Annotated in this window: 47 protein-coding genes; 25 read left to right on the plus strand and 22 right to left on the minus strand. The window is 71.4% G+C overall.

Going from position 1 to position 48365, the window contains the following annotated elements; translation table 11 throughout:
• Positions 1-256 precede the first annotated feature (256 nt).
• From WMJ97_RS04220 to WMJ97_RS04250, 7 genes are all read left to right on the plus strand, one after another.
• Positions 257-1726: an aldehyde dehydrogenase family protein gene (locus WMJ97_RS04220; RefSeq protein ID WP_347347717.1), complete on the plus strand. Its 1470-nt coding sequence runs from the start codon at positions 257-259 to the stop codon at positions 1724-1726.
• Between the two features lie 12 nt (positions 1727-1738).
• The gene (locus tag WMJ97_RS04225) at positions 1739-2587 is read left to right on the plus strand and encodes a citryl-CoA lyase (protein WP_347347718.1); all 849 of its coding nucleotides are present in this window, start codon (positions 1739-1741) and stop codon (positions 2585-2587) included.
• 27 nt (positions 2588-2614) lie between these two features.
• On the plus strand, positions 2615-4375 hold the full coding sequence (locus WMJ97_RS04230) for a thiamine pyrophosphate-binding protein (RefSeq protein WP_347347719.1): 1761 nt from the start codon (positions 2615-2617) through the stop codon (positions 4373-4375).
• A 6-nt stretch (positions 4376-4381) separates the two neighbouring features.
• Complete coding sequence (locus WMJ97_RS04235; protein WP_347347720.1) at positions 4382-5203, plus strand: sugar phosphate isomerase/epimerase; 822 nt, start codon at positions 4382-4384, stop codon at positions 5201-5203.
• A 69-nt stretch (positions 5204-5272) separates the two neighbouring features.
• Positions 5273-6154 carry a shikimate dehydrogenase gene (locus tag WMJ97_RS04240; protein WP_347347721.1) on the plus strand — a complete coding sequence of 294 codons (882 nt, stop codon included), beginning with the start codon at positions 5273-5275 and terminating at the stop codon, positions 6152-6154.
• A 5-nt stretch (positions 6155-6159) separates the two neighbouring features.
• On the plus strand, positions 6160-6828 hold the full coding sequence (locus tag WMJ97_RS04245) for a TetR/AcrR family transcriptional regulator (RefSeq protein WP_347347722.1): 669 nt from the start codon (positions 6160-6162) through the stop codon (positions 6826-6828).
• A gap of 25 nt (positions 6829-6853) precedes the next feature.
• Complete coding sequence (locus WMJ97_RS04250; RefSeq protein WP_347347723.1) at positions 6854-8680, plus strand: MFS transporter; 1827 nt, start codon at positions 6854-6856, stop codon at positions 8678-8680.
• Positions 8681-8766: 86 nt separating this feature from the next.
• On the opposite strand, the gene WMJ97_RS04255 is transcribed toward WMJ97_RS04250, so the two are convergent.
• The 4 genes from WMJ97_RS04255 to WMJ97_RS04270 all read right to left on the minus strand — a co-directional run bounded on the left by WMJ97_RS04255 (position 8767) and on the right by WMJ97_RS04270 (position 14530).
• Positions 8767-10002 (minus strand): bifunctional glycosyltransferase family 2/GtrA family protein, encoded by a 1236-nt coding sequence (locus WMJ97_RS04255; RefSeq protein WP_347347724.1) that lies wholly within the window; start codon positions 10000-10002, stop codon positions 8767-8769.
• A gap of 7 nt (positions 10003-10009) precedes the next feature.
• A complete protein-coding gene (locus tag WMJ97_RS04260; protein ID WP_347347725.1) occupies positions 10010-12139 on the minus strand; it encodes a glycosyltransferase family 39 protein in 2130 nt (709 codons plus the stop codon).
• Positions 12140-12308: 169 nt separating this feature from the next.
• Positions 12309-13790, minus strand: a complete 1482-nt coding sequence (locus WMJ97_RS04265) for a HAMP domain-containing sensor histidine kinase (RefSeq protein ID WP_347347726.1) — start codon at positions 13788-13790, stop codon at positions 12309-12311.
• Positions 13787-14530, minus strand: coding sequence for a response regulator transcription factor (locus WMJ97_RS04270; protein ID WP_347347727.1), 744 nt, complete (start codon positions 14528-14530; stop codon positions 13787-13789). The genes WMJ97_RS04265 and WMJ97_RS04270 overlap by 4 nt, the downstream gene beginning before the upstream one ends.
• Before the next feature lie 178 nt (positions 14531-14708).
• Between WMJ97_RS04270 and cobT the strand changes: the two genes are divergently transcribed.
• From cobT to WMJ97_RS04285, 3 genes are all read left to right on the plus strand, one after another.
• Positions 14709-15740 (plus strand): nicotinate-nucleotide--dimethylbenzimidazole phosphoribosyltransferase, encoded by a 1032-nt coding sequence (gene cobT / locus WMJ97_RS04275; protein ID WP_347347728.1) that lies wholly within the window; start codon positions 14709-14711, stop codon positions 15738-15740.
• On the plus strand, positions 15737-16558 hold the full coding sequence (locus tag WMJ97_RS04280; protein ID WP_347347729.1) for an adenosylcobinamide-GDP ribazoletransferase: 822 nt from the start codon (positions 15737-15739) through the stop codon (positions 16556-16558). Before cobT ends, WMJ97_RS04280 begins: the two co-directional genes overlap by 4 nt.
• A 102-nt stretch (positions 16559-16660) precedes the next feature.
• On the plus strand, positions 16661-17677 hold the full coding sequence (locus WMJ97_RS04285; protein WP_347347730.1) for a hypothetical protein: 1017 nt from the start codon (positions 16661-16663) through the stop codon (positions 17675-17677).
• A 19-nt stretch (positions 17678-17696) separates the two neighbouring features.
• On the opposite strand, the gene WMJ97_RS04290 is transcribed toward WMJ97_RS04285, so the two are convergent.
• Together WMJ97_RS04290 and WMJ97_RS04295 are read right to left on the minus strand one after the other, a co-directional pair.
• On the minus strand, positions 17697-18236 hold the full coding sequence (locus tag WMJ97_RS04290) for a bifunctional adenosylcobinamide kinase/adenosylcobinamide-phosphate guanylyltransferase (protein ID WP_347347731.1): 540 nt from the start codon (positions 18234-18236) through the stop codon (positions 17697-17699).
• Complete coding sequence (locus WMJ97_RS04295; RefSeq protein ID WP_347347732.1) at positions 18233-18514, minus strand: acylphosphatase; 282 nt, start codon at positions 18512-18514, stop codon at positions 18233-18235. Before WMJ97_RS04295 ends, WMJ97_RS04290 begins: the two co-directional genes overlap by 4 nt.
• A 148-nt stretch (positions 18515-18662) precedes the next feature.
• Between WMJ97_RS04295 and WMJ97_RS04300 the strand changes: the two genes are divergently transcribed.
• Positions 18663-19247, plus strand: coding sequence for a histidine phosphatase family protein (locus WMJ97_RS04300; protein ID WP_347347733.1), 585 nt, complete (start codon positions 18663-18665; stop codon positions 19245-19247).
• Here WMJ97_RS04300 and WMJ97_RS04305 read toward each other — a convergent pair.
• A complete protein-coding gene (locus WMJ97_RS04305) occupies positions 19227-19655 on the minus strand; it encodes a CBS domain-containing protein (RefSeq protein ID WP_347347734.1) in 429 nt (142 codons plus the stop codon). The genes WMJ97_RS04300 and WMJ97_RS04305 overlap by 21 nt on opposite strands.
• A 175-nt stretch (positions 19656-19830) precedes the next feature.
• On the opposite strand from WMJ97_RS04305, the gene metB reads away from it, so the two are divergent.
• On the plus strand, positions 19831-21000 hold the full coding sequence (gene metB / locus WMJ97_RS04310; RefSeq protein ID WP_347347735.1) for a cystathionine gamma-synthase: 1170 nt from the start codon (positions 19831-19833) through the stop codon (positions 20998-21000).
• Between the two features lie 304 nt (positions 21001-21304).
• Positions 21305-21949 (plus strand): response regulator transcription factor, encoded by a 645-nt coding sequence (locus tag WMJ97_RS04315; protein WP_347347736.1) that lies wholly within the window; start codon positions 21305-21307, stop codon positions 21947-21949.
• Between the two features lie 7 nt (positions 21950-21956).
• Here the strand turns inward: WMJ97_RS04315 and WMJ97_RS04320 are convergent, their stop codons facing one another.
• From WMJ97_RS04320 to WMJ97_RS04340, 5 genes are all read right to left on the minus strand, one after another.
• Positions 21957-22676 (minus strand): EcsC family protein, encoded by a 720-nt coding sequence (locus tag WMJ97_RS04320; RefSeq protein WP_347347737.1) that lies wholly within the window; start codon positions 22674-22676, stop codon positions 21957-21959.
• Positions 22677-22816: 140 nt separating this feature from the next.
• Positions 22817-23719 carry a proline dehydrogenase family protein gene (locus tag WMJ97_RS04325; protein ID WP_347347738.1) on the minus strand — a complete coding sequence of 301 codons (903 nt, stop codon included), beginning with the start codon at positions 23717-23719 and terminating at the stop codon, positions 22817-22819.
• Positions 23720-23776: 57 nt separating this feature from the next.
• Positions 23777-25099 (minus strand): TerC family protein, encoded by a 1323-nt coding sequence (locus tag WMJ97_RS04330; RefSeq protein ID WP_347347739.1) that lies wholly within the window; start codon positions 25097-25099, stop codon positions 23777-23779.
• 177 nt (positions 25100-25276) lie between these two features.
• The gene (locus WMJ97_RS04335) at positions 25277-25939 is read right to left on the minus strand and encodes an HAD family phosphatase (RefSeq protein WP_347347740.1); all 663 of its coding nucleotides are present in this window, start codon (positions 25937-25939) and stop codon (positions 25277-25279) included.
• Positions 25940-25973: 34 nt separating this feature from the next.
• Entirely contained in the window at positions 25974-26660 is a 687-nt protein-coding gene (locus WMJ97_RS04340; protein ID WP_347347741.1) for a uracil-DNA glycosylase, read from the minus strand.
• Positions 26661-26761: 101 nt separating this feature from the next.
• Between WMJ97_RS04340 and WMJ97_RS04345 the strand changes: the two genes are divergently transcribed.
• The 3 genes from WMJ97_RS04345 to WMJ97_RS04355 are packed head-to-tail and all read left to right on the plus strand — an operon-like array spanning position 26762 to position 29216.
• A complete protein-coding gene (locus tag WMJ97_RS04345) occupies positions 26762-28036 on the plus strand; it encodes an AI-2E family transporter (protein WP_347347742.1) in 1275 nt (424 codons plus the stop codon).
• Positions 28033-28890: a hypothetical protein gene (locus tag WMJ97_RS04350; protein ID WP_347347743.1), complete on the plus strand. Its 858-nt coding sequence runs from the start codon at positions 28033-28035 to the stop codon at positions 28888-28890. Before WMJ97_RS04345 ends, WMJ97_RS04350 begins: the two co-directional genes overlap by 4 nt.
• Complete coding sequence (locus tag WMJ97_RS04355; RefSeq protein ID WP_347347744.1) at positions 28887-29216, plus strand: hypothetical protein; 330 nt, start codon at positions 28887-28889, stop codon at positions 29214-29216. The genes WMJ97_RS04350 and WMJ97_RS04355 overlap by 4 nt, the downstream gene beginning before the upstream one ends.
• Before the next feature lie 4 nt (positions 29217-29220).
• On the opposite strand, the gene greA is transcribed toward WMJ97_RS04355, so the two are convergent.
• Together greA and WMJ97_RS04365 are read right to left on the minus strand one after the other, a co-directional pair.
• Complete coding sequence (gene greA / locus WMJ97_RS04360; RefSeq protein WP_347347745.1) at positions 29221-29733, minus strand: transcription elongation factor GreA; 513 nt, start codon at positions 29731-29733, stop codon at positions 29221-29223.
• Between the two features lie 12 nt (positions 29734-29745).
• Positions 29746-30138, minus strand: a complete 393-nt coding sequence (locus WMJ97_RS04365) for a DUF4307 domain-containing protein (RefSeq protein WP_347347746.1) — start codon at positions 30136-30138, stop codon at positions 29746-29748.
• A gap of 69 nt (positions 30139-30207) precedes the next feature.
• Between WMJ97_RS04365 and mca the strand changes: the two genes are divergently transcribed.
• The 7 genes from mca (at position 30208) to WMJ97_RS04400 (ending at position 38896) form a co-directional block, all read left to right on the plus strand.
• Positions 30208-31149 (plus strand): mycothiol conjugate amidase Mca, encoded by a 942-nt coding sequence (mca, locus tag WMJ97_RS04370; RefSeq protein ID WP_347347747.1) that lies wholly within the window; start codon positions 30208-30210, stop codon positions 31147-31149.
• A gap of 131 nt (positions 31150-31280) precedes the next feature.
• Complete coding sequence (locus tag WMJ97_RS04375; RefSeq protein WP_347347748.1) at positions 31281-32663, plus strand: DUF222 domain-containing protein; 1383 nt, start codon at positions 31281-31283, stop codon at positions 32661-32663.
• Positions 32664-32733: 70 nt separating this feature from the next.
• A complete protein-coding gene (locus WMJ97_RS04380) occupies positions 32734-32922 on the plus strand; it encodes a hypothetical protein (protein ID WP_347347749.1) in 189 nt (62 codons plus the stop codon).
• 19 nt (positions 32923-32941) lie between these two features.
• On the plus strand, positions 32942-35086 hold the full coding sequence (locus tag WMJ97_RS04385) for a thioredoxin domain-containing protein (RefSeq protein ID WP_347347750.1): 2145 nt from the start codon (positions 32942-32944) through the stop codon (positions 35084-35086).
• Between the two features lie 24 nt (positions 35087-35110).
• Positions 35111-36055 carry an NAD(P)-dependent oxidoreductase gene (locus tag WMJ97_RS04390; protein ID WP_347347751.1) on the plus strand — a complete coding sequence of 315 codons (945 nt, stop codon included), beginning with the start codon at positions 35111-35113 and terminating at the stop codon, positions 36053-36055.
• A gap of 115 nt (positions 36056-36170) precedes the next feature.
• Positions 36171-36977 carry an isoprenyl transferase gene (locus tag WMJ97_RS04395; RefSeq protein WP_347347752.1) on the plus strand — a complete coding sequence of 269 codons (807 nt, stop codon included), beginning with the start codon at positions 36171-36173 and terminating at the stop codon, positions 36975-36977.
• Positions 36978-37546: 569 nt separating this feature from the next.
• On the plus strand, positions 37547-38896 hold the full coding sequence (locus WMJ97_RS04400) for a PhoH family protein (protein ID WP_347347753.1): 1350 nt from the start codon (positions 37547-37549) through the stop codon (positions 38894-38896).
• Positions 38897-38915: 19 nt separating this feature from the next.
• Here WMJ97_RS04400 and WMJ97_RS04405 read toward each other — a convergent pair whose 3' ends face one another.
• Positions 38916-39686, minus strand: a complete 771-nt coding sequence (locus WMJ97_RS04405; protein ID WP_347347754.1) for a hypothetical protein — start codon at positions 39684-39686, stop codon at positions 38916-38918.
• On the opposite strand from WMJ97_RS04405, the gene WMJ97_RS04410 reads away from it, so the two are divergent.
• Positions 39685-40218 (plus strand): DUF4245 domain-containing protein, encoded by a 534-nt coding sequence (locus WMJ97_RS04410; RefSeq protein WP_347347755.1) that lies wholly within the window; start codon positions 39685-39687, stop codon positions 40216-40218. The genes WMJ97_RS04405 and WMJ97_RS04410 overlap by 2 nt on opposite strands.
• Positions 40219-40867: 649 nt before the next feature.
• On the opposite strand, the gene WMJ97_RS04415 is transcribed toward WMJ97_RS04410, so the two are convergent.
• Positions 40868-41065 carry an exodeoxyribonuclease VII small subunit gene (locus WMJ97_RS04415; protein WP_347347756.1) on the minus strand — a complete coding sequence of 66 codons (198 nt, stop codon included), beginning with the start codon at positions 41063-41065 and terminating at the stop codon, positions 40868-40870.
• The gene (gene xseA / locus WMJ97_RS04420) at positions 41062-42300 is read right to left on the minus strand and encodes an exodeoxyribonuclease VII large subunit (protein WP_347347757.1); all 1239 of its coding nucleotides are present in this window, start codon (positions 42298-42300) and stop codon (positions 41062-41064) included. Before xseA ends, WMJ97_RS04415 begins: the two co-directional genes overlap by 4 nt.
• A 112-nt stretch (positions 42301-42412) precedes the next feature.
• Between xseA and WMJ97_RS04425 the strand changes: the two genes are divergently transcribed.
• Positions 42413-43378, plus strand: a complete 966-nt coding sequence (locus tag WMJ97_RS04425) for a 4-hydroxy-3-methylbut-2-enyl diphosphate reductase (RefSeq protein ID WP_347347758.1) — start codon at positions 42413-42415, stop codon at positions 43376-43378.
• A gap of 52 nt (positions 43379-43430) precedes the next feature.
• Here WMJ97_RS04425 and hemL read toward each other — a convergent pair whose 3' ends face one another.
• The 5 genes from hemL to WMJ97_RS04450 all read right to left on the minus strand — a co-directional run.
• Positions 43431-44738, minus strand: coding sequence for a glutamate-1-semialdehyde 2,1-aminomutase (hemL, locus tag WMJ97_RS04430; protein WP_347347759.1), 1308 nt, complete (start codon positions 44736-44738; stop codon positions 43431-43433).
• A 42-nt stretch (positions 44739-44780) separates the two neighbouring features.
• On the minus strand, positions 44781-45701 hold the full coding sequence (locus tag WMJ97_RS04435) for a CPBP family intramembrane glutamic endopeptidase (RefSeq protein ID WP_347347760.1): 921 nt from the start codon (positions 45699-45701) through the stop codon (positions 44781-44783).
• Positions 45702-45774: 73 nt separating this feature from the next.
• Positions 45775-46368, minus strand: coding sequence for a TIGR03086 family metal-binding protein (locus tag WMJ97_RS04440; RefSeq protein WP_347347761.1), 594 nt, complete (start codon positions 46366-46368; stop codon positions 45775-45777).
• On the minus strand, positions 46365-47342 hold the full coding sequence (hemB, locus tag WMJ97_RS04445) for a porphobilinogen synthase (protein WP_347347762.1): 978 nt from the start codon (positions 47340-47342) through the stop codon (positions 46365-46367). Before hemB ends, WMJ97_RS04440 begins: the two co-directional genes overlap by 4 nt.
• The coding region (locus tag WMJ97_RS04450; protein WP_347347763.1) for a uroporphyrinogen-III synthase at positions 47342-48365 on the minus strand (1024 nt) is incomplete at its 5' end. The genes hemB and WMJ97_RS04450, both read right to left, overlap by 1 nt.

The following is a 48365-nucleotide window of genomic DNA, read 5'->3' on the forward strand; positions in this document are numbered from 1 at the left end:
CGGCCTACGACGCAGTGCTCTCACTGACAGCTAAGCACGGCGAGCGCCCGATGACGATGTTTTTGAACGAACTAGTGAGTTCAAGGACAGAATTTCTAGTGACCCCTGGACAGGGGGGTGTGAGAGACGCATACTTGTGGCGTATTAACCAGTTAGTTCACGAGATCATCGGCGATCTCTCCACTCCCGTTGTGGCCCCTCTGGGGAGAGGCCAGGCTGGTGGCTGTAGAACCTGCCAACGAAGAAGGGCGGCATCGTGGCCGAGAAGAAGAAGCACAAGGAGCTGACCGAGTCGCAGGTGGCCGAGCTCGACGAGTTGTTCGAGAAGGCGCACGCCGCACTGGCGATCATCGAAACCTACGATCAGGCGAAGGTCGACCGTCTCTGTCAGGCGGTCGCCTGGGCGGTAGCGAACACCACCACGTTCCACCGTCTCGTCGAGATGGGCATCGAGGAGTCCGGGCTCGGTGACTACACCAGCCGCATGAACAAGCGCATGAAGATCCGCGGCGTCCTGCGCGACGCGCTGCGTCAGCCGAGCGTCGGCATCGTCGAGGAGATCCCCGAGAAGGGCATCGTCAAGTACGGCAAGCCGGCCGGCATCATCGGCTGCATCGTGCCCACCACCAACCCCGACCTCACCCCCGCCGGCAACGCGATCTACTCCATCAAGGCCCGCGACGTCGTCATCTTCTCCCCGCACCCGCGCTCGAAGGAGACGACGATGGAGACGGTCCGGCTCATGCGCGAGGCGCTGGAGGCCGAGGGCGCTCCGGCGGACATCCTGCAGTGCATCACGCAGCCGAGCCTGCTCATGTCGCAGGCGCTCATGAAGCGCGCCGACCTGATCATCGCGACCGGCGGCCAGGCCCTGGTCCGCCAGGCGTACAGCTCCGGCAAGCCGGCCTTCGGCGTCGGCGCCGGCAACGCGACGGAGTTCCTCGATGAGACGGCGGACGTCAAGGCGACCGCGATGAACTGCATGCTGAGCAAGACGTCCGACTTCGGGTCGGGCTGCTCGGCCGACGGCAACGTGCTCGTGCCCCAGGCGATGTACAACGACATGCTCGACGCCCTGGAAGAGGTCGGCGGCTACCGCGCCTCCGCGGAGCAGCGCGAGAAGCTCGACAAGGTCATGTGGGACGCCGAGGGCCACCGCTTGGCCGACACGGTCGCCATCGCTCCCCAGAAGCTCGCCGAGGCGGCCGGTTTCGAGATCCCCGAGGACGCGAAGTTCATCTTCGTCGAGGGAACCGGCATCGGCGACGAGCACAACTTCTGCAAGGAGAAGCTGACCACCCTCATGGCCGTGCACGCCTACGAGGGCAGCTTCGAGGACGGGGTCGAACTCGCGTTGAAGCTCTACGACGTCGGCGGCAAGGGCCATAGCTGCGGCATCGCCTCGACCAACGACGAGCACATCGACTACTTCGGCAAGAAGATGCCGGTGTCGCGCATCATGGTGAACCAGCCGAACTCGCGCGCCAACGCGGGGGCGTTCAACAACGGTATGCCGATGACCTCTTCGATGGGTTGCGGCACCTGGGGCGGCAACATCACGTCCGAGAACGTGGGCCTGAAGCACTACATGAACAACACGTGGGTGTCGCGCAAGATTGCCTCCGACCGGCCCAGCGATGCGGAGTTGTTCGGTGACTTCTACGATGCGGCGCTCGAACCCGACGGTGAGGCCAAGCCCACCGACGCCGCGGTCACCGTCTCCTGAGCGGCCAAGCCCATGAGCGAGCAGAAAGCTGACGAGCTTCTTGATGAGGCCCGCCGGTGGTGGACGACCTCCATCATCGATATCCATCCCGGGGAGATCGCGGTCCGCGGCTACCCGATTCAGGAACTGATCGGGAACGTGACGTTCCCCGAGATGATCTGGCTCATGCTCATGGGCGAGCTCCCCACGCGGGAGAAGGCTGCCCTGCTTGAGGCAGCCCTCGTCTCGTCGGTCGATCACGGGCCGCAGGCGCCGTCCATCGCCATCGCGCGCATGGCGGCGACCTGCGGGCCGGCCCTCAACGGGGCCATGGCGTCCGCGATCAACGTGCTGGACGACGTCCACGGCGGCGCCGGCCAGCAGTGCATGGGGATCTACTACGAGGCGGACGCCGAAGCGGGTGAGGACGGCGATCTCCGCGAGGCTGCGGCGACCGTCGTCGCCCGCCGCAAGGCGGCCGGCCTGAAGTACTTCCCGGGATTCGGCCATCGCTTCCACCCCCTCGATCCGCGCGCGCCGCGGCTCCTGCAGCTCGTCCGCGAGGCGGCCGAGCGGGGGGAGACGTCGGGTCGGTTCGCCGAGATCGGCGCCGGCATCGAGGACGCCCTGTCCGCCGGCCGGTCGAAGCGCATCCCCATGAACATCGACGGGGCCACGTCCGTCGTCTACTGCGAGTTGGGCCTGCCGCCCGAGCTCGGGCGGGGCGTCTTCATCCTGTCCCGGTCCGTCGGCATCCTCGCGCACGCCTGGGAGCAGACGCAGCAGGGCGGGCGCATCAAGGGCCCGCAGGCCAAGTTCCTGAACTACACCTACGACGGTCAGCAACGACGCTCCGTCCCCACCACCCATCAACGCGGCTAGTCGCCGCCCCTTCGAAGGGAAAAGCCCATGGCTCTCGCCTCAGAAGAAGTCGTCCGCTATCTCGAAGGCCGCGACGTCACCAAGGTCTTCGGCCTGTGCGGCCACACGAACATCGCTGTCCTGGACGCGCTCAGCCGGAGCGACAAGATCGACTTCATCAACGTCCGGCACGAGCAGATCGCCTCGCACGCGGCCGACGGGTACGCCCGAGTGACCCGGCGCGCGTCGGTCGTCCTCAGCCACCTCGGGCCCGGCCTGACCAACGCCGCCACCGGCGTCGCGAACGCCGCGCTCGACTCGATCCCGATGGTCGTCATCGCGGGCGACGTGCCCACGTACTACTTCGGCAAGCACCCCCACCAGGAGGTGAACCATCACGCCGACGGCGACCAGTGGGAGATCTACCGACCGTTCGTGAAGCGCGCCTTCCGCGTCGACCAGGCGGACAAGCTGCCCGAGGTACTCGACCGCGCCTTCGTGATCGCCGAGTCCGGACGCCCCGGCCCGGTCCTCGTGGACGTGCCGATGGATCTGTTCTCGCTGGAGATCGACCCGGGGCTCGTCGACCGGGCGCTGACGAACCACATCGACTACGCCAAGCCGACCATCAGCGAAGAGGTCGCGGAGAAGATCATCGGCAACCTGCTCGAGGCCGAGCGCCCGCTGATCTACGCGGGCGGCGGCGTCCTGCTGGCGAGCGCGAGCGAGGAGCTCACCGAGCTCGTCGACCTGCTCGACCTGCCGGTCGCGCACAGCCTCATGGGCAAGGGCGCGGTCCCCGACGACAACCCGCACGTGCTGGGCATGTCGGGCTTCTGGGGGGTCAAGTTCACCAACGAGCAGACGCTGGCGGCGGACTGGATCCTCGGTCTGGGCACGCGGTTCGCCGAGGCGGACTCCTCGTCGTGGTACCCGGAGTTCACCTTCAACATGCCGCCCACCAAGCTCATGCAGATCGACATCGATCCGGAGCAGATCGGCCGCAACTACCCGGTCGAGATCGGCGCGGTCGCCGAGTTGAAGTCGGCCCTGCAGGTGCTGGTGAAGGTCGCGAAGCGGCTGGCGCCGGAGGGGAAGAAGCGCCCCGAACTCATCGATGCGATCGTCGAGGAGCGCAAGACCCGCAAGGAGCGGTTCGTCCCCGACCAGACGTCGGACGAGTTCCCGATGAACCCGGCCCGCATCCTGGCCGACCTGCGCGAGGCGATCCCGGCCGACACGTACATCGTCACCGACGTCGGCTGGAACAAGAACGGCGTCGGTCAGCAGTACGACATCACGGTGCCCGGCACGTTCGTCACGCCCGGTGGCTACGCGACGATGGGCTTCGGCTCGGCCGCCGCGATCGGCGTCAAGCTGGCCGCCCCGGATCGTCCGGTCGTCGCGCTGATCGGCGACGGCGGCTTCGGGCAGAACCCGGCCGTGCTCGCCACGGCGCGCCGCGAGAAGATCCCGGTCGTCTGGGTCGTGATGAACAACAACGCGTTCGGCACGATCGCGGGTCTCGAGAAGGCCAACTACGACACGACCTACGGCACGACGTTCTCGTCCGAGGACGACGACATGTGGATCGACTACGCCGCGATCGCGCAGGGCTACGGCGTCAAGAGCATCCGCGTGGAGTCGGCCGAGCAGTTCGAGGAGGCCATCGCCGAGGCGTTCGGTTCGGGCGAGCCGTTCCTCATCGACACGCCGATGCGGAACATTCCGACGCCGACCTCCGGCCACTGGAACATCCTGGACATCTACTCTCCGGAGGGTGTCAAGGGCCACTCGAGCACGGACTAGACGATCATGGCGCGCAAGTTTTCCTTGGGCTACCTGACCACCGGCGTCCTGGAGCCCTCGGCCCAGGTGTACGTCGCTGCGCGGGCAGGGTACGACTACGTCAGCTTCCGACCGATCGCGATGGGGTTGCCGGGTGAGCCGAACCTCGACCTCGCGCACGACAGCAAGCTGCTCGCCAAGACCCGCACGGCGTTGGATGCGACGGGCCTCGAGGTGTGGGACATCGAACTGGCCCGCGTGCTCGACGACGTCGACTACGACAGCTACGCCCCCGCCATCGCGGTGGGGGCGGAGCTGGGGGGCCGCGTCCTGCTCACCAGCGTGTGGACCGAGGATCATGCCAAGCAGGTCGACGGCCTGGGCAAGGTCGCGGCGCTGGCGGCGGAGCACGGGCTGAAGGTCGTGGCGGAGTTCGTCCCGCTGTCGAAGGTGAAGACGATGGACGAAATCGCCGAGCTGATCCGGGAGGTGGGCGCCCCCAACCTGGGGATGCTCATCGACATCTACCACTGGGATCGGGCGAACACCCCGCTGGAGGCTGTCGACAGCCTGCCCCCGGAGTGGTTCCCGATGGTGCACCTGTGCGACTGCCCGGCGGCCAAACCGGCAAATCTCGAAGCACTGCGCGAGGAAGTGCGCGAGCGTCGCCTGTACGTCGGAGAGGGCGGGGCCCGCATCGCCGACCTCGTCCGCCGTCTTCCGGACGACACGGTCTTCTCGATCGAGCAGCCGCACCTCGAGCGGCTCCGCGAGCTGGGGGCCACCGAGTATGCGTCCCGCTGCCTCGAGTCTGCGAAGCGGTACTTCGCCGAGAACGAACTCGGTTAGCCGCACGCCGCCCGGCATCTGTACTTGCCAACTAGTTCTCCGGCATCGGAGCCGGAGAGGAGGATCAGTATGTTCGAAGGAATCAGACCAGTAACCCACATGTTCGGCCTCGTCGGCGAGGCGATCTCTGGGTCGTTCACCCCGCCGATGCAGGAGATGACCGGTCGCCAGATGGGGATGAGCGTGACGTATCGTCCCATCGACCTGGACGTGTTGGATGTCGGCCCCCGCGATCTCGCCGACATCCTGGCCTGGGGGCAGCGTCTCGGCTTCACCGGGATGAACATCACGGCGCCCTGTAAGCAACTCGTGATCCCGCTGCTCGACGAGCTCTCCGATCGCGCGCAGCAGCTCCAGGCGGTCAACACCGTCGTGTTCCAGCCCGACGGACGCCGGATCGGCCACAACACCGACTGGTGCGGCTTCGCGCACTCGCTGCAGCGCAACCTGCCGGACGCCGACCTCAGCCACGTGGTCCTCATGGGCGCCGGCGGCGCCGGCTCGGCCGTCGCGTACGGCCTGCTGGACATGGGCCTGAAGAAGATCACCATCTTCGACATCGACCAGAGCCGCGTCGACGCCCTCGTGGCCCGCATGGGGGAGCTCTTCGGGGTCGACCGCGTCGAGCCGGGCACCGACCTGGCGGCCAGCATGGCGACCGCGTCCGGCGTGGTGAACGCGACGACGTTCGGCATGACGGGGCACCAGGAGGGCTCCGCCGTTCCGAAGGAGTTGCTGCGGCCCGAGATGTGGGTCGGCGACTGCGTGTATCTGCCGCTCGACACCCCGTTGATTCAGGACGCGAGGGCCGCCGGTTGTGCGACGCTCACCGGGGGAGGCATGGCGGCCGAGCAGGCCGTCGAGGCGTTCCGGATTTTCACGGGCGTCGAGCCCGACGCCGAGTTCGTCTACGACGCGTTCGAGCGTCTCCTGGAATCGAAGAAGGGGTAACAAACATGGTGGACGCTGCGGGTGAAGCGACGCGCGATCTCGCGCGCACGAAGGAGGAGATCCTCCGGGTCGCCTCCGAACACTTCACCCGCGTCGGCTACTACGGAGCCCGCGTCGACGAGATCGCCGCGGAGACCTCGACGACGAAACGGATGATCTACTACTGCTTCGGCAGTAAAGACGAGCTTTTCCGGGCGTGCCTGCAGGACGCCTACGCGGCGATCCGCCGCTTCGAGGCGTCCCTGCATCTCGCCGACGCGCCGCCGCGCGCAGCGGTCGAGCGGTACGTCCGGGAAACGCTCGAGTATCACCACTCCCATCCGCACCTCGCCCAGCTCGTTCGCGCGGAGAACCTGCTGGACGCGGCGCACCTCACCGGCGACGGGGCGGACGTCCTCGGCCATCCGGTCATCGAGATCCTCGACGACGTGCTGGCCCGCGGGCATGAGGAAGGCGTCTTCACGGCGGAGGTCACCGGGGTGGACCTCCACCTCGTGGTCACCGCGCTGGCCAACTTCCGCGTCACCAACGCCCCCACGGTGCGGGCCCTGTTCGGCGTGTCCATGGCGGACGACGCGCGGCTGGCCCGCGACATCGACCAGTACGTCGCGATGATTCTCGGCTGGCTGGTCTCCTCGGCACCCCCCGGCCCCGCCGACGACGGCGGCGCCTAACCAACCACGAGAGAGGTTCTCCACCATGACCGCAGCCGCGGCCGCTCCTCCCAAGAAAGACCGAAAGCAGGTAACGAAGGCCGCGGCCTCCGCCTGGCTCGGCAGCGCCCTCGAGTACTACGACTTCTTCATCTTCGGGACGGCGGCGTCGCTGATCTTCCCGCGGCTGATGTACGACCCCACCAACTCGTTCCAGGCGAACGTGATGTCGACGGCCTCGTTCGGGGTCGCGTACCTCGTCCGGCCCATCGGTTCGTTCATCATGGGCTACCTGGGCGACAAGTACGGGCGCAAGCTCGTGCTCTTCCTGACCCTGTTCGGCATGGGTGCCTCGACGTTCGTGATCGGCCTGCTGCCCACCTATGCGATGGTCGGGGGGCTCGCCCCGGCGCTGATCGTGCTGCTGCGCGTCCTGCAGGGCTTCGCGGTGGCCGGCGAGCAGTCGTCCGCGACCTCGATGGTGCTGGAGCACTCGACCGACAAGACGCGCGGCTTCTGGTCGTCGTTCACGCTGGGCGGCACGCAGCTCGGGTTCATCCTGGCCACGGCGGTGTTCCTGCCGCTGGCGGCCCTGCCCGACGAGATCCTGTACGGCTGGGCCTGGCGCATCCCGTTCCTGGCGTCGGTGCTCGTCATGCTGCTGGCCTGGTGGGTGCGCCGGTCGGTGGAGGAGACCCCGGAATTCCGGGCCGAGCAGGCTCGCGAGGAGATGGAGAAGGCCCACGAGGAGGAAGAGGCCCAGCGGCACGCCGCCGAGCGCTCGGAGCGCAAGGCCCACGGGCTCGCCCTGTCCGCCGAGGACGTCTCGCCGATCACCTGGCTGGGCTGGTTCTACCTGCCGAGCGTCTCGCGGGTCCTGATGGCCTGCTTCATCTCGGTGGTCTCGACGGTCATGTCGATCTACGCGCTCAACTACGGCACCGGCCTGGGCATCAGCCGCGTGACCATCCTGACGATGCAGATCCTCGCGAACGTGGTCGCGATCTTCGCGATCATGGGCTTCGGCGCCCTGTCCGACCGCATCGGCCGCAAGCCGGTCTACCTGCTCGCCCCGCTGGGCTGCGCGGTGCTGATCTGGCCGTTCATCCTGTCGGTCGTTCATCAGGACGTCCCGATGATCTTCGTGTGGGGCATCCTCACGCTCGGCATCGTCTACTCGGGCTACAGCGGCGCCGGTCTCGGCATGTTCAGCGAGCAGTTCGAGACCAAGGTCCGCGTCTCCGGCATGGCGATCTCGACGCAGTTCGGCTTCGCGCTCGGCGGGTTCGCCCCGTCGATCATCACGGTGCTGCAGGGCTCGGTCGTCCGGCCCAACGGAACGACGGCCCCGAACTACGCGAACTGGATGCCGGCCGCGGTCTTCACGACCGTGGTGTGCCTCGTCGCGGCCGCAGCGGCGATCTTCAACCGCGAGACCGCGCGCAAGCCGCAGTCGGAGCTCGGTTCTCCCGCGGCCATGCGGGCCCACGAGTTGTCCGCCGCGAACGCCGGAAAGCCGCTGCCGACCGAGACGCACGACCACCCGTCCTCCGGGATGGCGCGGGCGATGGGCATCGTCAGCGTCGTCCTGCTGGCGATCGCGGTCGCCGTCTTCGTCATCGGTGGCGGGTTCGGCCAGTCGTCGACGTGGGTGCTGCCGTTCGCCCTCGCGGGCCTGGCCGGCACGGTCGCCTGGAACACCGGCGCCCGCATCAAGGGCGAGATCTCGCTGGGGGCGCCGTACCGCTGGAACTCCCAGCTCAACCTCGGCTACACGCTGGGTCGAATCGTCGGCCTCGTCGTCATCGTCGCGATCATCGCCCTGCTGCTGTGGGCGGTCGTCATGATGCTGATGGGCCAGTTGAAGCTCTGATCCGTCCCCGACGCGGACGCCGGCCCCGGACCCACGAAGGTCCGGGGCCGGCGTCCGTTCTGGTGCGGTGCTGGGCGCGACGCCGCTCAGGAGGCCACCGCGCGCTTCGGCTCGCGGTTCATCATGAGCCTGAGAATCAGGAACCGCAGCAGGGTCGCGAGCGCGTTCGCGACGAACAGGACGCCGAGTTCGACCCAGCGGCCGGCGTCCGCGGCGAACGCGTGCAGCGCCCACAGCGACCCGGACGTCAGCCCGAGCGCGAGCGCGAACGCGACCAGCCCGCCGATCTGGTGGGCGACGGCGCCGCGGCGTCCCTTGATGCCGAACGTGAGCCGCCGGTTCAGCGCTGTGTTCGCCACGGCGGTGATCAGCAGGGACGCCAGGTTGGCCCCCTGCGCGCCCAGCGGCAGCCGGAGCCACAGGTAGAGCACCGAGTAGGCCAGCGTGGAGAGGACGCCGATCGCCCCGAAGCTGAGCAGCTGCCCGAGCAGCCCGCGCGGGACGCCCGGCACGGCCGAGGGGACGGGCCCGCGGGTCAGTTCGGCCCGCACCTGCTCCAGCGGGATCGAGCGGGTCGCGAAGCCGCGGGCGAGGCGGGCGATGCCGAGCAGGTCCTCGCGGGCGGTCGCGACGATGTTGACGGTCGTGCCGGGGTCGTCGGTCCAGTCGACGGGGACCTCGTGGATGCGCAGCCCCGCCCGTTGGGCCAGCACGAGCATCTCGGTGTCGAAGAACCAGTTGGTGTCCTCGACCAGCGGCAGCAGCCGCCGCGCCACGTCGGTGCGGATCGCCTTGAACCCGCATTGCGCGTCGCTGAACCCGACGCCCAGCGTGGAGCGCAGGATCAGGTTGTAGCTGCGCGAGATGAACTCCCGCTTCGGCCCGCGCACCACCCGGGACGCCCGCGCCAGCCGCGTCCCGATCGCCAGGTCGGAGTGGCCGGTGATCAGGGGCGCGACGAGCGGCAGGAGGGCGCGCAGGTCGGTGGACAGGTCGACGTCCATGTAGGCGACGACCGTGGCGTCCGAGGCGAGCCAGACCTGCTTGAGGGCGCGGCCGCGTCCCTTCTGGTCGAGGTGGACGGCGCGGACGGCGTCCGAGGCGGCGGCCAACCCCTCCGCGATGGCCCAGGTGGCGTCCGTGGAGGCGTTGTCGGCGATCGTGATGCGGTAGGGGTAGGGGAAGGAGGCGGCCAGGTCGGCGTCCAGGCGGCGCACGGAGCGGGCCAGGTCGGCCTCCTCGTTGTACACCGGGACCACGATGTCGACCACCGGCGCGGCCACGGGGGCCGGGAGCTGGTCGGGGGCGAACTGTTCGATCATGAGATCCTCACTTCTGGGTCAGGTCGTACACGGTGGTGTTGCCGACGGTCTGCGCGGTGTAGTTCTCCGCGACCCACGTCGCGATCTCGGACGCCGCCTCGGAGCCGCCGTTCTGCTGGCCGCCCAGCTCTCCGCCGAGGAAGTAGTGGATCTTCCCCTGCGCGACGAGCTGCTGGAACTCGGCGAGCGTGGGCGCCGGGTCGGAGCCGTTGAAGCCGCCGATCGCCATGACCGCCTCGCCGGAGGCCAACTGGTAGGACGCCGCGTTCTGCGAGCCGATCGCCGCGGCCGCCCAGGTGTAGTCGGAGGCGTTCGCCTGGAGCAGGGCGGTCATCTCCGAGGAGACGGACGCGCCGTTCAGCAGGCCGCCCATGCCGCCGCCCTGGCCGGGGCCGCCGGCGGTGGAGCTGGAGCCGGTGGACGTGCTGGTGCTCGACGACGTGCCGGTGTTGGTCGACGTGCCGGGCATCGCGGGCGGCTGGCCGCCGTTGCCGCGGGGGCCGCGCATGCCGTCGCCGCCCATGCGTCCGGGGCCGCCCATGCCGCCCATGCCGGAGACGGGCCCGGCGGTCACGATCGAGCCGGAGTGCGGGGTGGCCGCGGTGTTCAGCGAGTACGCGGCGGGGCCGGCGATGCCGGCGCCCAGGGCGACGGCGAGCAGGGCGGCCGCGGTGCGGCGTCCGAGGGAGTCGACGTACAGCATCGCGACCGCGGCCGCGATGCTCACGATCTCGACCACCCAGCCCAGCACCGTGTACGCGCCGCCGGCCTGACGCAGCAGGACGAACGCCCACAGCCCGGTCGCGAGGGCCGCGACGGCCAGCCCGAGACGGGCCACGAACCGGTCGCGGTGGGCCCAGACGATCGCCCCGGCCAGGGCCACGGTCGCGCCGATCGCGGGGGCGAGAGCGACGGTGTAGTAGTCGTGGTAGATGCCCTCCATCAGGGAGAACACGAGCGCGGTGATGACGAGCCAGCCGGCGAACGCGGCGAGCGCGGCGACGGCCGTCCGGACGCCTGCGGCGTCGGGCGTGGGCGTCCCCTCGGACGCCGCGGACCGTGCGCGCCGGGCACGCAGCGCCAGCACGACGATGGCGAAGACCGTCAGGACGAGCGCGGCCGGGATCAGCCACGAGACCATGCCGCCGGAGACGCCGGTGAACATGCGCAGGATGCTCTCCTGGCCGACGCCCGGGCCGTTCTGGCCGCCGCCGACCGAGCCGACCTCGGTGCCGAGGATGCGGCCGAGGCCGTTGTAGCCGAGCACGAGCTCGAGGAACGAGTTGGTCTGCGTGCCGCCCATGTACGGACGCAGGTTGGCCGGGATCAGCTCGAAGATGGCGACGTACCAGCCGGCCGACACGAGAACCGCGGCGAACGCGGCGAGCAGGTCGACGATCTTGCGGCGCCACGGCACGTTCGCGCCGATGGCGTAGGCGAGCACGAGGGCGGGCAGGATCACGAACGCCTGCAGCATCTTCGTCAGGAAGCCGAAGCCGATCGCGACGCCCGCCAGCATCAGCCAGCGGCGCGACCCGGCCTGGGCCGCCCGGACGGTGCAGTACGTCGCGAGGGTCAGCAGCAGCACGAGGAGGGCGTCCGGGTTGTTGAACCGGAACATCAGCGTGGCGACCGGCGTCAGCGCGGTGATGAGCGCCGCGGCCAGGCCGGCCCAGTGGCCGAAGCGGGGCGACTGGACGCGTCCGCCGAGCCCGCCGGCCAGCGCCCGCCGGACGGTGGCGTAGACCACGCCGACCGTCGCGACGCCCATGAGCGCCTCGGGGACGAGGATCGACCACGAGCTGAGGCCGAAGATCCGGACGGACAGGCCCATGATCCACAGCGCGGCCGGGGGCTTGTCGACCGTGATGGCGTTGCCGGCGTCCAGCGAGCCGAAGAACCAGGCGGTCCAGTTCTGCGATCCGGCCTGCGCGGCCGCCGAGTAGAACGAGTTGGCGTAGCCGGAGGCGTCCAGGCCCCAGAGGTAGAGGACGGACGTCGCCAGCAGCAGCGCGCCCAGCGTCCCGATCGCGACCCAGTCGCGGCGGGGGCGGGCGCGCGTGGCCGCGGTCGGGGCCGGGGCGTCCGGCTGGTCGACCCGCGGTGCGTCGGGGGCAAGGGTGCTTGAAATGCTCATACCCCTAGTGGACGCCTCCGGCTTGTGCGTCCTGTGGGGGCTCCCTGTGGGCCGTCTGTGAGAATCGGGACGCTTTGTCGCCAACCTCCGGACGCCGAGGCACCCGGGGCCGGGACGCAGAAACCCGCGTCCGGCAGGGCCGAACGCGGGGGAGAGGGATGTTGAGCGCTCAGCCGGCGAGCGGCAGGGTGAGGGTGAACGTGCTGTGCCCGGGCGAGGAGTCCACGGCCGCAGAACCGCCGTGCGCGGCCATGACGGCCTGGACGATCGCCAGCCCGAGCCCCGTGCTCGCGCCGCCCTTGCCCCGGCGCTGGCGGGAGGCGTCCGCGCGGGTGAAGCGCTCGAAGACGCGGTCGCGGATCTCGGCGGGGATGCCGGGCCCGTTGTCGGCGACCGTGATGATCGCGGTGCCGTGCCCGGTGGACAACGTCGTGTAGACCGACGTGCCGGCCGGCGTGTGGGTGCGCGCGTTGGAGAGCAGGTTCGCGACGACCTGGTGGAGGCGGAAGTGGTCGCCGGAGACGATGACGTCCTCCTCGGGGATGGACAGCGACCATTCGTGGTCGGGGCCGGCGACCTGGGCGTCCGAGACGGCGTCCGCGACGACGTCGTTGAGGTTCGTCGGGTGCTTCGCCACCGCGGGGCCGGAATCGAGGCGGGCGAGCAGCAGGAGGTCCTCCACCAGCGCCGACATGCGCTCGGACTCGGACTCGATCCGATCCAGCGCGTGGGCCGTATCCTCGGGTAGTTCGCTGCGGTTACGGCGGGTCAGCTCCGAATAGCCCTTGATGGACGCCAACGGGTTGCGCAGCTCGTGGGAGGCGTCCGCGACGAACTGCCGCACCTTGGTCTCGGAGCGTTGCCGCGCGTCGAGCGCGCCCTCCACGTTGTCGAGCATGTGGTTGAACGCCAGCCCGACCTGGCCCACCTCGCTGCGCGGGTTGGTGTCGGCCTGCGCCACCCGGACGGGCACGTTCACCTCGCCCCGGTCGAGCTCGAGGTTGGAGACCTTCGTCGCGGTCGTCGCGAGGCGCTGCAACGGACGCAGGCTGGCGTCCACCACGCGCCGGGCGGCGACGATGGCGATGACGATCGCGAGCAGCGTCAGGGCGGCCGCCGCCACCGCGAGCGTGACGACGGGCGTCAGGTAGCCGCTCGTCGGCAACCCGACCACGACGAGGTTGTCGTCGGCGGACTCCTTCGCGATGACCCGGTAGGGGCCGAGCTTGTCGAGGACGATCGTCGTCGGCGTCCCGGTGGCCTGCACGTGCTTGAGTTGCCCCTGCACGGTGTCGCTCAGCAGGGACGGCCCCTTCTGCTGGGTCTGGATGATGCCGGTGCGCACCGTCGTGCCGGGGTCGGAGCGCAGCGTGAAGTCGCCGTACTGGATGAACCCCGTCTGCCGGCCGAGCGGCCCCTCGTCGCCCACCCCCGGGCGCCGGTGGCTGTCGCCCGCGGCCTGGGACGCGTACGTGAGCAGTTGCTCGTCCGTCTGCCGCTCGAGGATGCCGTGGAGCGCGAGCGTCGTGAGCGCGCTCAGCGTGATCGCGATGATCGCCACGAGCGCGGAGACCCGCAGCACGAGTTGGCGGCTGAGGGTGCCCTTGCCCATGAGCCGCAGTGAGGGGGCCGACGGGGTGTCCGTCGTCATGCCCCGGCCGGCTTCAGCATGTAGCCGGCGCCGCGGAGCGTGTGGATCATCGGGTCGCGCCCGGCGTCGATCTTCTTGCGCAGGTAGCTGATGTACAGCTCGACGACGTTCGCCTGGCCGCCGAAGTCGTAGTTCCACACCCGGTCGAGGATCTGGGCCTTGCTCAGGACGCGGCGCGGGTTGCGCATGAGGTAGCGCAGCAGCTCGAACTCGGTCGCGGTGAGGCTGACGTCGTCGCCGGCGCGCGTGACCTCGTGGGAGTCCTCGTCGAGCGTGAGGTCGCCGACGACGAGTTGGCTGGAGGGCCGGGCGGTGGTGGCGCCCGAGCGGCGCAGCAGGCCGCGGAGGCGGGCGATCAGCTCCTCGAGGCTGAACGGCTTGGTGACGTAGTCGTCGCCGCCGGCGGTGAGGCCGACGACGCGGTCGTCCACGGCGTCCCGGGCGGTGAGGAAGATCACCGGGACGTCGGGCTGCTCGGTGCGGATGCGGCGCATGACCTCGAGGCCATCGAAGTCGGGGAGCATCATGTCGAGCACGATGGCGTCCGGACGCACGCTGCGCGCCTCCTGCACCGCCGTCGATCCCGACCCGGCCGTCGTGACCTCCCAGCCCTCGTAGCGCATCGCCATCGAGAGAAGCTCGGTGAGGGACGCCTCGTCGTCGACCGCCAGGATGCGGATGGGGGTGCCGTCCGGCCGGGTCAACGGCTGGGCCTGGGGACGCTGTGCCTGCGATGTCATGAGAACACTCTGGCAGCAAGCTGTGAGCGCTGGCTGTCCCTTCCCTGTGGGTTTCCTGTGCGTCGGCGCATTTCAGGACGCGCCGCGCCCGTCCGCGGCGCGTGGAAGGATGGCCCCCGCGCGCCGCCCGGCCCGGCCGGGCCCGCCTGAAGGCAGCATCGTCGCAGAAGGAGTCGCCATGTATTCCCCCGTCCCGCCGCCGAACGCGGAGGTCTACGCCGAGGCTCGTCGCCTCAGCGACGGCCAGGCGAAGCCGGTGGGCTCGCTCGGACGCCTCGAGCAGTTGGCCGCCTGGGTCGCGTCCTGCCAGGGGGAGTGCCCGCCGCGTCCGCTCGACGACGTCCGGACGGTCGTGTTCGCGGGCGACCACGGCGTCGCCGACCATGGCGTCTCCGCTTACCCGAAGGTGATCACGCCGACGATCTTCCGCGCGTTCCTCGCCGGCGAGGGCGGGGTGAGCGCGCTGGCCGCGTCGGTCGGCGTCCGGGTGAGCGTGTACGACCTGGGGGTGGACGCCGACCTGTCGGACGTTCCGGCTGAGCTGCGCGCCTACCGCGTCGGCCCCAGCCGGCCCTTCCAACTCGAGGACGCCCTGACCCTCGACGAGGCCGAACGCGCGCTCGCCGCCGGCGACGAGATCGCCGCCGCGCAGATCGCCGACGGCGCCCAGTTGCTCATCGCCGGCGATGTCGGCATCGGCAACACGACGCCGTCCGCCGCGCTGATCGCCGCGACGTACGGGGTGGACGCCCGGGCGGTCACCGGCCGCGGCACCGGCATCGACGACGAGGCGCTGGCCCACAAGACCGCCCTCGTCAACGAGGGCGTGGCGCGCATCGGGGATCGCGCGGCCGACCCGGTGCAGCGGCTCGCCGCGCTCGGTTCGGCCGACATGGCCGCCGCGACGGGCTTCATGATCGGGGCGGCGCGCCGCGGCGTCCCCGTGCTGGTCGACGGGCTGATCGCCTGCGCCGAAGCCGTCATGGCCGAGTCGCTCGCGCCGGGGTCCGTCGCCTGGATGGCCGCCGGCCACCGCTCGCCCGAGCCGGGCTGCTCGTTCGCGCTCGAGCGGCTGGGCCTGGACCCGATCGTCGATCTGGGCATGCGGCTGGGGGAGGGGACGGGCGCGGTCGTGGCCGTCCCGATCCTCCGCGCGGCCGTCGTGGCCCTGCGCGAGATCGCCCAACTCGACGCGTTGGTCTCCGCATGAGCGCCGCCGAGCAGCCGACGCCCGGCCAGCCGGGCGCGCACGAGCACCAGGACGCCCTCCGCGACGGCTGGCGCCTCGCGTTCGGCACGCTGACGCTGATCCCGGTCAAGCCGCCGGTCGCCGTGACCCGCGAGGTCGCGGGCGTCGCGATGGCGGTCGCCCCGCTGGCCGTCCTGCCGGTGGCGGCCGCGGCGTCCCTGGTGGGGGCGTTGCTGGCCCTGCTGGGCGTCCCGGAGCTGGCCGTGGGGCTGATCGTCGTCGGCGCCCTGGCCGCCGGCACCCGCTTCATCCACGCGGACGGCCTCGCCGACACCGCCGACGGGCTCGGCGCGTCGTTCGATCGGGCGCGTGCGCTCGACGTGATGCGCACCGGGGACGTCGGCCCGATGGGCGCGACGACGCTCATCCTCGTGCTCGGCGCGCAGGCGGCCTGCGCGGGCGCGTTGCTGCGGACGCCCGCCGGCTGGGTCCTGCTCGCGCTCGCCCTGGCCGGGTCGCGGGCGGCGCTGGCCGTGGGGACGCGGCGAGGCGTCCCGGCCGCGCGTCCGGAGGGCCTGGGCCAGGCGGTGGCCGGATCGCTGCCGCTCGAGCGTTGCCTCGTCGTCTGGGGGTGCCTCGGGCTGCTGATCACCCTGGTCGGCGCGTTGACGGGGCTGCCGTGGTGGCAGGGCCTCCTCGCGGTGCTGGCTGCGGCCGGGGCCTCCGTCGGCGGCGTCTGGTGGGCCCGACGACGCCTGGGCGGCATCACTGGCGACGTGCTGGGCGCCCTCGTGGAGGTCACGGCCCTCGTGTTGCTGGTGGCGCTGGCTGCCGTGTGAGCCGGTCGCTCGGTCAGGCGCCCTTCACCCTGACGGTGGCTCGATACGGGCGATCGTGTCACAATGGCACGTGGAGCTATGGCCCGGGGAAGCCCACCCCCGGTGTCGCAACAGCATCTCGGGGAGATCGAAGAAGTGACGGAGAGCGATTCTGCGCGTCGGCGTCAGCCAGCCGACGCCGGTGACGACTTCTTCGAATCACTCTATCGTCCTGAGCCGCGCGTCGAGCGGTGTCCCGGCGATGAGCCGGACGCCTCCCCGGCGGCCGAGCCGACCACCAGCGAGCCGGACGCAGTCCGTCCGGCGCAGGCCGCGCCCGCGTCACCCGAACGCGCCGGTCAGCCGGCCGCGCGGCCCGAGCCCGCCGAGGACGACCCCGACGACACCCTGCGGCAGCCCGCCGTCGCCGTGCGCGCAGCCCCTGCGCCGGCGGAGGAGGGCGCAAGGCCGGCGGCCAGGCCCGCCGTCCTCGCCAGCGTGACCGTGGTGCTGACGGCGGTGGTCTTCCTCGGCTGGTACCTGCTGCTCGGGCCGGGGCGTCCGGCCGGGGTCGAGGCCAACGTCGTGCGGGACCCGGTGGCGGCCCAGCGCACGGGTGGCGCGACGGTTCCGTCGGGTCGGGGGGTCGGGGTGTCGGCCCCGGGCCGGTCGACCACGTCACCGGCCCGCGGCGCCGAGGTGCCGCCGCCCGAGGCGGCCCCGTCGAGCGAGGAGGGGGCGGTGCACGAGCTGCGCCGCGTCAGCGCGTCCGATATGGCAGGGCTCACGTTCGACGACCGTTTCGTGGCGCAGTTGGCGTCCAAGTGGTCGGGGATCGAAGACCCGCTCCAGGTCAACGCCGCCGGCGAGCACACGTTCTCGGCGCGCGACATCCTCGCCGAGCATCGCGAGCTCCGGGCGAGCACGACCGGCGCGACCGTGCGGTTGCTCGACAGCACGCTCTACGGCATCCACCGCTCCCACGACGGGCGTCCCTACTGGATGACCGTGGCCTCCAGCCCCACCTTCACCTCCGCCGACGCGGTGCGCGCCTGGTGCGCGCAGCAGTTCCCGAGCCTGCCGGCGGCGAAGCTCGCGAACCGCTGCATCCCCAACCGCCTGACCCCGCCGGGGCCCTGAGCCGACGCGTCCGGCCTCGTCACAGGCTGATCGGACGCCCGGCCACCACCAGCACGACCTCGTCGCTGACCTGGGCGATGGCCTGGTTCGTGCGCCCCAGCAGGTCGGCGAACAGGCGTCCGGAGCGGTGCTCGGAGACGACGCCCCAGCCCACCTCGTTCGTGACCGCGATCGCCGGGTACGGGCAGGCTGCCCAGGCCTCGGCCAACGCGCGGAGCGCCTCCTCGAACGGCCGCGGCCAGTCGGCCGGCGGCTTCTCCCAGGCGCCCCAGGCGTCCAGCGAGCGGGTCAGCCACGTCCCCAGGCAGTCGATGAGGACCGGCTCGGACGCCGCACGCAGCGCGCCCGCCAGATCGATCGTCTCCACGGTCGTCCACGACGACGGACGCCGCAGCCGGTGCGCCGCGACGCGCGCGGCCCACTCGGGGTCGCGCTCCGGGTCGGCCGGGTAGCCCGGCGTGAGATACGTGACGGACGCGAAGTCGCCGCAACGCGCCTCGGCGAGCGTCGACTTGCCGCTGCGGACGCCCCCCGTCACGAGGGTCTTCGTCGCCTTCATCGGACGCCGAACCGCCGCGGCATCGCGACCGGGGTCTCGTGCAGAACGTGATGGCTGCGGACGTAGCCGGGGCGTCCGGTGGCCGAATCGGGCTCGGTCAGCAGGGTGACGAACCGGTCCACGTCGTCGGCCGGACCCTGGGCCACCGCTTCGACGCGGCCGTCGGGGAGGTTCTCGACGTAGCCGGCCAGGGCGAGGTGCTCGGCGTGGCGGGAGACCCACCACCGAAAGCCGACGCCCTGAACGCGCCCGCCGACCGTGATCTTCACGCGTTTCACGCGGGCAGTCTAGGGGTGCCCTGCGGGGAACCAGCAGGCGGTGGCCTGGTTGCCGCGCCCGATGAGCAATTTTTCCCGATTGACTCATAATGTTGAGAAACGCTCAGACTCTCGATGTCGAGCACGCTGACGATAGGTAGTAGCGCGCATGTCCACCGTCCCCCTCGCCGGCCTCGGCCGCAGCATCATCTTCGTTCGTCACGGCCAGTCGACCTGGAACGTGCAGGGCCGCGTCCCCGGCCAAGGCAACCCCCCGCTCACGATCCTCGGCGTCCAGCAGGCGGAGGCGGCGGCGGTCCAGATCGAAGAGCACGCGCCGGTGCGCATCATCTCCAGCGATCTCGACCGCGCTCGTCGCACGGCCGAGATCATCGGCCGCCGGGTCGGCGTCCCCGTCGAGGTCGACGAGGCGCTGCGCGAGCAGTCCGTCGGCGAGCTCACGGGTGCGCTGTCGCGCACGCTGCAGCAGGTGACCCCGCCGCTGGGCGTCCATCTGCACGAGGTGCGCTGGGGTGGGGGCGAGAGCGTCGTCGACGTGTATGAGCGCGTGGGGGACTTCTTCGACAGCCTCGCTGACTCGCCCGCCGGCCCCGTGGTCATCGTCAGCCACGGCTTCACGATCCAGATCGCCCTCACTTACCTGCACGGCGGCTCGCCGTACGACGTGGACTGGGCGACGCTGCCGAACGGCGGGATCGTGACGGTCGAGCCGTCAGGCGTGCAAGTAACCTAGAAGGTGGTTGCGCTCGTCGGTGAGCTGGTCGATGCGGTGCTTGACCACGTCGCCGATGGAGACGATCGCGACGAGGCGCCCGTCCACCACGACCGGCATGTGCCGCACGCGCTCCACCGTCATGGTGGCCGCGGCCGACTCGATCTCGTCCTCGGGGCCTACCGTGTTGACCTCGCGCGTCATGAGCTCGGCGACGGTCTGCTGCAGGGCGTCCGCGCCGGTGTGGGCCAGGCCCCGCACGACGTCGCGCTCGCTGACGATGCCCTCGATCTGCTTGCCGTCGCTCGAGACGACGACGGCGCCGATGTTGCGCTCGCCCAGAAGCTGAACGAGTTCGGCGACGGTGCTCTCGGGGGCGACGGTCACGACCTCGCGCCCCTTCTTCCGGATGACGTCTTCGATCCTCATGGCGGAAAGGTACCCGGCGGACGCGGCCCTGCCTAGAGGCGAATTGCCCCACCCGTCGCCAACGCTGGGATGGCGGGTCCGCATGGTGGACGAGACGGCCGCCACAGGGCAAACGAGTTCGCCGGACGCCGCCCGACCGCGAGAGGATGGGCGAAGCCCACCCGAGGAGGAGCAGATGGCCGACCAGTCAGCGGTGACGCGGAGCGTGCGCGCCGGCATCGATAGCGACCCGGCGCAGGGGGCCGTCGTCCCGCCCGTGTACCTGTCGACGACGTACTCGTTCTCCGGGTACGGCGAGCGTCGGGACTTCGACTACAGCCGCTCGGGTAACCCGACCCGCGCGCTGCTGGCGGATGCGTTGGCCGACCTCGAGGGCGGCGCCGGCGGCGTCGTCACCGGCAGCGGCATGGGCGCGGTCACCGCCGTGCTGTCGGCGCTCGTCGAGCCGGGGGCGACGGTCGTCGCCCCGCACGACTGTTACGGCGGCACCTGGCGGCTGCTGGACGCGCTCGCCCGGAAGGGCCAGTTCGTGCTGGAACTCATGGATCTCACCGCCCCGGACGCCGCCGCGCGCCTGGGCGCGCTGCGTCCGGGCCTGGTGTGGGTCGAGACCCCCTCGAATCCGTTGCTGCGCCTCACCGACCTGGCCGCCGTGTCGGCCGCCGCCCACGAGGCGGGCGCCGTGGTCGTGGCCGACAACACCTTCTGCTCGCCCGCGCTGCAGCTGCCGCTCGAGCTGGGGGCCGACGTCGTCGTCCATTCGACGACGAAGTACATCAACGGCCACTCCGACGTCGTCGGGGGCGCGGTGGTCGCCGCCGACGCGGACGTGCACACCGAGATCGCCTGGTGGGCGAACGCCCTCGGCCTGACGGGCGGGGCGCTCGACTCCTACCTGACGCTGCGCGGACTGCGCACGCTCGACGTCCGGATGCGCCAGCACGTCGCCAACGCGCAGCGCATCGCCGAGAGTCTGCAGGGCCACCCCGCGCTGCTGGCCCTCCACTACCCGGGCCTCGCGTCGCACCCCGATCACGACCTCGCCGCGCGCCAGCAGCGCGGCCCCGGGGCGATGGTGACGCTCGACGTGGCGGGCGGCCACGACGGCGTCCGGGCGTTCCTCGACGGGCTGAACCTGTTCTGCCTGGCCGAGTCACTCGGCGGCGTCGAGTCGCTGGTCGATCACCCCGCGTCGATGACGCACGCGTCGATGCCTCCCGAGGTGCAGGCGGCGGCCGGCATCACGCCGGGGATGCTGCGGCTGAGCGTCGGCATCGAGGACGCCGACGACCTGCTCGCCGACCTCCGCGCAGCGCTCGACCGGGTGGCCCGGCTGGCGTCCTGACCGGGGCGCAGCCCCCCGTGTGCGTTTCTACCTGACGCTCTCCACACTCTGGTGTGGGTTTTGTCACACGCGGCCCTCAGACATGACCAACGCGGCGCTGACACCACCTATCTCGGCAACGGAGGGAAAACGGCGCGTTAAGAAAGGATGAGGCCAGTAACCCTTAGGTCACTTCCGGACCCACCCCGTGCTTGGGCGCGACGAGCGACGTAGGGTCGCCATTAGAGGCGCGGCCGAGTGGGCGCGCCGGTCCGTCCGGCGAGGACGCCGGGTCCGTCGTCTTTCGTGGAGGGGGTTGCCCGCCATGGCCATTCGTGTCGCACTGGTCAACGACTACGAGTTGGTGGTCGCGGGGTTGGGGCACTTCTTCGATTCCTACCCCGAGGCCATCGAGGTCGTCCAGATGTCAGCCGACGCCGCGGTGACCAGCCAGGTCGACATCGCCCTGTACGACACGTTCGGGCACGGCTCCCCGCGCGTCGAGGCGATCGACCAACTGCTCGCCAACCCGCACGTGGCGAAGACCGTCGTCTACACGTGGGTGCTCGATGCCGAACTCATTGATTCCAGCCTGCGTCAGGGCATCTCCGGCTACCTGTCGAAGTCGATGACCGCCCGCGACATGGTGGAGGCGCTGCGCCGCATCCAGGAGGGCGAGGTGGTCGTGAGCCACAGCCCGTCGGAGAAGGAGCCGGCCGTCGCCGGTGAGTGGCCCGGGCGCGCGGAGGCGCTGACGGCCCGCGAGGCGGAGATCATCGCGATGATCGCGCAGGGTTATTCGAACCAGGAGATCGCGGAGCGCACGCGGCTGTCGATCAACTCGGTCAAGTCCTACATTCGCAACGCCTACCGCAAGATCGGCGTCTCCCGGCGCAGCCAGGCGGTCGCCTGGGCGCTCGACCACGGGTTCGTCGCCCGGTCGACCCACGCGCGGGCCGACCGAGCCTGACGATCCGCTAGGAGGACTGGCCCGGCACGACGGCCGGGAACTCGACCCGCGCCCGCTTCACGATCGTGCTCATCATCGCGCCGTCCACGACGGCGCCGAAGCCGCCGCCCAGAACCGGAACGGCCTTGCCGAAACGGGTCAGCGTCTTCTCGCCGAGGCTCTTGATGAGCTGGAAGCCGACCGCCTTGTTGATCATCATGATGGCGGCGCGCGGCAGGTTCTTGGTGGCCAGCGAGCTGATCGAGTGCGACGCCACGTTCACGCCGGCCTTGGCGAGGATGTCGTCGGACTTCGCGCCCACCAGCGTCAGCAGGATCGCCGTCCGGATGCTCGGATCGGTGATGTCGTAGCCGCGGAGCTTCGCGATCGCGCCCACGGCGCGGGTCGCGATCACATAGAACTCGAACACGTTCGCCGGGACCGCGACCGGCATGGTCACGAAGCCGCCGAGGCTCGTCACGAAGCCGCCGCCCGCGGCGTCCCTGATCGCGGAGCGCGCGACGAAGTCGATCGCCTGCTCGCTCTCGCCCTTCTTCTTGGAGGCCGTGCCCGCGACCTTGTCGGCCCCCGGGAAGGGCCCGGCGCCGTGCAGCCCGACATCCAGGATGCGCTGGATGAGCGCGGTGATCGCGCCGGGGTTCTCGCCCGGGTCGCGTGCCTCGTCGAGCGCGGAGCGCGTGACGTCGGCGTCGGACTTGTTGCGCTTGAGCAGGTCGAACAGCCCCATGGTTCCTCCAAACGACTGGGCAGTGGCTAGGTACGATGCTGCCAGGCGGCGGGGTGGCCGCCAAGGGGCGTCGCGACGATTCGGATTCCGATTCGGTTGCACCCGCCGGACGCCTCCTCAGCCCGCCCGGCGCGGCGAACTCAGCGGCGTCCGGCCAGCGCCCGCAGGAAGAAGGCCAGGTTCGCCGGCCGCTCGGCGAGCCGGCGCATGAAGTAGCCGTACCAGTCGGTGCCGAACGGAACGTACACGCGCACCCGGTGACCCAGGTCGGCCAGCCGCTGCTGCTCCTCCGGACGGATGCCGTACAGCATCTGGAACTCGTAGCGGTCGGGCGCTCGCCGGGCGACGTTCGCCAGCGACAGAGCCGTCGAGATCATCCGGGGGTCGTGCGTCGCGACCATCGGGTACCCGTCACCCTCCATCAGGATGCGGAGGCAGTCGATGTACGACGCGTCGACCTCGGCCTTCGCCTGGTGGGCGACCATCGGCGGCTCCTGGTAGGCGCCCTTGCACAGTCGCACGCGCGAGCCGGACGCCGCGAGCGCCCGGCAGTCGCCGGGCGTCCGCTTCAGGTAGGCCTGGACGACCGCCCCGGTGGACGGGTACTCCGCCCGCAACTCGGCGAGCATGCCGAGCGTCCGGTCGGTGGTCGTGTGGTCCTCCATGTCGAGGGTGACGGTGGTGCCGGCGTCCGCAGCGGCCGCGCAGACGCGTCCGGCGTTCTCGAACGCCAGATCGTGGCCCTGGGGGAGGGACTGGCCCACCGCGCTGAGCTTCACCGACACCTCGGCGGACGCGGCGAGCCCCTCCGCGTCGAGACGTTGCAGCAGCGACACGTACGCGTTCGCGGTGTCGATGGCCTGCTGCTGGTTCGTCGTGTCCTCGCCGAGGTAATCGATGGTCGACAGGAGCCCTCGGGAGGCGAGGTCGCGGACGGCCGCCACGCACTCGTCCTGGGTCTCGCCCGGGACGAATCGCTTCACAACCGCGCGGGTCGGCGGCAACCTCACGATCGTGTCGTGGACCACCTGGTTGCGCGCCATGAATAGGATCGTGCTCCGCAGCATCCGCTCGCCTCCTCCCGAGGAACCCCTCGTCGCCTACTGCTTCTCCGGGTCGGACGCCTCCGCGTCGCCCGCCTTCTCCTCGTCGGCCGCCCGCCGGTAGTGCCCGGTGTCGAGCCGGTCGTAGCCGCTGGCCCAGTCGCCGTCCGGGTAGGCCTGAGGGTGCTCGAGGATGTACTCGTCGTGCACGTGGTGGGCCTCGTCCAACAGGTCGAGGAGCTCCTTCTCGCCGTGGATGAGGAACTTGAACTTCGGCTGGATCTCCAGCAGCTGCTGCTCCTCCTTGGCGAGGCGCCGGTAGTTCTGCTCCCGCACCTCCTGGTCGACCTCGTACTCGAGGTCGAGGTACTGCTTGGCGTGGCGGCGGGTGTTCTTGATGACGGTGAGGGCCTTGCCCTTGGGCGACATCAGGGACGCCACGACCACGACGAGCAGCGAGACCACGATGACCAGCAGCGACTGCTGCGTGGTGACCTCGATCACCTCGACGTGGTGGCCGCCGTTGATGAACGGCACCGTGTTCTCGTGCAGCGCGTGCAGGATGAGCTTGACGCCGATGAACGCGAGGATCGCCGCGAGGCCGTACTTCAGGTAGATGAGGCGGTCGAGCAGGCCGTCGATGAGGAAGTACAACTGTCGCAGGCCGAGCAGGCTGAACGCGACCGCCGTGAAGACGATGTACGGGTCCTGGGTCAGGCCGAAGATCGCCGGGATCGAGTCGAGCGCGAACATCACGTCGGTGCCGCCGATGGCCACCATGACGAGGAGCATCGGCGTCATCGCCCGCTTGCCGTCGATGGTGGTGAAGAGCTTGTCGCCGTCGTAGTGCTCGGAGGTGTGCATCACCCGCTTGGCGAGGCGGATGATGAAGTTGTTCGCCTCGCTGGACTCCTCGTCGTCGGAGTCCTCCTCCGGCTTGAGCAGGTTTCCGGCCGTGACCAGCAGGATGAGGCCGAACAGGTAGAAGATCCACGCGAAGCTGTTGATGAGCGCCACGCCCAGGAAGATGAACGCCGTCCGCGCGATCAGGGAGACGACGATGCCGAACATCAGCACCTTCTGCTGGTCGGCCCGCGGCACCTTGAACGAACTCATGATGATCAGGAACACGAACAGGTTGTCGACCGACAACGACAGTTCGGTGATGTAGCCCGCGTAGAACTCGACGCCGCGCTGGTGCCCGAGCGACAGCCAGACGTAGACGCCGAAGAGGATCGCGACCGACACATAGATGGCGGTCCACTTGGCCGCCTCCTTGATCGTCGGGATGTGGGCCTTCCGGACGTGGAAGAAGAAGTCGAACGCCAGCAGTCCGATGATGAAGACCACGGTCAACAGCCAGATTGTTCCTGACTCCACGGGCGGTTCCTTTCCGGACGGCGCCTCGCGCCGGCCTTTCTCCCGCGGCGGGCCCTCCCCGAGGGGCCCGCTCCTGTGATGCCGCCGGGGGCGACGTCGACATCATCCCACGGGGTGCGCCCCGCGCATACGGCCTGACCGGCAGTTGTCTCGCCGGTGTTCGCCGTTGTCGTGTCGTCAGAAGAACGAGCGGACGAGCGCGGGCGTGAGATCGGTGATGGACGCGAGGACGGCGTCCGCGCGGGCGAGCAGGTCGGACGCCGGCGGGTGGAACGCGGGCGGGATCGCGACGACCTTCATGCCGGCGGCCAGCGCGGAGCGCAGGCCGCTGCCCGAGTCCTCGATTGCCACGCAGCCGGCGGGGTCGGCGCCGAGCTGTCGGCAGGCCTCCAGGTAGCCGTCGGGCTCGGGCTTGCCGTGGGCGACGTTCTCGGTGGAGACGCGGACGTTCACCAGGTCGGCCACGCCGAGCGCCGCGAGCCCGGCGTCGATCAGGACCGCCGGCGACGAGGACGCCACCGCGACCGGCCACTCGGCCGCCATGCGGCGGACGGCGTCCGCAGCACCCGGGATCATCTCCAGCGAGCCGTCGGCGTACATGGCCCGCAGCGCCTCGATGGTGCGGCGGGCGGCGTCCGATGGTGTCCCGGCCAGGCCGACGCGCTCGGAGAGGTACGTCGACCACTCGCGCGTGTTCATGCCCATCATCGCGGTGGTCGCCTCGGGCGGCCAGTCGACGCCGTCCTCGGCGGCGAGGCCGCGTCGGACGCGATCCCACGCGGGCTCGGTGTCGGTCAGGGTGCCGTCGAGGTCGAAGACGATCGCGTGGGGGAGTGCCATGCCCGCTATTCAAGCAGCCCGGCCGGCGGACCCCCTAGCAAAGGGAGGCGAGATCCCAATCGATGGGGTCGGCGCCCTGCGCGATCAGCGCCTGGTTGGCGCGCGTGAACGGGTGCGACCCGAAGAAACCGCGGTCGGCCGACATCGGCGACGGGTGCGCGGACGCGATGATCGGGGTGTCGCCGAGGGCTGAGGAGAGGTTCTGGGCGTCCCGCCCCCACAGGATCGCGACCAGCGGGCCGCCGCGCTCGGCCAGCGCGTCGATCGCGCGGGCCGTGACGGCCTCCCAACCCTTCCCGCGATGGGACGCCGGCGCCCCCGGACGCACCGTCAGCACCCTGTTGAGCAACAGGACGCCCTGGCGGAACCAGCCGGACAGGTCGCCGTGCTCGGGCGGGGTGACGCCGAGGTCGGATGCCAACTCCCGGTAGATGTTGTGCAGCGACCGCGGGAGCGGCCGGACGTCGCGCGCGACCGAGAACGACAACCCGACGGCGTGGCCGGGCGTCGGATACGGGTCCTGCCCGACGATCAGCACCCGGACGTCCGCCAGCGGCAGCGTGAACGCGCGCAGCACGTTCTGGCCCGCGGGCAGGTAGCCGCGCCCGGCCGCGAGTTCGGCCCGCAGGAACTCGCCCATCGCCGCCACGTCGGCCTCGACGGGCTTCAGCGCCTCGGCCCAGTCGGGGGCCACGAGTTCGGACAGCGGTGCGGGGGTCACCGCCGTCACGTTAGTGCATCCGGCTCGGCTCAGCGCGTCCGCCTCCGCGGGAACGCTGTGGCCCGGCACTAGGCTGACGCCGACCCGAAAGGAGTGTGCCCGTGGGCCTCTTCGATCTCTGGCGCCCCCGCCCGGCGCCCACCCCCACCGTCGTCGAGCGCACCGTGGTGCGCGAGGTCGCGCCCCCGCCGTCGCCGGCGCGGCCCTCCGCCGTTCCTGACGGGCTGCGGGACGCCGCCGGCTGGGCCTGGCGGCTCCTGCTGCTGGCCGGCTTCGTGATCGGCCTCTTCCGGGCCCTCGCGTACTTCTCCGCGGTCGCCGTGCCCATCGCGGTCGCGTTCCTGCTGGCCGCGCTGCTGACCCCGGCCGTCAGCCAGCTCCGGCGCTGGGGCGTCGGGCCGATCCTGTCCGCCGCGATCGCGCTGGTCGGCATGGTGCTGCTCCTCGCGGCGCTGCTGACGGCGGTCGGGGTGCAGGCGGCGTCCGAGGCGCCCGAACTGGTCAACCAGACCACGACCGGCCTGCAGCGGGTCATGGACTGGCTGGCGTCCGGGCCGCTGCACATCTCCGCCGATCAGGTGAACGCCTACATCGCGCAGGGCCGCACGTGGCTGCAGTCGCAGGGCTCGCAGCTCGCTACCTGGGCGGGCAGCGTCGGCTCGTCGGTCGGCAACTTCCTCGCCGGGCTGGTGACGGCCCTGATGGCGTCCTTCTTCTTCGCCGCGACGGGGTCGAGCATGTGGGCGTCCACCGCCAAGTGGCTGCTCCCCGAGCACGCGCGCGAGCCCATCACGCGCGCGGCTCGCAAGGGGTGGAACTCCCTGGTGCAGTACATGCGGGCGACCGTGATCGTCTGCCTCGTCGACGCGACGGGCATCGCCCTGGTCGCGTTCTTCCTCGGGGTGCCGATGCCGTTCGCGCTGTTCGCGCTGACGTTCATCGCCTCGTTCATCCCGATCGTCGGCGCGGTGCTGGCGGGCGTCGTGGCGGCCGTGCTGGCGCTCGTGACCAACGGGCCCGGGGCCGCGCTGATCATGGTGGCGGGCGTCGTCGTGGTGAACCAGGTGGAGGGCAACATCCTGCAGCCGTTCCTGCTGGGGCGCGCTGTCTCGCTGCACCCGCTGGCGACGCTGCTCGGCCTGACCGCGGGCGCCACGATCTCCGGGGTGCTGGGTGCGCTGCTGTCGATCCCCGTCATGGCGTTCCTGGCCGCGTTCGTGAAGGCGATGCGCTACCCCGAGCAGGTCCCCGACGAGCGCGAGCCTCGCGAGCGCAGACCGAGCCGGAGGCGTCCTGGCGGCAGCAGCCGGGCCGCAGGATCGGACGCCCCCGGCCCCGCCGGGCCGATCGAGGCTCCCCGTACCCTGGAGGCATGAGCCCCGATCTCACGCCGATCCTCGACGACCTGGCCGCCGGCCGCATCGACGCCGCCGAGGCCGCACGGCGCATCGACGCGGCGAAGGCGTCCGCGCAGAAGCCCGAGTCGACCCCCAAGCCGGAGCCCCCGATCGACGCGGAGATCGTCGAAGACCCGGGTGAGCCCGAGGTTTCGAGTGAGGCTGAGGTTCCGAGCGAGGAGCAGGTGCCGGCCGGGCGCGTCGGCGTCCGGGCGATGGGACGCCGCGTCCGCGTGCTGGGCGACGCGAGCGTCCCCGCGGTGACGGCCCAGGGGCCGCACACGCTCAGAAGGGTCGGGGACCGCTGGGAGGTCGAGGCCGAGGGCGACTTCGCGGGGTTCCGCGGGCTGCCCGACCTCGCGAGCCTGTCGGGCCTGCGTGCGCCCCGCTCGGTGGACGATCTGGTGAAGCTGGGGCTCGGCCAAGAGGTGGTCGTCCGGGTGAACCCGGCGCTGCCCCTCGACCTCGAGTCCACCGCCGGCGGCGTCGTCGTGGACGGGCTGCCCCTGCTCGGACGCCTCCGCGTCACGGCGGGCACGGCGTCCCTGCGCGGGGTCAGGCGCGTGCAGGACGCCCTCGTGCAGGCCGCGACGGTGACGCTGCAGGGCCGATTCGACCGGGGCCGCTCGCGCGTGCGCTGCGAGTCGGGCGCGATCACCGTCGCGCTGGCGCCGGACGCCGACGTGACGGTCGCCGGCGAGGCGCAGGTCGGGCGGCTGACCTGGCCCGGCGGCGAGACGGGGCTCAGCGAGTACGTCGCCGGCGAGGGCGCGGGCCGCCTGGATCTCGACGTCGTCGTCGGCATGGTGACCGTCACGCAGGAGCCGTCATGACCGACCATGAGACCTGGACGCCGTCCTCCTGCCCGCGGTGCGCGGGCCATCGGCTGCGGGTGACGCGGGTGCGGTGCGTGGACTGCGGCCTGGAACTCGCCGCCGACGACCTCGGGCCGGCGTGCGCGTGCGCGTCCGGGGCCGAGAAGCCCCAGCGTGAGAAGCCCCAGCGTGAGAAGCCCCAGCATGACGAGGACGCCGCAGGCGAAGGTTCGCCCGCGGCGTCCGGGAGTGCTCGTGATCAGATTCTCGCCAGGGTCGCGGCGGGAGAGTTGCCTCCCGCGCTGGCGGCGGACCTGTTGGCCCGGCTGGACGAGGCCGACTGACGGGTCAGGCGGTCGGGAAGGCCTTGATCTCGAGGATCTTGACCTCGAACTCGTGCCCGTTGGGGCCCTCGTACGTCGCGGTGTCGCCCTTGCCCTTGCCGAGGATGGCCGAGCCGAGGGGGGACTGCGGCGAGTAGATCTCCAACTCGTTCGTGTCGGTCAGGCCGAGCAGCTCGCGCGAGCCGAGCAGGAACGTGTCGGTGTCGTCGGGGTCGCCGTCGTAGCAGATTGTGACCTGCATGCCCGGCTCCACCGTGGAGGACGTGGCGGGGGCCTCGCCGATCTGGGCATCGCGCAGCATCACCTCAAGCTGCCGGATGCGCGCCTCCTGCTGGCCCTGCTCTTCGCGGGCCGCGTGGTAGCCGCCGTTCTCGGACAGGTCGCCCTCGTCGCGCGCCTGCGCGATCTTCGTCGAAACCTTCTGGCGACCCTCGCCCTTCAAGAACTCGAGCTCGCTGGAGAGCTTGTCGTAGGCGTCCTGGGTCAGCCAGATGATGTTCTTGTGCTCATCTGCCATCCGTCGAGCCTATCAGGCGGTGCGACAGTCGGTCAGTTCGGCGCTGGTCGCCCGCTTGAAGGTGCGGACCGAGACCACCTGCGTCGTCAGTTCCTGCGTGCCGGGCGCGACCTCGAACGGCAACTCGCCCACGGTGTCGTAGGTGACCGCCTTGGTGACGACTGTGCAGGTCGCCGCGCGCGCGGGATCGGGGCGCTGGATCGTCACCGTCACGTCGATGCGGGTGTCGGAGACGACGTCGAACGCGACGACCTTGCCGGTGACGTCGGGGTTCGCCGCGTGCAGCCCGGCCCACGCCATCCACGGGATGCCGATGATCGCCAGCACCGCCGCCACCGGGATCCACGCCCCGCGGCGGCGCGGGGGGTAGCGGCGGGCGATGCGGTCGGCGTCCGAGAGGGTCACGGTGCCATCTTCCCCCATGGCGACGTGGCCCGAGATGCGTCGGACCCGGCGAGCGACAAGAATGTGCCCATGGCTTCCGATCACACCGCGCGCAGGGTGGACGCCTCCGGCGACCCGCTGCGCCTGCTGCACGTGCACGCGCACCCCGACGACGAGTCGAGCAAGGGCGCGGCCACGACCGCCAAGTACGTCGCCGAGGGCGTCGACGTACTCGTCGCGACATGCACGGGGGGCGAACGGGGGTCGATCCTGAACCCGAAGATGGAGAACCCGTACAACGAGGAGCACATCGCCGAGATCCGCCAGAAGGAGATGGAGACGGCGCGGGAGATCCTCGGCGTCCGGCAGACGTGGCTCGGCTTCGTGGACTCGGGCCTGCCCGAGGGCGACCCGCTGCCGCCGCTGCCCGACGGCTGTTTCGCGCTGCAGGACGTCGATGAGGCCGCCGGCGCGCTGGTGAAGGTGATCCGCGAGTTCCGTCCGCACGTCATGACGACGTACGACGAGAACGGCGGCTACCCGCATCCCGACCACATCATGTGCCACCGCATCTCGATGGCCGCCCTGGACGCGGCGGCCGACCCCACCAAGTGGCCCGAGCACGGAGAGCCGTGGCAGGTGGCGAAGGTGTACTACCAGATGTCGTTCCATCGCAGCCGGTTCGCCCGGCTCGACCAACTCATGCACGAGGAGGGCCTGCCGTCACCGTACGCCGAGCGGCTGTCAGAGTGGGCGGAGGACCCGGAGGCCGAGGCGCGGCTCACGACGTTCGTGCCGTGCGGCGACTATTTCCCGATCCGGGACGCCGCCCTGAAGGCCCACGCCACCCAGGTCGACCCCGACGGCTTCTGGTTCGCCGTCCCGCTGAAGATCCAGCAGGTGGGCTGGCCGACGGAGGACTTCCAACTCGTGCGCTCGATGGTGCCGACCGAGCTCCCCGAGGACGACCTCTTCGCCGGCCTCGACACCCACGTCGTCGCTCCCGACGCGGAGTGGTACTACCAGATCTGACCGCCCGACCGACCACCCGACCCAGGACGCCTCCGCGGAAACGCCTCCGCGGAGGCGTCCTGGCATGCGAATGAGGTCATATATAGAACGAACGTACGAATACTGTCAGACCCGGGTGTTGGGATGCTCCTATGACGGATGACGTGATGAACCCGCTTGTCGCGGAGGGTATGGGTCTGCAGCTTCAGGGCTTGGCCGCGCGCCGGGCGAGCCTCGATTTCGAGTTCCTGCACCTGGTGGGGCAGTTCGACGCCGGGCAGGGGTGGGCATCGTTCGCGGGTGCGAAGTCCACGGCGCACTACCTCGCCTGGGCGTGTTCGGTGGGCGCCAGCGCGTCGCGCGAGCAGGTGCGGGTCGCGCGGGCCCTGCGGGGGCTGCCGGTGGTGTCGGAGTTGTTCGCGGCAGGGCGGCTCTCCTACTCGAAGGTCCGCGAGTTGACGCGGGTCAGCGACGAGTTGGCCGAGGCCGAGTTGTGCGCCCTGGCGCTGGAGATGACGGCGTCCCAGCTCGCGAGAACCGTGTCGGCCTACCGGGGGGCCGCGGGCACGCGGATCAGGCAGGTGGAACGGCGCCGGTATTCCAGCCGTGGCACGGCCGACGGCATGGTGCGCATCAGCATCGTCCTGGCGCCGGAGGAGGCGGCGCTGGTCGACGCCGCCGTCGAGGCCGCCGCGCGGCGGGGGGCTGACGACGGAGGTGAGCCGCTCGATCGCGTCCAGGGGCTGCTCGACGTGGCGGCCGGGCATCTCGACCGCCTGCCGGGCGAGCCGGCTGACGACCACACGCTGGTCGTGGTGCAGGTCAGCGCGGAGTCCCTGGTCGGCGAGGACGTGCCGGCCGCGCCCGATACCGCGGCGCGGTCGTCCTGGCGCGCCCTTGAGGCGGGGGCGTGTCACGTCGTCGGTCAGGGTCCGGTCGAACCCGCGGTCGCGCGACGCCTGGCGTGCACGGCGTTGCTGCAAGGCGTCCTGACCGCCGATGGCGAGGTGTTGCGGATGGGCCGGGCCAAACGGCTGGCCACGCGCGCGCAGCGGCGCGCCCTGCGCGTCCGCGATCACGGGGTGTGCCAGTTCCCCGGCTGCCATCAGACCAGGCATCTGGACGCCCACCACGTGATCCCGTGGTGGGAGCGTGGGCGGGAGGGCGGCCCCACCGATCTGGAGAACCTCGTCCTGGTGTGCCGACGGCATCACGTCGTGGTGCACGAGGGCGGGTTGACGCTGACGCGGTCCGCGAGCCCGTGGCGACGTTTCGAGGTGCGGCTCCCCGACGGACGCCTGCTGTCGGACGCCTGGCTCGGCGGCGTCTCCGCGGAGACGCTCGAGCACCTGGTGGTGACGGACGCCACGGCCCGCGGCGCCGGGTTGGAATCGATCGCGACGTTCGAGACGGAGATCGGGGCAGACGACCCCGCCCGGATCGCGCCCCGCGCCGGCGGGGAGGGGTTCAGTCTGCACGAGTGCGTCCGGGTGCTCTTCGACATCCGCCGTCCCGACGCCGAGGAGGCCGCCTGAGCGCGGGGCGCGTGAGCGACTCCGCCGCCAGGGGCGTCCGGGGGTAGGCTGGGCCGGGCAAGGAGGAATGATGATTCTGCTCGACCTCGGTGCGCTCGTCGCACCCGGCTGGACGGCGCTGCTGCTCGTCGTGATCCTCGGCCTCGTGATCACGTTCCTGTTCTTCAGCATGCGCAAACAGTTGCGGCGCATCGACGTGCCGGTCGATCAGCAGCGTCCCGACGCCGCCCCGTTCGCCGACGACGGACCGCGCCGCTGACCCCAGTAGGCTGGCGGCCATGCCCCAACGCCTCGCGAAGTCGTCCAGCCCCTACCTGCGGCAGCACGCGTCGAACCCGATCGACTGGTGGCCCTGGGGTTCGGCGGCGCTGGAGTCGGCGAAGAAGCGCGACGTCCCGCTGCTGATCTCGATCGGCTACTCCGCGTGCCACTGGTGTCACGTGATGATGCACGAGTCCTTCGAAGACACGGAGGTCGCGCGGTTCGTCAACGAGCACTTCGTGCCCATCAAGGTCGACCGCGAGGAGCGTCCCGACGTCGACGCCGTCTACATGCGGGCGACCCAGGCCCTCACCGGCCAGGGCGGTTGGCCCATGACCGTGTTCGCGACGCCCGACGGCGAGCCGTTCTTCGCGGGCACCTACTACCCGCCGGAGCCCCGCGGCGGCATGCCGTCGTTCCGGCAGGTGTTGGAGGCCCTCGCGGATGCCTGGGCCACCCGGCGCGACGAGGTGACCGGCAGTGCGGCGTCCATCGTGGAACAGCTCGCGTCGATCAATCAGCTTCCGGCCGCCGAGCAGGCGCCCAACGTGTGGGAGACGATGGACAAGCTGTCGGCCGAGTTCGACCTGGTGCACGGCGGCTTCGGCGGCGCGCCGAAGTTCCCGGCGCCGCTGCTGGTGGACGCCCTCCTCGTGAAGGGCGAACCCGCCAGTCTCGACATGGCCCAGCGCACGCTGGAGGCGATGGCGCGCGGCGGCGTCCACGACCAGGTCGGCGGCGGGTTCCACCGGTACGCGGTCGACGCGGGCTGGGTCGTACCCCACTTCGAGAAGATGCTGTACGACAACGCCCTGCTGCTCGGCGCGTACGCACGCGGTTGGCGCCGGACGCCGAGCCACGACGAGGCCCTGCGCGCGCTCTTCGAGCGCTCCGCGCGCGGCATCGTCGCGTGGCTGAAGCGGGAGATGATCGTGCCGTCCGGCGGGTTCGCCGCGAGCCTGGACGCCGACTCCGCCGACGCGCACGGCATGCCCCATGAGGGCATCTACTACGTGTGGAACCACGACCTGCTCGTCGACTGCCTCGGCGAGGAGGACGCGGAATGGGCCGAGGGTGTCTTCCACGTGACGACGACCGGCACGTTCGAGTACGGGCTGTCCACGCTGCAGTTGCGCGGGGTGCCGGATGCCGAGCGGCTGGCGTCCGTCTGCGAGCGGCTGCTGGCCGAGCGGCAGACGCGCTTCGCGCCGCCGCGCGACGACAAGGTCGTCACGGCCTGGAACGGCTGGATGATCGACGCCCTCGTGCAGGCCGCCCTGATCTTCGACGAGCCGGAGTGGCTGGAGTTGGCGCGCGACTCCGCGGAGACGTTGTGGGCCCTGCACTGGGCCGAGGGCGGCCTGCGACGCTCGTCCCACGACGGGGTGGTCTCCACCGTGCGCGCGTTCGCCGACGATTACGGGGCCCTCGCCCTCGCCTTCGGCCACCTCGCGGGTGCGCTGGGGGACGCGGGGTGGCTCAAGCACGCCGTCCGGCTGCTCGATCAGGCGATCGAGCGCTTCGGCGCCGACGACGGAGGCTTCTACGACGCCCGCGAGTCGGCCACGTCGGGGCTCTACGCGCGCCCGCGCGACGTGTCCGACAACCCGACGCCGTCCGGCACCAGCTCGCTCGTGTCGGCGCTGCGCGTGGTCGGGCTGCTCGCCGACCGGCCCGACTTCCTCGAACGAGCCGACGCCGCCGCCCGGACCACGTGGGGCACCGTCGAGGCCGGCCCGCGGTTCGCGCCGGCGGCGCTCACCGACGTGATCATCGCCGACGAGGCCCGTCAGGGCCTGAAGCCGGCCGTCGCGGTCGTCGTGGACGCCTCGGGCAGCCCGTTGTCCCGCGCCGCCGTCGCGACCTGGCGGATGGCCCCGTCCGGCACGGTGATCGTGGCCGGCAAGCCCGGCACGAAGGGGTTCGCCCACCACTTCGACCAGCGTCCGGTGGTGCGCTCCGACGAGGCGTCCGCCGGCGAAGCGGAGGAGGCGAAGATCACGCACGCGTCCATCGGCGGGGCGGGCCAGGTCGACGCCGAGTACGACCAGCACGCCGACGTCGAGACGGGCGGCACGGTGTACGTCTGCCGCGGCGAGACGTGCTTCGCGCCGGCGTCCACGGTCAAGGGCATCCGGCGGGCGCTCTGGTCGCGCGCCTGAGCGAGCCGTCTTTAGGATGAGGCCATGAAGCTGCTCGTCACCTCCACGGCCCCGTTCGAGTTCGATCCGCCCGAGGGCGTCGACGTCGTGTACGTCGACCCGGGTGAGCTGGTGCCGCCCGAGCATCTGGACGCCGACGCGGCCGTCGTCGAGGGCGGTGCCGCGCCCGCGGTGACCCAGCTCGCGCGGGAGGCGTCCCGGCTGCGGTGGGTGCAGACGCTGGCGGCGGGGCCGGACGGCGTCCTCAAGGCCGGCTTCGGGCCCGACGTGCAGATCACGAACGGGCGCGGGTTCCACGACCAGACGGTCTCCGAGGTGGCGCTGGCGCTCGCCCTCGCGGGCGTGAATCGGCTGCCTCGGCTGCTGGAGTTGCAGAAGCAGCACGTCTTCGCCCACGACGAGTTCGGCGCCTGGAGGGCGCTCCACCCCGACGACCGGGTCGCCACGCTGATCGGGGCGAACGTCCTCATCTGGGGGTTCGGGTCCATCGGGCAGACGGCCGCGAAGCTGTTCGCGGCGGCGTCCGCCCACGTGCGCGGGGTGGCGAACTCGGCCGGCGAGCGCGCCGGCTTCGAGGTGTTCACCGACGAGTCCCTGCCGGAGCTGCTGCCCGAGACCGACGTGCTGGTCATGGTGCTGCCCTCGACGCCCGAGACCGACAAGGCCCTCAATGCCGAGCGGATCGCGCAGCTCAAGCCCATCTCCTGGGTCGTGAACGTCGGCCGCGGCACGACCATCGACGAGGACGCCCTCGACGCGGCCCTTCGCTCCGGACGCCTTGGCGGCGCGGCGCTGGACGTCACGGCCACCGAGCCGTACCCGGCCGACGGGCCGCTGTGGGACGCCCCGAACTGCATCATCACCCCGCACGTCGCCGGCGGACGCGCGGTCGGGGCGGGCGAGTTCATCTGCCGCAACATCGAGCGGCTGCGGCGCGGTGAGCCGTTGGAGAACCTGGTTTCTCGCTGACGTGGCCGTCCGCGTCGAGCGGGCGCCGGGGGAGGCGTCCGGGGGAGGGTGCGCCTGCACGGGGGGCGCCGGGGGCTTCTGCCGCGGCGCGCATCCGACCGCTACCCTGGGGGCCATGTCGTGGGCCAAGACGCGCGAGTGGGCCGACCGGCTCCATCCGGCGGGGCTGCTGTACTCGACGTACGAGCAGCGGCTGCGCGCCGAGCTCGATCCTGCGCGGCTGCCCGGGCACGTGGCCGTCCTCGCCGACGGCAACCGGCGCTGGGCGCGGCTGAACGCCCCCGGCCAGCCCCTCGTGGTGGGCTACCAGGCGGGCGCCGACAAGCTGAAACACTTCGTCCAGTGGTGCGATGAGGCCGGCATCGGCACGGTCACGCTCTGGGTGCTGTCCACCGAGAACCTCACCCGCAGCGAGGACGCGGAGGTGCTTCCGCTGCTGGGCGTCATCGTCGGCCTGGTCGAGGAGCTGGCGGCGACGGGCCGGTGGCGCGTCAAGCCGGTGGGCGACCTGTCGCTGCTGCCCGACACGATGGCGGCGAGCCTGCGCGCGGCGCAGGAGGCGACGGCGTCCGTGGAGGGCATGCGCGTGAACGTCGCGGTGGCCTACGGGGGGCGGCACGAGCTGCGGGACGCCGTCCGGTCGCTGCTCGCGAAGGAGGCCGCGCGGGGCACGTCGCTCGGTGATCTCGCGCAGACCTTGGAGATCGACGACATCGCCGAGCACCTCTACACGGCCGGCCAGCCGGATCCGGATCTGATCATTCGCACCTCGGGGGAGCAGCGGCTCTCGGGGTTCCTCATGTGGCAGTCGGCGCACAGCGAGTTCTACTTCTGCGAGGCGCTGTGGCCCGACTTCCGGCGCGTCGACTTCCTGCGCGCCCTGCGCTCGTACGGCAATCGCGAGCGCCGCTACGGCCGCTGAGGCGGCGTCCGGTCGGGTGACCGCGCCGTCGGTTCTGCGCACCGCCCGTTAACGAGCTGAACCGCCAGCCTCGGGGGACGGGCTGGCGGTTCTGTTCGCACGGTGCGGGATTGACCATGGAGGGAGTCAACCCCAAGTTCGGTGGCTCGGGACCAGCGAGCCTGACGTTCGGACCACCGCTGACAACAAAGCTAGCCCCCTTCGGTGCGCGGACTCCAGCCCGGCGAGGGTGTTCGGCACCATCGAACGACGAGGTCGGTACTTTAGTACCACGGCATATGTCGTGCTCACGGGTGGGTTCGGACGCCGCCGGCGCGGTCGGCCGCCGCGTGGGCGTCCGCGGCTTAGGCGGCCTCGGAGTGGAGATGAACATCAGCGAAACTGTCGGCGCGTTGGGTGCAAAGCGGCCCCGGCCTCGGGTTACTGTGCCGCTGTGGACGCCGCCGAGGCGTCCGCTCCGGGAGGCACTCGATCGATGAGACCTGATCCCTTCAGGGATGCTACCGGCTGAACCGACAGGCGAGGCCGGGTGGGTCCCCCCGCGCGGCCCTGAGACAAGAAGGACCGACGTGCTCGATAACCAGACCCAGCTCGTTCCGGACGCCGCCCCCGTCACCGCCCTCGGCCAGCAGACCAAGGTCTACGTGGTCGACACGTCCGTGCTCCTCAGCGACCCGCACGCCCTGCGGTTCTTCGCCGAGCACGAGATCGTGTTGCCGCTCGTCGTCATCAACGAGCTGGAGGCGAAGCGGCATCATCCGGAGCTGGGCTTCGCGGCGCGGACAGCGCTGCGTTTCCTCGACGACCTGCGCGGCCAGCACGGACGCCTTGACCGGCCGCTGCCGGTCAACGACGCGCACGGCACGATCCACGTCGAGCTGAACCACACCGATCCGGAGGTGCTGCCGCCGGGCTTCCGCCTGGGCGACAACGACTCGCGCATCCTGTCCGTCGCGCTGAACTACCGCGCGGAGGGCCGGGACGTCACGCTGGTCACCAAGGACCTCCCGCTGCGCATCAAGGCGGCGTCGGTCGGCCTGGACGCCGAGGAGTACCGCCACGAACTCGTCCGAGAGTCCGGCTGGACCGGCATGGTCGAGCTGGAGTTGAGCGCCGCCGCGATCGACCAGCTCTACGACGAGGGGCAGGTCACGACGGCGGAGGTGCTCGATCTGCCTTGTCACACGGGTGTCGTCGCCCGCGGCGGCGGCTCGACGGCGCTCGGCCGGGTGCACCCCGACAAGACGCTGCGGCTCATCCGGACCGACCGGGACGTCTTCGGCCTCCACGGCCGCTCCGCTGAGCAGCGGGTGGCGCTGGACCTGCTGACCGACCCCAGCGTCGGCATCGTGTCGCTTGGCGGCCGCGCGGGCACGGGCAAGTCGGCGCTGGCGTTGGCGTCCGGGCTCGAGTGCGTGCTGGACAAGTCGCAGCACGACCGCGTGATCGTGTTCCGGCCGCTGTACGCGGTCGGCGGCCAGGAGCTCGGCTACCTGCCCGGCGACCAGCACGAGAAGATGTCGCCCTGGGGCCAGGCCGTGTTCGACGCGCTCGGCTCGATCGCCCACAAGAACGTGGTCGAGGAGGTGCTGGCGCGCGACATGCTCGAGGTGCTGCCGCTCACGCACATCCGCGGGCGCTCGCTGCACAACGCGTTCGTGATCGTCGACGAGGCCCAGTCGCTGGAGCGCAACGTGCTGCTCACGGTGCTCTCGCGCATCGGGCAGAACTCGAAGGTCGTGCTCACGCACGACGTCGCGCAGCGCGACAACCTGCGGGTCGGCCGGCACGACGGGGTCGCGGCGGTCGTCGAGAAGCTCAAGGGCAACCCGCTGTTCGGGCACGTCACCCTGACGCGGTCGGAGCGTTCGCCGATCGCCGCCCTCGTCACTGACCTGCTGGGCGACTACGGGGTGTGACGCCGGGCGATACGGCGGGTCACGCCGGGCGGCGCGCGCGGTAGAGCGCGTAGTCGAACCGGCGTCCGTCGCGCTCGACGGGCACGAGGATCTCCTCGGCGGCGGCGTCCAGCGTGCGGAGCGCTGCCCACAGCGGTGGGCTGGGCGACTCCGACCACACCACGAGGACGCCGCCGGCCGCGAGGCGGCCGGCGAATGCGCCCAGGGCGTCCGCGGAGTAGACGCGCTCGTTCGCGTCGTGGATGAGGAAGCCGGGCCCGTTGTCGACGTCGAGCAGGACGGCGTCCCACGGGCCGCCGCGCGTGGGCGCACTCTCCGGAGACGCCCACGCGGCGATGTCGCCGGCGTGCAGCCGCACGCGCGGGTCGGACGCCACCCGCCCGAGCCGCTCGGTCACGCCGGCGCGCGCCCAGTCGAGCAGCGGCTCGGCCAGGTCGACGACGTCGACGCTCGTCGCGCCGTTGTCGAGCAGCGCCGACGCCGTGTAGCCCAACCCCAACCCGCCGACGAGCACGCGGCCAGGCGGGCGTCCGGCGGCGTCGGCCAGCGCGATCTCGGACGCCGTCTCGACCGAGTCCATCGCGAAGACGCCGTTGACGATCAGCTCGACGACGTTCCCGCGGGAGCGCAGCGCGACCTCGCCCGCGGGCGTGTCGGCCCGCGCGAGCGTGACGGGGGCGTCGTCGGGGGAGCCGGGGTGCATGCGCCCATCGTCGCCGACCCGGCGATGCCCGCTCAACCCGGACGCCGCCACGTAAGGCTTGGACGACCGTGCGAGAATCGCCCGCATGGCCCGCCCCAACCCGCCCGTGATCCACCTGCTCGTCGCGATGGTCGTGGTCCTCGTGCCGGTGTTCCTGATCGTCGCGTGGTTCACCCGGATTCCCGAGCCGCAGCCGAACGTGGTCGACGCTCGTCCGGTGGTCGCGGCCGCCCGGGAGGCCGGCTACCCGGTGCTGGCTCCGGCCGAACTGCCCGACGGCTGGGTCGCCACCCGCGCGCGGTGGACGCCGCGCGGCCAGGCGGGGCTGAACCGCGAGCCCGTGCCCGGCAACACGATCGCGCTCGGGTTCCTCTCGCCGGAGCGGCAGTACTTCGCGATCGACCAGCGGGACGCCCTCCCCGAGCTGCTCGTGCGCGACGTCACCCGCGACGGCCGGGCGGACGGCGAGTCCCGGGTCGGCGACGTGACGTGGACGCGGTACGTCTCGCAGGACCGGCGCACGCGCGCGCTCGTGCGCCTGGACGCCGACCACGCGACGATCGTGAGCGGCGACGTCCGCTACGACCAACTCGAGGCGTTCACGGCGACGCTACGGTGACGAGTCGGTTTCAGGAAAATCTACGGTCGCGTTTGTCTGTTTCTCAGGAGAACTTCGTGAGGTTCGTGGGTGCGACCGAATAGGTCCCCCGCACGGGGGACGCCCCGCGCTGAAGAATCACCGAACGGTGCGTCGATCGGCCGGGAAAGATTGCGAAATGCCCGTTAAATGCGGGAAGCCTCTCACCACCGCGTTGTGGTGAGGGCTTCATCTTCCTTGTTTTCACGGGGATGCGGTGTACCGCACCTTGGGTGGCCAGTACCCCCGTCTTGCCGACGAGGTTACGTGGCGTCGATCACGCCGATGGCGTCGTTCTCCACGGGGTCGATCTCTTGCGGGATCTGGACCGTGTAGAAGTTCAGCATCGCAACACTCCTTGTCAGGCTAGTAGTGGTGGACGGATGGACGGTGACCTGAGGTCAGTTGTTCTCGTCGCTGTCGATGTCGCCGAAGTAGTAGGCCTTGGCCATCGACTCGGCGCCTTCGAGCCACGCGCTGTAGAGCTTGTTGAGGCCCTCGGTGACGAAGTTCATGATGTCTGCCTTCCTGTTTTTCTTCCTGCCGGGTACCTCCCGACACCTCTAATGTAGCCCTAACGACTAAAAATCAAAACAGGGGGCGCCGCTTGTTGCCGTGAAAGTTGCAGTCCTTAATCTGTTCGTAGCTTTTCGGCCTCGGCGATCTTCGCCTTCGCGCCGTCCAGCCAGCGCTGGCAGACGGCCGCCAGCTTCTCGCCCCGCTCCCACAGCTCCAGCGACCGGGAGAGCGGGACGTTGCCCGACTCCAACTCCCGGACGACCTCGGTCAACTGCTCGCGCGCCTTCTCGTAGGTGGGCTCGTCGCTCATGATTCCTCTTCCTCGGGGTCGTGGGGTTCGATGTCGATGACCGCGGCGGCGACCTCGCCGTCGAGCAGCCGGGCGACGATCGTGTCGTCGGGCTCGAGCTGGGTCACCGACGTGACCGTCGAGCCGTCGTCCCTGGTCAGAATGGTGTAGCCGCGCTGCAGCGTGGCACGCGGCGACAGCGCCCGGACCCGGGCCAGCGTGTGCTCCAGCCACGCCTGCTCTCCTCGCACCGCCGCCGCGGCGGCGCGCCGGAGGCGTCCGGTGGCGTCGGTCACGCGCTCGCGAGCGATCTCGACGGACGCCCCCGGGTCGCGCAGCACCGGGCGCGAGCGGACGTCGGCGAGCCAGCGCGCCTCGCGCTCGAGGCGTCCGGCGATCGCCTGGCGGAGGCGCTGCCGGGCCTGCTCCAGGCCCGCGCGCTCGGCCTCGGCGTCCGGCACGACCCGCTTGGCCGCGTCGGTGGGCGTGGAGGCGCGCAGATCGGCCACGAGGTCGAGGATCGGCGTGTCGGACTCGTGGCCGATCGCGCTCACCACCGGCGTGCGCGCCGCGAACACGGCGCGCACGAGCCCTTCGTCGGAGAAGGGCAGCAGATCCTCCAGCGAGCCGCCGCCGCGGGCGACGATGATGACGTCGACCTGCTCGTCTCGATCGAGCGCGCGGAGCGCGTCGGCCACCTGCAGGGCCGCCTTCTCGCCCTGGACGAGCGCGTGCTCGATGCGCAGCACGGCCGCCGGCCACCGGCGCCGGATGTTCTCGACGACGTCGCGCTCAGCCGCCGACCCCTCGGCGGTGACGAGGCCGATCACACGGGGGAGGAACGGCAGCCGCCGCTTCCGCGCCGGGTCGAAGAGCCCCTCGGCCTGCAGGGCGCGCTTGCGCTGCTCGAGGTGCGCCAGCAGGCGCCCCTCCCCGGACGGCCGGATGTCGCGGCACTCGAACGTCAGCGAGCCGGACTTCGGCCACAGCGTCGGCCGCACCCACGCGGCGACGACCGTGCCCTCGGTCAACGGGCCCGCGGCGTCGAGCACCGCGGTGGACGCCGAGATCGTCACCGACACCTCGGCCAGCGTGTCGCGCAGCCGCAGGAAGTGCAGGGACGCCCCGGCCCGCCGCCGGATCTCGATGAGTTGCCCCTCGACCCAGATCGCGTTCGTGCGCTCCACCCAGTCCTTGAGGGCAGCCACCACCGTGCGCAGCGGCTGCGGCTTCTCGGGGGAACTGGTGAGCGGCACGGCGTCCACCCTAGACCGGGCCTCGGACATTCAGCCGTTACAGCACGGGCGTCCCTCGTCGTGCGTCGGCCGCCTTTGGGACTGGGGTTGGGTGCTCTTTAGACTGGCCCGCATGACCAAGAGCGTTGTCGTCGCCGCCCCGCGCGGGTATTGCGCCGGGGTGGACCGGGCCGTCATCACCGTCGAGCGGGCGCTGGAGGCGTACGGGCCGCCGGTGTACGTCCGCAAGCAGATCGTGCACAACCGGCACGTGGTGGAAGATCTGAGCGCGCGCGGCGCCGTCTTCGTCGAGGAGCTGGCCGAGGTGCCCGAGGGTGCGACGGTCGTCTTCTCGGCGCACGGGGTGTCTCCGCAGGTGCACGCGGAGGCGTCCGAGCGGGGGCTGAAGACCATCGACGCGACCTGCCCGCTGGTGACGAAGGTGCACCACGAGGCGAAGCGGTTCGCGAACCAGGGCCAGCAGATCCTGCTCATCGGCCACGCCGGGCACGAGGAGGTCGAGGGCACCACGGGCGAGGCGCCCGAGAACATCATCCTCGTGGAGCACCCCGACGACGTCGCGGGCGTCGAGGTCGCCGACCCGAGCAAGGTCGCGTGGCTGTCGCAGACGACCCTCAGCGTCGACGAAACCTACCAGACGGTGTCGAAGCTGCGCGAGAAGTTCCCCCAGCTCATCGACCCGCCGAGCGACGACATCTGCTACGCGACGCAGAACCGGCAGTCGGCGGTGAAGCAGATCGCCGAGAACGCCGACCTGGTGATCGTGGTCGGCTCGCGCAACTCGTCCAACTCGGTGCGGCTGGTCGAGGTGGCGCTGGAGGCCGGGGCGAAGGCGTCCCATCGGGTCGACAACGCCGGCGAGATCGAGCCCGCGTGGCTCGAGGGGGTGGAGAGGATCGGCGTGACGTCGGGGGCGTCCGTGCCGGACGCGCTTGTGCAGGGCGTGCTGGAGTTCCTGGAGTCGCGGGGTTACCCCGCGGCCGTCGAGGAGCGCCTCACCGAGGAGAACCTCACGTTCGCGCTGCCGCCCGAGCTGCGCAAGGATCTGCGCAAGGCGTCCGCCTGCGACACCCAGTAGCCCACCCGAGTAGCCCACCCGCCGGCCGGCGGGTGACCAGCCCGGACGCCGGTCAGCCGCGCGCCTCGGCGGCAGCCTTCGCCGCGGCCGGGAGCGCGTCGACGATGCGGTTGAGCGCCTCGTCGTCGTGGGCGGCCGACAGGAACCAGGCCTCGAAGACGCTCGGGGGCAGGGCGACCCCGGCGTCCAGCATCGCGTGGAAGAACGGCGGGTAGCGGAACGCCTCCTGCGTCTTCGCCTCGGTGTAGTTCGTCACGCCGACCTCGTCGGCGTTCTCGCCGAAGAACACGCTGAACAGGTTGGACGCCGCCTGCACCCGGTGCGGGACGCCGGCGGCCGCCAGCGCCGCGTGCACCTCGCGCTGCAGTGCCGCGGACGCCTCGTCGACGCGCGCGTACACCGCGTCGTCGGCGAGGGAGAGCGTGGCGATGCCGGCGGCGGTCGCGAGGGGGTTCCCCGACAGCGTGCCGGCCTGGTAGACCGGGCCCACGGGCGCGAGCAGGTCCATGAGGGACGCCGGCCCGCCGAGCGCGGCCAGCGGCATGCCGCCGCCGACCACCTTGCCGAACGTGACGAGGTCGGGGGTGGGCTGGCCGTCGGTGTGGCCCCACCAGCCCGACGGGTGCACCCGGAACCCGGTGAGCACCTCGTCGGAGATCATGAGGGCGCCGTTCTCCCTCGTCAGGCCGCGGATCGCCTCGTTGAACCCGGGCGCCGGGGGCACGACCCCCATGTTCGCCGCCGCGGCCTCGGTGATCACGCAGGCGATCTCGCCCGGGTTCGCTTCGAAGGCGGCGGCGAGCGCGTCGGTGTCGTTGAAGGGGAGCACGATCGTGTCGCCCGCGGACGCCTTCGTCACGCCCGAGCTGCCCGGCAGCCCGGCCGTCGCGACGCCGGAGCCGGCCTCGGCGAGAAGGGCGTCCGAGTGGCCGTGATAGCAGCCGGCGAACTTCACGATCTTGTCGCGCCCGGTGGCCCCGCGGGCCAGCCGGATGGCGGTCATCGTGGCCTCGGTGCCGGTCGACACGAACCGGACCTTCTCGGCGAACGGGACGCGGCCGCGGATCAGCTCTGCCAGTTGCACCTCGGCGGTGGTCGGGGCCCCGAACGACAGGCCGCGGGCGGCCGCCTCGTTGACCCGCGCGACGACCTCGGGGTGCGCGTGCCCGAGCAGGGCGGGGCCCCACGAGCAGACGAGGTCGACGTATTCGCGCCCGTTGATGTCGATGACGTGCGGGCCCTTCGCCGCAGCGAGGAACACCGGCGTCCCCCCGACCGAGCCGAAGGCCCGCACCGGCGAACTCACCCCACCCGGGATCAACTCGCACGCGTGCCGGTACACCTCGTCCATGTCAGCCATGCCGGCCATGCTAGTGCGGCCGGGCCGGTGTCCGTCCCGCGGTCAGCGCGAGAGGGCCGCGGCGACGGCGTCCAGGACGCCGTGGACGAGGGCGGGCGCGGCGATCGAGCCCGTGCGGGCGCGGAGCCAGCCGAAGACGAGGCCCATGGCGAACGTCCAGAGGAACCAGCCCCACTGGAACGGGTTCGCCGGCGCGAGCAGGTGCGAGACGCCGAACAGGGCCGCGCCGATGACGAGCCCCGGGCCGACGTCGGCGCCGAACCAGCGCCAGGGGCGTCCGAAGGCCTCGTCGAGCCGGGTCTGTACGAGGCCGCGGAACAGGAGTTCCTCGCCGATGCCGACGAACACGAGGGCGTACGCGATGCGGGCGGCCGCGGGCACCCCGGCGTGCAGCGCCCAGCCGACGGCCAACGCGGCGAGCAGGATCCCCGCCCAGGCGGCGACCTGGCCGGCCTGAGGGCGGGCGAGGAGGCGTTCCTCACCGACGGCGGTCGTCCGGCGGAGCATGAGCCCGGCCAGCGGCAGGCACGCGAGGAAGCCCGCCCCGAGCACCACCCCACCGACGCCCATCGGGCTCAGCCGCAGGATGCCCACCAGCGGGAACAGCACGCCGCACGCCGGGCCCAGCACGACCAGCGCCATGCACGCCGCCTCCACCCACGCGCGCGGCCGGGCGAGGCCGATGCCGAACTCGCCCGGTCGGCGTCCCCACAGGCGAATGAGCAGCAGGGACGCCGCCTGGAACGCCACGAAGCTGGTGACGAACGGAGCACCGAGCGCGCCGCGCTCGGCGGACGCGACGGTCGCAGGAGCGGACCCGGGATCGGCCGAGGGGAGCGGGACGCGGGCCGACAGCCACAGCAGCGCGAGCGTGACGGCGACGGCGAGGCAGGCGTCGGCGATCGCCCGCGGGCGGGTGGCTCGGGGCAGCGTGGATACGGCGGGGGCGGGGGAGCCGGCCATGGGGGTGGGGCCTTTCGGTGCGACGACAGCCGCACGCTACCGCGACGCACGCTCGCTGCGCCGCGGTATCGCCCTACGCCGGCTCGCGGCCGAGCAGCGCCACGAGCACGTCGAGCCGATCCTCCGACGACGTTTCCACCGGGGCCGCGAAGAGGCCCGGGACGCCGTCGGGGTCGGCCATCGACGCCGCGTAGTGCAGGGCCTCCTCGACGGCGTCGGCCGGCGGGTCGAACACCACGCCTGCGCCCCGCGCCACATCCCACCCGTGGACGACGAGGTCCACCAGCATCTGTTGCGCGTACTCGCCGACCGTGCACGGCCCGAAGCTCATCTGCAGCTCACGGCCCTCGTCGGACGCCTGCGCCCACGCCAGCATCGACCGGGCCACCGCCGCCTTCCAGGACGCCCGCGGGTCGGCCCCGAGGACGTCGCCCTCGTAGGCGTCCCCCACGTCGGCGATCGTGTCGCCGGCCAGCAGCCGCGGCGCCCACAGGTGCTCGCTGGTGAGGTGGTTCAGCACGTCCCGCACGCTCCAGCCCTCGCACGGCGAGGGGTTGCCCCAGGCGTCCTCGGGTACCAGCGCGACGGCCTCGCTGACGGACGCCGCTGCCTCCGGCAGCAGGTCGCGCGCCCGCGACCCCGCCTCCGCGGAGGCGTCCCGCGTCACAGCCGCCCCGCCAACTCGAGCGCCCAGTAGGTCAGCACGATGTCGGCCCCCGCCCGGACGATGCCGGTCACCGACTCGGCGATCGCGCGCTCGCGGTTGATCCAGCCGTGCTCGGCGGCGGCCTCGATCATCGCGTACTCCCCGGACACCTGATAGGCCGCCACCGGCACCGGCGACACCGCGGCCACGTCGGCCACGACGTCGAGGTAGTAGCCGGCGGGCTTCACCATGACCATGTCGGCCCCCTCGTCGATGTCGAGGTTGGCCTCCAGCAGGCCCTCGCGGCGGTTCGCCGGATCCTGCTGGTAGGCGTTGCGGTCGCCCTGGAGCGACGAGCCGACCGCCTCGCGGAACGGCCCGAAGAAGGCCGACGCGTACTTCGCGGAGTACGCCAGCACCGAGGTGTCGTGGAAGCCCGCGTCGTCGAGCGCGGTGCGGATGGCGTGCACCTGGCCGTCCATCATGCCGGACGGCCCGACGACGTGCGCCCCCGCCCGCGCCTGCTCGACGGCCATCTCGCAGTAGAGCGCCAGGGTCGCGTCGTTGTCGACGCGACCGTCGTGGGTCAGAACGCCGCAGTGGCCGTGGTCGGTGAACTCGTCGAGGCACGTGTCGGCCATGACGACGGTCTCGTCGCCCACTTCGGCTTTTACCGCCGCGATGCCGCGGTTCAGGATGCCCTCGGGCGACCTGCCGGCCGAGCCGGCGGCGTCCTTGTCGTCCTCGTTCGGGACGCCGAACAGCATCACGCCGCCCAGCCCGGCCTCGACGGCGCGCGCGGCCTCCGCCTTCAGCGAGTCGATGCTGTGCTGCACGACGCCGGGGAGCGAGGTGATCGGACGCGGCGCGTCCAGCCCGTCGGCGACGAACACCGGCAGCACGAGCTGGCTGGGGCGGACGTGCGTCTCCCGCACGAGCCGGCGCATGGCCGGCGTCGTGCGCAGACGGCGGGGACGGACGACAGGGATCTCCATCAGTGTTCCTTTCCGAGGGCGCGGGTGAGGGCGCCGACGAGGCCCGGGCCGTCTTGCGTCGCGGCGGTCGCCGCGACCTCCAGGCCCAGGTCGGTGGCCGCCGCCGCGCTCGGTTTGCCGAACGCGACGACGCGGGTGCGCTCGGGCGGGGGCCCGAGCAGTTCGAGGACGGCCGAGGCGACCGAGCCGGCCGTGACGACGACGGCGTCGAAGTCGCCGCGCGACCAGGCCCGCGCGACCGCAGCCGGCGCGCGGGAGACGGGGGCGGTGCTGTAGATCGGAATGACCACGACGGTCCAGCCCTTCGCGCGCAGGGCCTCGGCGAGGGCCGGCTTGCTCTGCGCCGAGCCCGGGATCACCACGCGCCCGCTGCCGCTCGGGAAAGCCCGCGCGAGGTCGTCCGCCGAGGCCGACCCCTCGGGGGTCAGGCCGACGCGGAACCCCTCCGCGACCACGGCCGCCCGCGTCGCCGGGCCGACCGCCGCGATCTGAAAGCCGATGTCGCGCAGGTTGAACCCGCTCTCCACCAGGACCTTCAGCGAGTTCGACGACGTCAGCACCAGCCAATCCGCCCCCCGCGGCAGCCGCGGAGGGAACGGCAGCGCCAGCGTCCGCGTCAGCGGCGCGCACGTGACGTCGGCGCCGGCCGCACGCACGGCGTCCGCCAGCGACCCGTCGGCCCGGGGCAGCAGGATGTGCCGGCCCACCAGGTCGGTCGTCGTGCCGGGCGCCCAGAGCGCCTGGTCGTCGTGGAAGTCTTCCAGTTGGGAGTCGCGGCCCTCGCCCAGCGCCGTGACGGACGCCGCCCCCGCCGCCAGCAGCGCGGCGGCCACGCGGCGTCCGAGCTCTTCGGGGCTCGCGGACGCCGGCGTCTCCACCGACGCCTCGGCGCTCGCGTGGCCCGACGCGTCGAGCACGCGAGCCGACAGCGTCGCGGTCGGCCCGGCGACCGTGCACAGGGCGCCCACCGGGGCCGCGCAGCCGGCGCCGAGCTCGGCGAGCACCTGGCGTTCGGCGAGGGCG

It is taken from the genome of Nigerium sp., assembly GCF_039811905.1.
Taxonomy (GTDB): Bacteria; Actinomycetota; Actinomycetes; order Propionibacteriales; family Propionibacteriaceae; genus Propioniciclava.

Bases quoted from the DNA above. Each gene is read 5' to 3' on its own strand.
- WMJ97_RS04225 (WP_347347718.1), top strand. From the start codon at position 1,739: ATGAGCGAGCAGAAAGCTGACGAGCTTCTTGATGAGGCCCGCCGGTGG.
- WMJ97_RS04230 (WP_347347719.1), top strand. From the start codon at position 2,615: ATGGCTCTCGCCTCAGAAGAAGTCGTCCGCTATCTCGAAGGCCGCGAC.
- WMJ97_RS04235 (WP_347347720.1), top strand. From the start codon at position 4,382: ATGGCGCGCAAGTTTTCCTTGGGCTACCTGACCACCGGCGTCCTGGAG.
- WMJ97_RS04240 (WP_347347721.1), top strand. From the start codon at position 5,273: ATGTTCGAAGGAATCAGACCAGTAACCCACATGTTCGGCCTCGTCGGC.
- WMJ97_RS04245 (WP_347347722.1), top strand. From the start codon at position 6,160: ATGGTGGACGCTGCGGGTGAAGCGACGCGCGATCTCGCGCGCACGAAG.
- WMJ97_RS04250 (WP_347347723.1), top strand. From the start codon at position 6,854: ATGACCGCAGCCGCGGCCGCTCCTCCCAAGAAAGACCGAAAGCAGGTA.
- WMJ97_RS04255 (WP_347347724.1), bottom strand. From the start codon at position 10,002: ATGATCGAACAGTTCGCCCCCGACCAGCTCCCGGCCCCCGTGGCCGCG.
- WMJ97_RS04260 (WP_347347725.1), bottom strand. From the start codon at position 12,139: ATGAGCATTTCAAGCACCCTTGCCCCCGACGCACCGCGGGTCGACCAG.
- WMJ97_RS04265 (WP_347347726.1), bottom strand. From the start codon at position 13,790: ATGACGACGGACACCCCGTCGGCCCCCTCACTGCGGCTCATGGGCAAG.
- WMJ97_RS04270 (WP_347347727.1), bottom strand. From the start codon at position 14,530: ATGACATCGCAGGCACAGCGTCCCCAGGCCCAGCCGTTGACCCGGCCG.
- cobT (WP_347347728.1), top strand. From the start codon at position 14,709: ATGTATTCCCCCGTCCCGCCGCCGAACGCGGAGGTCTACGCCGAGGCT.
- WMJ97_RS04280 (WP_347347729.1), top strand. From the start codon at position 15,737: ATGAGCGCCGCCGAGCAGCCGACGCCCGGCCAGCCGGGCGCGCACGAG.
- WMJ97_RS04290 (WP_347347731.1), bottom strand. From the start codon at position 18,236: ATGAAGGCGACGAAGACCCTCGTGACGGGGGGCGTCCGCAGCGGCAAG.
- WMJ97_RS04300 (WP_347347733.1), top strand. From the start codon at position 18,663: ATGTCCACCGTCCCCCTCGCCGGCCTCGGCCGCAGCATCATCTTCGTT.
- WMJ97_RS04305 (WP_347347734.1), bottom strand. From the start codon at position 19,655: ATGAGGATCGAAGACGTCATCCGGAAGAAGGGGCGCGAGGTCGTGACC.
- metB (WP_347347735.1), top strand. From the start codon at position 19,831: ATGGCCGACCAGTCAGCGGTGACGCGGAGCGTGCGCGCCGGCATCGAT.
- WMJ97_RS04315 (WP_347347736.1), top strand. From the start codon at position 21,305: ATGGCCATTCGTGTCGCACTGGTCAACGACTACGAGTTGGTGGTCGCG.
- WMJ97_RS04320 (WP_347347737.1), bottom strand. From the start codon at position 22,676: ATGGGGCTGTTCGACCTGCTCAAGCGCAACAAGTCCGACGCCGACGTC.
- WMJ97_RS04325 (WP_347347738.1), bottom strand. From the start codon at position 23,719: ATGGCGCGCAACCAGGTGGTCCACGACACGATCGTGAGGTTGCCGCCG.
- WMJ97_RS04335 (WP_347347740.1), bottom strand. From the start codon at position 25,939: ATGGCACTCCCCCACGCGATCGTCTTCGACCTCGACGGCACCCTGACC.
- WMJ97_RS04350 (WP_347347743.1), top strand. From the start codon at position 28,033: ATGAGCCCCGATCTCACGCCGATCCTCGACGACCTGGCCGCCGGCCGC.
- WMJ97_RS04355 (WP_347347744.1), top strand. From the start codon at position 28,887: ATGACCGACCATGAGACCTGGACGCCGTCCTCCTGCCCGCGGTGCGCG.
- greA (WP_347347745.1), bottom strand. From the start codon at position 29,733: ATGGCAGATGAGCACAAGAACATCATCTGGCTGACCCAGGACGCCTAC.
- mca (WP_347347747.1), top strand. From the start codon at position 30,208: ATGGCTTCCGATCACACCGCGCGCAGGGTGGACGCCTCCGGCGACCCG.
- WMJ97_RS04375 (WP_347347748.1), top strand. From the start codon at position 31,281: ATGACGGATGACGTGATGAACCCGCTTGTCGCGGAGGGTATGGGTCTG.
- WMJ97_RS04380 (WP_347347749.1), top strand. From the start codon at position 32,734: ATGATTCTGCTCGACCTCGGTGCGCTCGTCGCACCCGGCTGGACGGCG.
- WMJ97_RS04385 (WP_347347750.1), top strand. From the start codon at position 32,942: ATGCCCCAACGCCTCGCGAAGTCGTCCAGCCCCTACCTGCGGCAGCAC.
- WMJ97_RS04390 (WP_347347751.1), top strand. From the start codon at position 35,111: ATGAAGCTGCTCGTCACCTCCACGGCCCCGTTCGAGTTCGATCCGCCC.
- WMJ97_RS04395 (WP_347347752.1), top strand. From the start codon at position 36,171: ATGTCGTGGGCCAAGACGCGCGAGTGGGCCGACCGGCTCCATCCGGCG.
- WMJ97_RS04410 (WP_347347755.1), top strand. From the start codon at position 39,685: ATGGCCCGCCCCAACCCGCCCGTGATCCACCTGCTCGTCGCGATGGTC.
- WMJ97_RS04405 (WP_347347754.1), bottom strand. From the start codon at position 39,686: ATGCGGGCGATTCTCGCACGGTCGTCCAAGCCTTACGTGGCGGCGTCC.
- WMJ97_RS04415 (WP_347347756.1), bottom strand. From the start codon at position 41,065: ATGAGCGACGAGCCCACCTACGAGAAGGCGCGCGAGCAGTTGACCGAG.
- WMJ97_RS04425 (WP_347347758.1), top strand. From the start codon at position 42,413: ATGACCAAGAGCGTTGTCGTCGCCGCCCCGCGCGGGTATTGCGCCGGG.
- hemL (WP_347347759.1), bottom strand. From the start codon at position 44,738: ATGGCTGACATGGACGAGGTGTACCGGCACGCGTGCGAGTTGATCCCG.
- WMJ97_RS04435 (WP_347347760.1), bottom strand. From the start codon at position 45,701: ATGGCCGGCTCCCCCGCCCCCGCCGTATCCACGCTGCCCCGAGCCACC.
- hemB (WP_347347762.1), bottom strand. From the start codon at position 47,342: ATGGAGATCCCTGTCGTCCGTCCCCGCCGTCTGCGCACGACGCCGGCC.